The sequence below is a fragment of the Kitasatospora sp. NPDC058243 genome (genome assembly GCF_042882025.1).
Lineage (GTDB): Bacteria > Actinomycetota > Actinomycetes > Streptomycetales > Streptomycetaceae > Kitasatospora.
On the sequence record NZ_JBHVWW010000037.1, the window covers coordinates 1 to 56092 of the forward strand.

The window sequence follows — 56092 nt, forward strand, 5'->3', positions numbered from 1 at the left end:
GACGGCCCCGGACACAGGGGCCTAGGAGCGCCACAGGGCCCCCTGGCAGGGGTTCGCGGGGGGGCCCTGCGGCGTCCGGCCGGTCAGCGGCCGCCGTGGATCAGTTCGACGGAGAAGCCGTGGTCGGTGGAGACGGCAGGCGTTTTGACCTGCGTGACCCCGGTCGCGGCGTCGTGGTACCAGCCCGAGGCGGCCGAGTCGAGCGCCGCCGCCGAGTCCAGCCGGGGCAGCGGTCCGCCCTGCGTGACGACCAGGCGCGGGGCGGGCTTGCCGTGCACGGTGAAGCGGTACCCCCGCGCGGCCGGCTTGCCGGTGTAACTCCCCACGCTGGCACCGACCTTGACGACGGTGACCGGCCCGTGGGCGCGGACGTCCACCCGCTGGGTGGCCGAGGCGCCGGCGGCGAAGCCGCGGGTGACGCCGTCGTCCTCGTACAGGGTGTAGGAGGAGTCGCCCTGCGGGTAGAGGTCGTAGTCGAGCCGGGTGCGGTCCCGGTTCTCCCAGGACAGCGTGCCCTCGGGCCACATCGGCACGATCGAGCCGCCCTTGACGAACAGCGGCAGGGTGTCCAGCGGCGCGGAGTAGCCGTTGATCGTGGTGGGGCCCTGGTAGGTGCGCCCGGTCCAGTAGTCGGTCCAGGTGCCCTTGGGCAGGTAGATGCCGTCGCGCACCGAGGTGTCGGAGTAGACCGGCGCGACGAGGAAGTCCGGCCCGGCCAGGAACTCGTACTTGGCGTTCGGGCCGAGGGCCGCCGGGTCGTCCGGGTACTCCAGGGCGAGCGGGCGCACCGCGCCGATGCCCGTCCTGGTGGCCTCCGCCGACAGCGTGTACATGTACGGCAGCAGCCGCTCCTTCAGCTGGAGGTACTTGCGGTTGATCGAGGTGTAGGGCTCGCCGTCCAGCCAGGGCTGCTGGTCGCGCTGCTCCTTGCCGGCCATGTCCTTGGCCCAGCCGTCCATGGTCATGATGGCCGGGAGGAAGGACTTCCACTGGAGGTCGCGGGTGTACATCTTCGGGGCGCGGCGGTAGATGGAGCCGACGTCGCCGGTGTTGTACGCGATGCCGGACATGGTGGCGCCGGCGTAGGTGGGGATCTGCCAGCGGATGTAGTCCCAGGACAGGCTCTGGTCGCCGCTCCACAGGACGCCGCAGCGCTGGGCGCCGGCCCAGGAGACGGGCAGCCAGACGAAGCCGCGGGCGTCGCTGCCGTCCTCGATGCCGGCCTTGGCCTGGTCGCAGGCGTTCAGCGCGAAGTCGTAGCCGTTGCCGACCCAGGCGACGTCGAGCTTGCGCACCAGGGCGCCGGCCTTGACCTCGGCGGCCTGGTCGGGCAGGCCGTTCTGGGTCCAGAGCCCGAGCTGGGCGTGGTTCTTGCGCAGGCCCTCGCCGGTCTGGGCGAGGTTCTCGTAGCCGCAGCCGTAGCCGTCGTTGACGAGCATCCAGCCGAGCGGCATCTGGTTCTGCACGTAGCCGTCGGCGACCTTGAGCGCGTCGGTGGTGTGGCGTTCGCCGCGGTTGGCGTTGTGCAGGTAGCAGTCGGAGTCGCCGGGCTCCAGGCCGTAGACGGGCGGCATGAAGGGCTTGCCGACCAGGGCGGTGTACTTGCCGATCACCGACTTGACGTCACCGGTGAAGTAGTAGGCGTCCAGGCGCCGTTCCTGCTGTCCGGTGCGCACGGGCGAGCCGAAGTCGTAGCTGCCCGGGGCGAAGGTGTTGCGGAAGACGCCGTAGCCGGCGGTGGAGATGTAGAACGGCTGCGAGTTGTTGTAGCCGCCCTCGTTCCAGTTGGTGCTGTTGGCGACGTGGACGGTCTTGTCCCGGTGGGAGAAGGAGCCGTTCTGCTCGCCGCCGCCGAAGAACTGCTCGTCGGCGCCGCGGACCAGGCTCTGCCGCAGCCCGCTGGTGGACCAGCGCAGCGGGGCGTCCTCCTGCCAGACGGCGGTGCGGTTGTCGGCCTTGTACAGGCCGAACCTCAGGGGGTGCTTGTAGACCCGCAGCACCTGGTCCTTGGAGCGGATGCCGTAGTAGTCGCCGGCGTCGAACGACGAGGTGCTGCGCTGGAGTTCGGGCTGCTTGCGGATGATGGTGCTGCCGGCCGGGTCGGTGAGCACGCCGTCCGGGGCGGCGCGCAGCCGCAGCTGGTCGTCGGCGAGGAAGTCGACCTTGGCCTTGAGGGTGCCGGCGGCGATGTCGTAGCTGCCCTGGCCGCCGGAGAAGGAGGTGAGGTTTCCCGCGTCGGCGGTCTGCGGCAGGTAGGCGCGGCCGGTGAAGGAGCCGCCGTGCACGTCGTAGGGGACGACCAGGACGTGGTAGGTGCCCGAGGCCTTCGGGATGACGGTCGCCTCGGGGTTGGCGGTGCCCGCGCTCTCGGCGACCTCCTTGCCGTTGGCGTCGTAGATGTAGAGGTCGAAGTCGTCGGTGGGGTTCTGCCACTGGATCGAGAGCGGGACGCCGCCCTCGGGGTTGTCGTCCCAGTAGCCGGCGGGTGCGTCGACGGTCAGGTCGAAGCGGCCGCAGACGGTGCCGTCCGGGTCCTGGGCGGCGGACGGGCAGGAGGCGGCGCCGCCGAGGGTGCCCTTGGCGTACGTGGGGCTCTGCCAGGTGGTGCTCTGGTGGCTGCCGTCGAGGACGGCGGAGCCGGGGGTGGCGGCGCGGGCCGGCAGGGCGGGCCCGGCGATGGCGGCGATGCTGGTGAGGGCCACGGTGAGGGCGGCCCGGCGGAGGCGAGGTCGTACCAAGCGCACGGTGTGTTCTCCCGTCGGATGAGCAAGAGATGTTCACTTACTGCGCGAAGCTGCTTGAACATGGGGGAATACAAGCAACATTCACAGTTATGGCCGGTCCATGTCAATGGCAGAGTCGCCGTTCTCGACACCCCGGACGGCCGGGGCTACTTCACCGATCCGGCGGTCAGGCCGGAGACCACGTGGCGCTCGATGACGGCGAACAGCACCACGACCGGCACGATCGCGACCACCGATCCGGCGAACAGGTAGTTCCACTCCACGGTGTAGTTGCCGATGAAGCCGTTGATGCCGACGGTCAGCGGCTGGCTCTCCGGGGCCGTCGACAGGGTCAGGCCCATCACGAACTCGTTCCAGGCGGAGATGAAGGTGAAGATCACCGCGGTGACCACGCCGGGCATGGCCAGCGGCAGCACCACCCGGCGCAGCGCCCCGAGCCGGCCGAGGCCGTCGAGCAGCGCGGCCTCCTCCAACTCGACCGGGATCGAGCCGATGTAGGCGGTGAGGATCCAGACGGCGAAGGCCAGGTTGAAGGCGGCGTTGCAGAGGATCAGCGTCCAGACCGAGTTGAGCATGTCCAGCTGGTAGAACTCGCGGTAGAGGCCCACCAGCAGCGAGGTCGGCTGGAACATCTGGGTGACCAGCACGAGCAGCAGGAAGAGCTTGCGGCCCCGGTACCTGAACCGCGCGGTGCAGTACGCGGCGGGCAGCGCGACCAGCAGCGCCAGCACGGTGGAGCCGCCGGAGACCAGCAGGGTGACCTTGAGGTTGGCGCCGAGCGTCGACTCGCGCCAGACGTCGACGAAGTTGGACCAGGCGGGGTGGTGCGGCAGGTAGCCCGCGTCGCGCAGCTCGTCGGCGGGGCGCAGCGCGGTGACGGCCATCTCCAGGTACGGGAGCAGGAAGACCGCCGCCAGCAGCCAGGCGGCCGCCGCCATGACCAGGGTGCGCGGCCGGATCCGAGCCCGGATCCGCGGCTCGGTCTGCGGCCGGATCCGGCGCGCGGGCGGGCGGGCCGTCAACGCTCCTCCCCGTTCCAGCGGCCGACCTTGAGGAAGACGAGCACCATCAGCACCACCAGGGCGAAGTTGACCACCGACATGGCCGCGGACTCGCCGATGTCGGTGTTCTTCAGCTGGTACATGAACACCGTGCTGGTGGCCGTGGCGCTGCCGGGGCCGCCCTGGGTCATGCCCCAGATGACGGGGAAGGAGTTGAAGACGTTGATCAGGTTGATCACGAGGCCGACCAGGAAGGCCGGGCGCAGCAGCGGCAGGGTGATCCTCCGGTAGGCCTGCCACGGGGAGGCGCCGTCCACCCGGGCCGCCTCGTACAGCTCGCCGGGGACGGTCTGCAGGCCGGCGAGCAGGGTGTAGGTGGTGAACGGCAGCGAGACGAAGACGGCGACGAGGACCATCCAGGGCCAGGCGGTCGACGGGTCGCCGAGCCAGTCCCGGGGGCCGTCGACCAGGCCGAGGTCGGTCAGCGCGGTGTTGAGCACGCCGGCCGTCCGGTCGAGCATCCACCGGAAGCCGATGGCGGTCATCAGGACGGACGCGGCCCAGGGGGCGATCAGGGCCCAGCGGGCGAACCTGCGCCCGGGGAAGCGCTGGTTGAACAGCTGGGCCAGGCCGAGCGAGAGCGCCATCGTCAGGCCGACGACGGCCACCGTCCAGACCACCGTCGAGAGCAGCACCCGGCCGAGGTCGGCCTCGCCGAAGAGCTTGCGGTACTTGTCCAGCCCGGCGGAGCCGCGGACGAATCCGCTGGTGCTGATGCGCAGGAACGAGGTGCGGACCATCTCGTAGACGGGCCACAGGACGACGGCCAGGATCAGCAGGACGGCCGGGGCGATCCACGGCAGCGGTCCGAGCCGGCCGGGGCCGGAGCCCGTCCGGGCGGGCCGGCCGGGCCCGGAGGCCTGGGGGGTGGGGGAGTCGAGGGACACGGCGGTGCCTTTCGGACGGGGCGCGGGCCAGGGCGGGCGTGCCCTACTTGTTCGCGACGGCGTCCCGGGCCTTCTTCTGCAGGTCGCCGAGCACCTTGGCCGGGTCGCCGGCGACGGCGGTGCCGATGCTCTTCTTGAGCTCGGCCGAGACCGCGTCCCAGGTGGTGTTGCCGAGCGGGTAGAAGGCGGCGTTCGGCAGGAGGGCGAAGAACGGTTCGAGGTCCTTGTGCTTGCCGCTGGCGGTCATCTCGCGCAGGGTGCCCTGGGTGACCGGCATCAGGTTGTAGGTCTCGTCGAAGGCGAGCGTGTTGTCCTTGGAGTACGCGAAGTCGAGGAACTTCCTGATCTGGTCGCGGTGGCCGTTCTTCTTGAAGGCCATCGTCCAGTCCGCGACGCCGAGGGTGGAGGCGAGCGGGCCCGTCCTGCCGGGGACGGGCGCGACGCCGTAGTCGACCTTGCCGTCCTTGGACATCTGGATCAGCGAGGGGTGGCCGTCGGCCATGGCGGCCTTGCCCGCGGCGAAGTCGGCGAAGGCGGTCTTGCGGTCGGTGGTGGCCGGGTTGGCGTAGGTCAGGCCGGTGTCGACGAGGTTGGTCTTGAGCCAGCGGAAGGTGTCGACGTTGGCCTGGCTGTCGATGGCGTACGTGCCGTCCTTGGCGGTGGGGCCGCCGCCGTTGCCGAGCTCCCAGATCATGCTCTCGCCCTGGGCCTCCTCCGGGCCGAGCGGCAGCGCGTAGGGGGTGACCCCGGGCGCCTTGGCCTTGATCAGTTCGGCGTCCTTGCGCACCTCGTCCCAGGTGGTGGGCGGCTGGGTGATGCCGGCCTGCTGGAAGACGGCCTTGTTGTAGAAGAGGGCGCGGGCGGAGGAGACGAACGGGATGCCGTACTGCACGCCGTCGACCCGGCCGGCGTCGGCGAAGCTCGGGATGAGGTCGGCCCGGGTGTCGGCGGACAGGACGTCCTCGGCCTTGTAGAGGAGGTCGTCGGCGACCTTGTCGGCGTAGCCCCCGGTCTGCAGGACGTCGGGGACGTTGCCGCTCTGGATCATCGTCTTGACCTGCTTGTCGATGTCGTTCCAGTTCATCACCTGGACGTCGACCTTGATGCCGGGGTTGGCCGCGGTGAACGCGGTGGCGACGCCGTTCCAGTAGGCCTTGGAGCTGTTGGACTCCTTCTCGCCGTAGTCGGCGGCGACGAGTTTGAGCGTCACGGCGCCGTTCGGGGAGGACCCGCCACTGCTGCCGCCGCACGCCGTGAGGGCGAGCGCGCCGACGGCACAGACCGCCCAGAGGGCACGTACACGTGTGTTCACCGCAGTTACCGCCTTCGTACGCCGCTTGATCCTAGTTGCTTGAAGAGCGCTGGTTCTGAGCAGATTCGAAAGAGCGTGGCGTCGGGCAGTATTCACGAGGCGGACCGGCGGGGTCGAGGTGTCGCCCGGATGTCGTTATCGGACCGTTGCATGACAACTGGCGGTGCAACAGCGAGCCCGGCCGGTTCTCCCCGGCCGGGCACCCCGCGTGAACAGGTCAGACGCGTGCGACCCGGACCCCGCAGGCGGCGATCGCCTTCTCCTGCGCGGCGGTGGCCTCGTCGTCGGTGACGAGGTCGTGCACCTCGGCGAGCGGGCAGATCTTGGCGAAGGTCACCCGGCCGATCTTGGTGCTGTCCGCCAGGACCACCGAGCGCGCGCTGGCGTGCAGGAACGCGCGGTCGGTCTGGGCCTCCATCTCGTCGTGCGTGGTGCAGCCCTCCTGCGCCGTCAGGCCGTCCACCCCGATGAACGCGAGGTCCAGGTGGTACTGGGCGAGCATCCGGTCGGCGGCCGGCCCCACCAGCTCGTAACTCGTGGTCCGGGCCAGGCCGCCGACCACCACCAGGCGGACGTCCGGCCGGACGATGAGGTCCGCCGCGATGTTGACCGCGTTGGTCACGATGGTGATCCCGCCGCGCTCGGCCAGCACCCGGGCCAGCTCGCTCGTCGTCGTGCCGCCCGTCAGGCCCACCACGGCGCCGTCCGGTACCAGCCGGTCGGCCGCCAGCGCTATCCGCCGCTTCTCGGCCTGCCGCGTCCCGTGCTTGTGGCGCAGCGGCAGTTCGAGGTTGACGGCACCGGTGACCGCCCCGCCACGGGTGCGGTGCAGCAGGCCCTGCTCGTGCAGTTCCTGGAGGTCCCGGCGGACGGTGGCCGGTGACACCTGGAGGAGACCGGCCAGCTCGTGCACATCGGCGCTGCCCGCCTCGGTGATGTGGGCGAGGATCCGGGCGGTACGGTCGGCTTTGAGCATGGCCGAAGTCTAGGGCGTGTCCGTTGGATCACGCCGGGCCCGTGGGGCGGCGGACTGTGCGCAGAACCGCGCAAGCCGGCCGGGCGGCCCGGAGCGGGGGCGTCACCGGGTGGCGAAGACCCAGCGGTCGGCGGCGAAGGCGTCGTGGGGTTCGGGCCGGGGGCCGCGGCCGTAGTGGCGGGTGAAGTCGAACGGGGTGTGGACGGTGGTGGACCAGCCGCGCGCGGTGAGATCGGCGGTGGTGTCGGGGCGGGGCCCGGCGTCGAACAGGGCGAGCAGGTCGACGCCGAGCCGCTCGCGGGCGGTCGTGTAGACGGGGTTGTCGCGGACCGCTGCGGACTCCGGTCCGAGCCTGGCCTCGTACGCCAAGGTGCTGCCGGCGGCGCCGAGTCGGTCGACGGCGGCCGCGAGCCGCTGTTCGGCGGCGGCGGGCAGATAGGGCAGCAGGCCCTCGGCGAGCCAGGCGGTCGGCTCGGCGGGCTGGAAGCCGGCCGCGGTGAGGGCGCCGGCCCAGTCGCCGCGCAGGTCGGCGGCCACCGGCACGCGGCGCGCCGCCGGCCGGGCGTCGAGCCGGTCGAGGACGCGCTGCTTGAACGCGAGGACCTCGGGCCGGTCGACCTCGAAGACGGCGAGGTCGGCGGGCCAGTCGAGCCGGAAGGCCCGGGTGTCCAGGCCGGCGCCGAGCAGGACCACCTGGCGGACGCCCAGGTGGGCGGACCACAGCAGCTGGTCGTCCAACGCCCTGGTCCGCAGGGCGAAGTAGCGGCCGAGCCGCCCCCAGAGCGGATCGGCCTCGCCGTCCGGGACGTCCCGGGGGTGGACCGGCCAGTGCGCGGAGGACCGGGCGGCGCGCACGAAGTGCTCGGCGTGGGCGTCCCGGGCGAGGGCGTCGGGGCGGTGGGTCTCGATCGCGCGGGCGGCGGCGACCATCAGGGCGGTCGGTCCGACGCCCTCGTCGACGCCGGCACGGGGGCGGGCGGCGGTGGCCATGGTCCCTCCTGGTGTTCGGACTTCGGGAAGCCGCGACCAGGTCCTGTCCGGCAGGATCGGCCGGACAGGCTGGACGGCGGACCGGTCGTGGGTGGTGGCGCGGGCGCCGTGGGCCCGGTGCGTGGAGCGTGGGACGGCGCCGCCGGGCAGGCGCGGGGCGGCGGCGCCGTCGCTCAGCCGATCCGGGGCGGGCGCGCCCCGGGGAGATCAGGCGGCGGGTTGGCCCACCAGCAGGTCGCCGGGGATGCCGGCCTTGTCCGGGGCGTAGTAGTCGCGGATCCCGGCGGCCCAGACGGCCACCGTGATGCGGTCCTCGGGGGTGGGGCCGAAGGCGTCGAAGAGGGCGTGGATGTTGGCGTGCTCGAAGCCGATCGCGGTCATCAGCGCCACGAACAGCGGGCGCTCGATCAGGCCGTCGCCGTCCGGGTCGCCGAGCGCGGACAGGGCGTCGGCGAACTCGCCGGCGGTGGGGCCGAAGCGCTCGGGCGAGAGGACGAAGCCGCCGAACTCCTCGCGGCTGATCACGCCGTCGCCGTTGGTGTCCAACTCGCCGGCCAGGGTGGTCCAGTAGCGCCGGAAGGCGGCGCGGATCGCGGCCTTCGCGGCCTCGTCCGAATCGGCGGCGGCCGCGACCACGCGGGCCGTCATCAGGTTGAAGTCGTCGACCTCGACGACGCCGTTGCGGTTGGCGTCGAACAGGGAGAAGACGAGGTCGATCCGCCGGGTGGCCTCGGTGGGCATGTGCCGCTACCTCTTTCCGTGGGTTCACGCGTGTCCGTGGGTCCACGCGTTCCGGTGGGACCGGATGGTGTGCGTCCGATCGGTCTCCCCACTATCGGCCACCCGGGTCGGAGCGGATGAGTCATGATCGAGTTCTTCACCTGATGGAGTGAACTATCAGCGTTCGAAAGCCAGTTGGCGCGCAAACGGCCCTGCTCAGGCCGCCGGGGCGGCCGGCCGCCAGTCGGCGGGGCCGGTGGGCGGGAGGTGCCGGGGCAGGCCGGGTGTCCAGCGCTTGGTCCCGTCGGGCAGGACGGCGAGGGCCTCGACGCCGGGCTGCCGGGCGGCCCAGGCGAGCGCGCGGTCGGGGCCCATCGCGAAGGCGGCGGTGGCCCAGGCGTCGGTGCGGGCGATCCCGGTGCCGGGGGCGCCGACCAGGGTCAGCGAGGCGAGGCCGGACGCCGGCCGGCCGGTGTGCGGATCGAGGATGTGCGCGCCGCGCTCGGCGGTGCCGGAGGTGGCCACCGCGAGGCCGTCGCCGCCCAGCACGGCGGCCAGCGCGCCCGGCCGCAGCGGGTGGGCGACCCCGATCCGCCACGGGCCGCCGGCGGTCTGCACGTCCCCGCCGCCGCTGACGCAGTACTGCCGGGCCCCGGCGGCGGCCAGCAGCCCGGCCGCCTCCTCGACCGCCCACCCCTTGACCCAGCCGCTCGGGTCGAGCCGGCCGCCGGGCCGCTCGGTGAAGAAGCCGTCGGTCTGCGCGGCGACCTCGCGGCAGGCCGCCAGGACGACGCGGACCTGCGGATCGCAGTCGGCGAGGGCGAGTTCGCCCCGGTCGAGGCGGCTGATGTCGCTGTCCGGCCGGTAGGGCGAGAACACCGCGTCGATCCGGTGCAGCCGGTCGGCGATCCGGCGGAGCGCGGCGGGCGTGTCCGGGCCGGGATCGCGGACGGCGATCGAGAAGACGGTGCCCATGACGGGTTCGGCGTGGCGGAGCACCGCGCCTCACCGCCCGGCGCGGTCGAGCGCGCTCTGCAGGGAGCGGACGTAGCCGTCGCTGGTGAAGGTCGCGCCGCTGACCACGTCGATCCCGGCGCTCTGTGCGGCGATCGCCTCCTGGTTGAGCAGGGGCAGCGCGGAGCTGTTGATCTCGCGGTCCCGGCGGTCCTCGGTGGGGTACTTGACGACGTCGACGGCGGTGATCCGGCTGCCGGCGAGGGTGACCTCGACCTGGACGGGGCCGTAGCGGGTGTTCACGGCGTCGCCGGTGACCTTCCGGGTGCCGCCGGCGCCGGCGGCACCGGCGGCCGGTGCGCTGGGGGAGCCCGACGGCCCAGCGGTGGCGTCGGAGGCCCCGGCGGCGGTGCCTGACGAGCCCGTGGTGCCGGACGAACCCGTGGCGCCGGACGAGCCCGCGCCGCCGGAGCTGATCACCGGCGCGGGCCCGGCGGCCCCGTGCGGTTTGAGGGAGAGCAGCAGGACGACTCCGGCCGCGGTGGCGGCACCGGTGACGACGGCTCGGCGCATGGGCGGGGCTCCTCGGGGGTGTGGCGGAGGTGGCGTGGTGGGACGGGCTGAGCAGGTCCGGCGGGCTCGGCGAGCGGGCTCAGAAGTCGAAGGACTCCCGGTGGATGCGCCCCGCCCGCACCCCGGCGGCCCGCAGCGAACGGACGGCCTCCTCGGCCAGCGCGTCCGGCCCGCACAGGTAGACCTCGTGCTCGGCGAGGTCGGGGACGAGCCGGGCGAGCGCGCGGCCGAGGTCGCCGATCCGCGCCCGCGGGCCGACCAGTTCGTGCACCGCGGCGCCCCGCCGCCGGGCCACCTCCGCCAGCTCGGCCCGGAACAGCACGTCCTCCGGGCGCCCGGCCCGCTGGACCAGGGTCAGTTCGCCCGGCAGCGTCTCGAACAGCGCCCGCAGCGGGGTGATCCCCACCCCCGCCCCGAGCAGCAGCACCCGGCGCCGCCGTTGCAGCCGCCCGGTGAACGCCCCGTACGGGCCCTCGGCGCGCACCGGGGTACCCGGGCGCAGCGCGGCCACCGCGGCGCTGTGCCCGCCGAGATCCTTGACGGTGAAGCGCAGGAAGTCCGGGCGCGGCGGCGCGGACAGCGAGTACGGGTTGGCGGCCCACCGCAGGCCGGGCGCCTGGAACTGGAGGCGGAAGAACTGGCCCGGCTCGGCCCGGAGTTCGTCCAGCCGCCGACCGGTCAGGAACAGCGACACCACGCCCGGCCCCTCCCGCCGGACCTCCGCCACCCGCAGCCGGTGTCGGCGGTCGAGCAGCCAGGGCCGGGCCAGCCGGTACCAGCCCAGCAGGGCGGCGGTGCCGAGGTAGAGCGCGTACCAGGCGGCGCGGGCCGGGCCGTCGCCGAGGTCGGCGCCGGTGGCCAGCTGGTGGCCGAAGGCGAGCGCCACCGCGAGGTAGGTGGCCAGGTGCAGGTAGTACCAGGCCTCGTACGGGAGGCGGCGGCGGGCGGCCCGGGCGGAGACGGCGCCGGTGCCCAGCATCAGCAGGGTGCCCAGCGCGGCCTTGAGCATCTCGGGGTAGTGGAGGACGATCTCCACGCCCTCGCCGAACAGGCCGCGCCCGTCCGTCAGCGCGTACCCCCAGACGACCGACAGCACGTGCACCGTCACCACGGCGACCAGCCAGCGCCCGCCGAACGCGTGCCAGCGGGCCAGCCGGTCGGCGCCTACCCCGCGCTCCACCGGTGGCAGCCGGGCCATCAGCAGGAGCAGCACCGGCGCCGTGTACCCGGCGAGCAGGCCGGTGATCCGGCCCGCCCCGGTCAGCCAGCCGGCCGCGCCGGCGACCGCAGGGGTGTCGGACCACCACAGTGCGAGGACGCCGAGCGCCCCGGCGGCGATCAGGCCCAGCACCGCGTCCGGCCGGGCGGCGGCCGGGCGGCGCGGGGCCGCCCGGCGGGTGCGGGCGGCGGGTCTCGGCGGGGCGGCGGTGGCCATCGGGGATCCTCCTTCGGGCCCGGCGGGCGAGCACCGCCGGGGCGCACCACGATCGCACCGGAACCTCTGAGCCGGCTCTGAACCGGTGCCGTCGCCCCCGTCGCCCCCGGCGGTGTCGCCGCAGGTCAGGGCGGGTGGAGCGGGCTCCCCGGGCGACTGCCGGTCTCAGGGCTTTCTCATCGCGGTGGGCCAGGATGAAGGCGGCCGACCGCCTGCACCCAGGGAGCACCATGGACGACACCGCCGAGCGGGGCGCCGACCGGCAGGACTGGCGGGTCCTGGTCGTCGACGACGAACCGGACCTGGTGGAGGTGGTCTGCGGCGCGGTCCGCTACGAGGGCTGGCAGGCACGGGGCGAGACCACCGGTCTGGCCGCCGTCCGGGCGGCGGCGCACTGGCGCCCGGACGCCGTGGTGCTCGACATGATGCTGCCCGACCTCGACGGCATGGAGGTGCTGCGCCGCATCCACGCCGAGCGGCCCGAGGTGCGGGTGCTCTTCCTCACCGCCCGGGACGCCGTCGAGGACCGGATCGCGGGCATCGCGGCGGGCGGCGACGACTACGTGACCAAGCCGTTCAGCCTGGCCGAGGTGGTGGTCCGGCTGCGCGGGCTGCTGCGCCGGGCCGCCCCGCCGGGGGTCGCGGGGCAGCCGCCCGCACACGCCCTGGTGCTCGGCGACCTCGTCCTCGACGAGCGGGCCCGTGAGGTCACCCGGGCCGGCGAGGTGGTCGACCTCAGCCCGACCGAGTACGCGCTGCTCGCCCACCTGATGCACCACCCGCGGCAGGTGCTCAGCAAGGCGCAGATCCTGGACGCCGTCTGGTCGTACGACTTCGGCGGGCAGGCGCACGTCGTCGAGCTGTACATCAGCTATCTGCGCAAGAAGCTGGACGCGGGCCGGACGCCGATGATCCACACGGTGCGCGGCGCCGGGTACCTGATCAAGGCGGCCCCGTGACCGGCCGGCCCACGACGGACGGCCTGGTCACGGGCGCCGCCAGGGCGCGCCGCCGAGCCGCCCGGCTGGTGCCGCGGACGCTGCGGGCCCGGCTGATCGCCGGCCTGCTGGTGCTGCTGGTGGTGACCTGCGCCGCGGTCGGCCTCGCCACCACGGCGGCGCTGCGCCACTTCCTGGTGGACCGCCTGGACCAGCAGCTCGCCGACGCCGGCGGGCGCTACGCCGCCAGCCTGGAGCACGCCGGCCAGGGCGGCGGCACCGACACCCGGGCGCAGACCCCCGGCACCCTGGGCGCCCGGCTGCTGGACGGCCGGGTCACCGCGGCGGGCGTGGTCGACGGGGACGCCGACGACGCCAACGGCCCCAGCGCCGACGACCGGCTGGTGTTCTCGCCGGCCGAGCAGCGGGCCCTCGCCGCCCTGCCGGTCGGCGGGCCGGCCCGCACCGTCGACCTGGGCCGCGCGCAGGGCCACTACCGGGTGCGCGCGGTGGCCGGCCGGGACGGCGACGTGCTGGTCAGCGGACTGCCGCTGCGCCCGGCCGAGGACACCGTGGACCGGCTGGCGACCCTGGAGCTGACCGTCTTCGCGATCGCCGTCGCCGGGGCGGGGGCGGCCGGGGCGGTCTGGGTCGGCTGGTCGCTGCGTCCGCTGCGGCGGGTGGTGGGCACGGCCGAGCGGGTCGCCGCGCTGCCGCTCGCCAGCGGCGCCGTCACGCTGGCCGAACGCGTCCCGGACGACGATCCGCGGACGGAGGTCGGCCGGGTCGGCGCGGCGCTCAACCGGATGCTCGGGCACGTGGGTGACGCACTGGCCCGCCGGCACGCGGTGGAGGAGCGGCTGCGGGCGTTCGCGGCCGACGCCAGCCACGAGCTGCGCACCCCCGTGGCGGCGGTCCGCGGCCACGCCGAACTCGCGCTGCGCCACCCGGGCGCGGTGCCCGGTCCGGTCCGGCACTCGCTGGAGCGGATCGACGCCGAGGCGGTGCGGATGGGCGCGATCGTCGAGGACCTGCTGCTGCTCGCCCGGCTGGACGCCGGCCGGCCGCTGGCCGACGCCGAGGTCGACCTGACCCGGATCGCGCTGAACGCGGTGGCCGACGCCCGGGCGGCCGGGCCCGGGCACCGCTGGCGCCTGGCGCTGCCCGAGGAGCCGGTGCTGGTGCGCGGGGACGCGGACCGGCTCAGCCAGGTGGTGGTCAACCTGCTGGCGAACGCCCGGACCCACACCCCGCCCGGCACCGAGGTCGAGCTGAGCCTGGAGCCGGCCGGGGCGGGGGTGCGGCTGGCCGTCGCCGACGACGGCCCGGGGATCACGCCGGAGCTGGCGGACCGGATGTTCGAGCGGTTCGTCCGGGGGGACCGCGCCCGCTCGCGCTCGACCGGGTCGACGGGGCTCGGCCTGTCGATCGTGCGGGCGGTGGTCCGGGCGCACGGCGGCACGGTGGACGCGGCGAGCCGGCCGGGGCGCACCGTGTTCACCGTCCGGCTGCCGCTCTGACCGGGGGCGCGGGACTGGTGGTGCGGAAGCGGTGGCGGTACTCGGTCGGGGTGGTGTCGAGCCGGCGGCGGAAGGCCCGGACCAGGGTGTCGGTGGTGCCGAACCCGCAGTCGGCGGCGACGCGTTCGAGCGTGGCATCGGTGGATTCGAGCTGGTGGCGGGCGAGCTCGACCCGGGCCGACTCGATGTAGGCGCTGGGTGTGGTGCCCAGTTCGGTCTTGAAGATCCGGGTCAACTGCCGTTCGCTGACGTGGGCGTGGGCGGAGAGGTCGGGGACGGTGAGCCGGCCGGTGAGGTTGCGCAGGACGTGGTGGCGCAGCTCCTCGACCCGCCGGGTGGTGGAGACGGGTTCCAGCGGAACGCTGAACTGGCTCTGGCCGCTGGGGCGTTTGAGGTACATCACGAGCTGGCGGGCGACCCTCAGCGCGAGCTCCTCGCCGAAGTCCTCGGCGACCAGGGCGAGGGAGAGGTCGAGGCAGGCGCTGATGCCCGCGCCGGTCCAGACGTCGCCCTCGCGGATGAAGATCGGGTCGGCGTCCACCTCGATCTCCGGGTACTCGGCGGCCAGTTGCGCGGCGGTCGACCAGTGGGTGGTGGCGCGCTTGCCGTCGAGGAGCCCGGCGGCGGCGAGCAGGTGCGCGCCGACGCAGACCGAGGCGATGCGGCGCGAGCGCCCGGCGAGGGTGCGCACCCGGTCGACCACGGCCGGGTCGGTGCGCGGGTGGACCCGGCGCTGGCCGTCCACCTCGACGGCGCCGGGCACCAGCAGGGTGTCGATGGCGCTCGCGGCGGCCTCGTCGAAGGTGAGGTCGGGCAGGATCCGCACGCCGGCGGCGGTGGTGACCGGGTCCGTGGTCGCGGCGGCGAGGACGACGCGGTAGCCGGTCGCGTCGTCGGTCTCCCGCCGGACGAGGGAGAACACCTCGGGCGGTCCGGTGACGTCGAGCAGGTCGACGCCCTCGAACAGGACGATGACGATCAGTCGTTGTACGGCGCCCACGGCCCCACCTGCGCTCTCTTCGTGCTCTCTCGATGTCGGAATCTGCAGGTTAGACGGCATTGCCGACATCCGGTGGCCGGTCGTAGCGTTCCAGGGGCCGGGCCGCCGCGGCCGTCGCAGCCGCCGCCCGCCCTTACCCGTGTACCGAACCGAAGGTGGTCCCCTCATGCCCACGACGACCCTGCGCGCCCTGAACGGCTTCGACGAGACGCCCGCCACGCTCGCCGCGTCCACGCTGATCCTGATCGACTACCAGAACACCTACGTGCGCGGCGTGATGGAGCTGGAGGGCTGGCGGGAGGCGCTCGACGCGGCCGCGGCCCTGCTCGCCCGGGCGCGCTCGGCGGGCGCCACGGTCATCCACGTGATCAACGACGGCGGTGCGGGCACCCCGTACGACGTCCGTGCCGAGATCGGGCAGATCCACCCCGCCGTGGCGCCGGTCGAGGGCGAGGCCGTGGTCGTCAAGCAGGCCCCGGACGCCTTCGTCGGCACCGGCCTGGGCACCCTGCTCGACGAGGCCGGCCACCAGGACGTGGTGGTCGCCGGCTTCATGACCCACATGTGCGTGGCCTTCACCACCGCGGGCGCCTTCCTGCGCGGCAACCGGCCGACGGTCGTCGCCGACGCCTGCGCGACCCGCCCGCTCGCCTCGGCGGGCACCCGGGTGACCGCCGCCCAGCTGCACCGCAGCGCCCTGGCGACGATCGGCGACCTGTACGGCGTGGTCGTGGAGTCCCAGGCCGCGCTGAGCTGAACCGTTTCCGTCGGGGCCCGGCCCGTCGGCCGGGCCCCGACAGCGGCGGTGTCAGGCCAGTGGGCGGCAGAGCAGCGCGTCCGGGACGCCGGCGTGCAGCCAGCGCCAGGTGAAGGCGACCCCCGCGACGTACTCGTTCGAGGCGCACTGTCCCTTGTAGGCCCCGGGCGCCCAGTCGCTGGCCGCCGAGTCGGCGCCGGTGGCGGCCGGGGGCCGGTTGTCGCCGTGGTCGAACCAGAGCACCCGGTCGGCCGCGGCGGGCGGCGCGGCCGCGGCCGGGGCGCAGAGCAGGGCGGCCATCGCATCGGCGCGGACGCTGTAGCCGACCGCGAACCGGCCGTCCGGGCACTGGAGTTTGTTGTAGCCGGGCGCCCAGTCGCCGCCGGTGACGTAGCGCTCGTCCGTGACGGTCGTCCAGGCGTCCGGCCCGGTGGCGGGCTGCCCGGCGTCGGTGCACAGGCCGCGGCCGTCACCGCGGCCGAGGCCGATCAGGCGCTGGCCGTCCGGGCAGTTCCCCTTGCGGTTGCCGCTGCTCCAGTCGGGCAGGGCCAGCATCCGCCGGGAGGCGTTCTGGTCGGCGTGGTCGAGGTCGAGCAGGTTCCAGCGGGCGGCGGCCGGCACCGGGCCGGTGTACCCGGGGGCGGCGACCAGCCGGTTCCAGTCCGCGGCGCGCCAGTCGCCCGGGTCCTCGACGCTCAGCCGCCGGCCGGCCCGGTCGTAGTGGAGGAGCGCCCAACTGTCCTGCGGTACACCGTCGTTGTGCCACCCGACCAGCGGCCAGACGGCGAAGTCGGTGTCGTGTTCGGCCAGGATCGCGGTGAAGCGGTCGAACCAGGCCTGCTCCTTGGCGTCGGTCGGGCCCCGCCCGCCCGCGCCGAACTCGCTGATCCAGACCGGGGCGGTGAAGTGCTGCCCGGCTCGGGTGACGAAGAGTGCCTCCTCGTCGACCACGGAAGCGAGTTGACTGGGCGTCAAGTCCTGGTAGCGGGGATCGCCGGTGGCGCCCGGACCGCTGCCCGCGCCGGTGTTGGCCGAGCCGGTGTACCCGTAGAAGTGCGCCGAGTAGACCAGTTTGCCCGAGTCGATCAGGGTGTGGGAGAGCGTGGCCACCGGCTTGAGCATCGGACGGCCGTGCGGCAGGCCCGCCAGCGGGACGCCCTGCCAGTTGATGCCCTCCATGATGATCAGCAGGTCGGGGTCGGCCTGGAGGATCCGGTTGCCCGCCTCCTCGAAGGCGGCGTACGCGTCGTGGCCGTCGCCCAGGCCCCAGTTGGGGTCGTCCCAGGTGTCGCGGCGGACCTCGTTGCGCAGGTCGGCGCCGACCACGCGCTTGTTGGTCCGGTACCGGTCCACCATGAACAGCCAGTCCTGCTCCCACGTCTCGGTGGACTGGCCGCTGTTCCACCGCTCGTTGCCGTCCAGGCCGCAGCAGAACCGGTACCCGGTGGTGTGGTTGTTGAGGATCACCGCGAACCCGTCGGCGGTGAGCGCCGCCACCACCGCGTCGTACACCTGCAGCGGGGTGCTGCCGCGCAGCCCGGGGTTGGCGGCGACGGCGGCGTCCGGGACGGCGGCGGTGTCCCGGATCATCGCGTCCGCGAACGGCAGTCGGACGCTGTTGAGCCCGAGGCTGTGGAAGCCCGCCGTGATCTCGGACAGCGGCGCCCGGTCGAGGCCGAGCGGCAGGTTGTACGAGACCTGGCCGGCCTGGTTGTTCGCCGGATCGGTGGTCGAGCCGCTGCCCTGCCACGTGCCCTGCGCGCCGGACCAGTTGCCGGACTTCAGCTTGAACCGGTCGCCCGACGCGTCGACGACGTACCGCCCCCGGGTGCTGAGCGGCCCCGCCCAGGAGGCCGCCAACTGCGCGCCGCTGAGCGGCACCGGGGCGGCGGTGGTGGCGCTTTCGGTGGCGATGACCGGGGCGGCGGTAGCGGCAGTGGCCGCCGGCACAACGAGCAACGCGGACAGCGCCGTTGCCGCGGACAGCACGCGGAGCGCGAGTCTTCTCATGAGGGTTCCCAGCGGTGAGGGTGGGTGGGTGTCCGTACACGGTCACCCGGGATCCTGGCACAGCCACGCCCCGCCCGGCAGTCCTCCGGTCCACCCCGTCCGCCCTCTGGACGAATACCTCTCACTGAGAGCTAAAATCGGAGGTATGAGTGCGACACCGGAAACGCTCACCCCCGCACCGGCCGTCGACCTTCCGACGACCCCCGATCCCGACGTGGCCGACGAACTCTCCGCCCTGCTGGTCGGCATCCAGCGCCTGGTCCGCCGCCGGCTGCGGCAGGGACTCACCGAGCCGAGGCTGCGCGGGGCCCAGATCGAACTGCTCCGCCTGGTGATGGACACCCCCGGGCTGCGGGTGTCCGACGCGGCCGAGGAGCTGTGCCTCGCCGGAAACTCGGTCTCCACCCTGGTCAACCAGCTGGTCGCGCTGCGGCTGCTGCGCCGCGAGGTGGACCCGGCCGACCGCCGGGCGGCCCTGCTGTACGCCACAGACGAGGCCGTCGAACGCCTCGCGGTCTGGCGGGCCCGGCGCGCCGCGCTGGTGGGGGAGGTGGTGGCCGGGCTGCCCGCCGACTCCCGGGCGGCCCTGGCCGCCGCGGTGCCCGCGCTGCGCGAGGTGGCGACGGGCCTGCGCACCCGACCGGGCGAGCCGGGGGAGGAGGAGCGATGACGTTCCCGGAGAACGGCGGTGACGAGGCGGTGGTCTGCCGCGGCCTGGAGTACACCTTCCACCACGGGCGCGGGAAGGGCAGCAGCACCAAGGCCGTCGACGGTGTCGACCTGACCGTGCGCACCGGCGAGGTGTTCGGCCTGCTCGGCCCCAACGGCGCGGGCAAGACCACCACGATCCGGGCGATCACCACCCTGCTGCCGGTCCGCGCCGGCATGGTGCGGGTCTTCGGCCACGACCCCGCCCGGCAGCGGATGGAGGTCCGCCGGCTGCTCGGCTACGTGCCGCAGCAGCTCTCCGCGGACGGCGGGCTGACCGGTCGGGAGAACGTCGCGCTGTTCGCCCGCGTCTTCGACGTGCCGCACGGCGAGCGCCGCGAGCGGGTCGCCCAGGCGCTGGCCGCCGTCGGCCTCGCCGAGGCGGCCGACCGGATGGCCGGCACCTACTCCGGCGGCATGGTCCGCCGGCTGGAGCTCGCCCAGGCCCTGGTCAGCGCCCCGCGCCTGCTGGTGATGGACGAGCCCACCATCGGCCTGGACCCGATCGCCCGCACCGGCGTCTGGGAGTGCGTCGAGGCGGTCCGCCAGGCCACCGGGATGACGGTGCTGGTCACCACCCACTACATGGACGAGGCCGACCGCTACTGCGACCGGATCGCCCTGATGGACCGCGGCCGGATCCGTGCGCTCGGCACCACCGAGGAGCTGAAGACCGTGGTCCGCGCGCAGGATCCGCAGCTCGCCGACCCCAGTCTGGACGACGTGTTCCGCCACTTCGCGGGCCGCGAGCTGGCCCCCGGCGAGGCCCCGGAAGGAGAGTTCAGCGATGTCCGCCGTACCCGCCGCACCGCCTCCCGCGTCGGCTGAGCCCCCGGGCCCCGCCGCCACTGCCGCCGCGACCGCGACCGCCGCCCGGCCCGACCTCGGACTGCTGCTGGTCCCCCCGCGTGCCCGCACCGGCTGGCGGCTGGTGCCCGCCCGGACGCTGGCGATGTGCACCGTCGAGCTGCAGAAGCTGCGCCACGACCGCACCGAGCTCTACACCCGGGCCGTGCAGCCCGCGCTGTGGCTGCTGATCTTCGGGGAGACCTTCACCCGGCTCAAGGCCATCCCCACCGGCGGCATCCCCTACCTGGACTTCCTGGCCCCCGGGATCATCGCCCAGTCCGCCATGTTCATCGCGATCTTCTACGGCATCATGATCATCTGGGAGCGGGACTCCGGGGTGCTCACCAAACTGCTGGTCACCCCCACCCCGCGCGCGGCGCTGGTGACCGGCAAGGCCTTCGCCGCCGGGGTGAAGGCGGTGATCCAGGCCGTCGTCGTGGTGGTGATCGCCGCCCTGCTCGGAGTCGCGATGACCTGGAACCCGCTGCGGCTGCTCGGGGTCGTGGTCGCCGTGCTGCTCGGCTCGGCGTTCTTCTCCTGCCTCTCGATGACCATCGCCGGCATCGTGCTCACCCGCGACCGCCTGATGGGCATCGGCCAGGCGATCACCATGCCGCTCTTCTTCGGCTCCAACGCCCTCTACCCGGTGGACCTGATGCCGGGCTGGCTCCAGGTGGTCAGCCGGGCCAACCCGCTCAGCTACCAGGTCGACGCCCTGCGCGGCCTGCTGATCGGCACCCGCGCCCACCTGCCGCTCGACTTCGCCGTCCTGACCGTGGCCACCGTGCTCGGCATCACCGCGGCCTCCGCGCTCCTCGGCCGGCTGGCCCGCTGACGCCCGCGCCGCTGCGCCACCGCGCGGCCGCCGGCCCGTGCGGGGTCAGCCGCGCGGCTGACGGGGCAGGGTGAGGGTGAGGGCCTCGGGGGAGGCGGGCGGAAGGGCGAGGGCGGAGACGGTCTCGGCGGGGAGCGGGCGCAGGCCGAGCAGGGCGGTGGCCAGGCGGGTGGTGGCCCGGTGCCAGTCGGGGATGCGCTGGAGCATGGCGTGGCCGCTGCCGGTGACGGTGTAGCCGCAGACGCGGGCGCCGGCGGCCCGGCTGCGGGCGGCGAAGGCCCGGGTCTCGGCGGGCGGGGTGACCTTGTCGCGGTCGCCGTGCAGCAGCAGCACGTCCCGCCCGGCCAGTTGCTCGCACGGGTCCTCGGCCGGGCACCAGGGGGCGAGGGCGACCAGGCCGGTGACGGCCGGGTGGCCGCCGGCCCGCAGGGCCGCGCGCCCGCCCATCGAGTGCCCGATCAGGACGGTCGGCACCTCGCCCAGTTCCCGGGCCAGCTCGTCGAGGGCGGCGAGGGCGTCCAGCGCGGCGTCGGCGCGCTGCCCGTTCCAGCCCCGGTGGCGGTAGCGGACGGTGCCGACGGCCACGTCGGCGCCGGCGGTGTCCTTGGCGAGGGAGCGCAGGAAGCCGCGCATCCGCAGCAGCGGCAGGTTGACCGGGCCGGGCCGGGCGAGGTTGTGCTCCTCGCCGCCGTGCAGCACCAGGACGGCGGCGCGCGGCGCCTCGGGCCGCACCCGCCAGCGCAGTGCCGGGTGCCCGGCGGTGCTGCCGGCCGTGCTGCCGGTCGTCGTGCCGCCGTCCACCCTGTCGCTGCTCACACCCGCACCGTCCTGTCCCGTCCCGCCCCCGCCCCGTGCCCTTGAACATCACTTTACGCGGGGCGTCTACGGGCCCGTTTCACCCGGGGGGAGCAGCCCGGGGACCAGGCGCGCGCGGGCCGGGCGGGGTGCTGCTATCCACGAAGGGTGGGGGGCCGCACGCGCCGCTCGTGGCGCCGTGTCACCGAGTGGAGGACTCCGTGGCTCAGCAGCTCGCACTCTCCGTGGACTTCGGATCGGGTTTCACCGACGCCTGGTCCAAGATCGCGAAATTCGTCCCGCAGTTCATCGCCTTCCTGGCGATCCTGGTCATCGGCTGGATCGTGGCGAAGGCGATCGCCAAGGTTCTGGACCGCGTGCTGCGCAAGGTCGGCTCGGAGCGGGTCGCCGAGCGGGCCGGGATGGCCCGCCACCTGAGCGGGTCGAACTACGACATGACCGGCATCATCTGCAAGATCGTCTACTACGCGATCCTGCTGATGGTGCTGCAGCTGGCGTTCGGCGTCTTCGGCCCGAACCCGATCAGCGTGATGATCCACAGCATCGTCGCCTGGCTGCCCCGGGGCATCGTGGCGGTCGCGATCGTGGTGGTCGCGATGGCCATCGCCAACGGCGTCCGCGACATCGTGCGCAACGCGCTCGCCGGCGCCTCGTACGGCCGGACGGTCGCCACGATCGTCTGGGCGTTCATCGTCGCGCTGGGCGTGATCGCGGCGCTCGGCCAGGCCGGGATCGCCACCGCGATCACCGGACCGGTGCTGATCGCGGTGCTCGCCACGATCGCCGGTGTGCTGGTGGTGGGTGTCGGCGGCGGCCTGATCCTGCCGATGCGCCAGCGCTGGGAGCGCTGGCTGGACCACGCCGAGCAGGAGAGCGCCAAACTGCGCGGCAGCGCCTACCAGGCGGGCCGGGCGGACGTACTGGCCAACCAGCCGGCCCGGCCGACCACCCAGGCCGCTCCGGGCACCACCCCGCCGCCGCCCGGCATCGACCCGGGCCGCCCGGGTGACCAGCCGAGCTAGGGCGGGCGTGTCCTGGGTCGTAGCGACCCGCAGCGGGTTCAGGCCCGCAGCAGGCCCTGCTCGCGCACCAGCCAGCAGATCGCGGTCAGCCGGTGCACCGCGTAGTCGTACCCCACCGGTTCCCGCCAGCCGATCTCGGTGAGCGCGTCCAGGAAGCCGAGCGCGTAGTCCGACAGTTCCTCACGGTCCAGGGGCCGGGGCGCCAGCTCCGGCCCCTGCGCGTACAGCAGCTCGCGCAGCATCGCGACGTGCTGGTCGACCATCGCGACGAAGCCGGGCTCGAAGGCGAACTCGGACAGCCGGGGCGTGAACGCGGCGACGATGCCGGGCAGCGGGCAGCCGGCCGGATCGTCGGGGGAGCGCCGGAAGGACTCGTCGGGGGTGGCGAACATCCGTCCACCGTAGGCGAGCGGGTCGGCCGGACCGGCGGCTCGTGACGGTTCCGTGCTGAGACCTTGGCCACCTTCGGGAGCTTCGGCGGCTTGGCCGGTTCTCTGCACCGATCCACGGGTGGTCTGTACCAGAATGGTCCGCATGGATCTCCGCATCTTCACCGAACCGCAGCAGGGCGCGAGCTACGACACCCTCCTGACGGTCGCCCGGGCCGCCGAGGACCTGGGCGTCTTCAGTGCCTTCTTCCGCTCCGACCACTACCTGAAGATGGGCGACGTCGACGGCCTGCCCGGGCCGACCGACGCCTGGATCACCCTGGCCGGCCTCGCCCGCGACACCCGCACCATCCGCCTCGGCACCCTGATGACGGCCGCGACCTTCCGCCTGCCCGGTGTCACCGCGATCCAGGTCGCCCAGGTGGACGCGATGAGCGGCGGCCGGGTCGAGTTCGGCCTCGGCGCCGGCTGGTACGAGGCCGAGCACGCCGCCTACGGCATCCCCTTCCCGAAGGAGAAGTTCGGGCGGCTGGAGGAGCAGCTGGCGATCATCACCGGCCTGTGGAACACCAAGCTCGGTGACACCTTCGACTTCGCCGGCGAGTACTACACGCTGACCGGCTCGCCGGCCCTGCCCAAGCCGGCCCAGGACCGGATCCCGGTGCTGGTCGGCGGCCTCGGCCCGAAGCGGACCCCGGCGCTGGCCGCCCGCTTCGCCGACGAGTTCAACCTGCCGTTCGCCTCGGTGGAGGACAGCGCCGCCCAGTTCGGCCGGGTCAAGGCCGCCGTCGAGCAGGCCGGGCGCTCGGTCGGCGACCTGGTGTACTCCAACGCCCTGGTCGCCTGCGTCGGCCGCGACGACGCCGAGGTGGCCCGCCGGGCGGCCGTGATCGGCCGGGACGTGGACGAGCTGAAGGCCAACGGCCTGGCCGGCACCCCGGACGAGGTCGCCGAGAGGATCGGCCGGTACGCGGCCGTCGGCAGCGAGCGGGTCTACCTGCAGATCCTGGACCTGGACGACCTCGACCACCTGGAGCTCATCGCCTCCCGGGTCGCCCCCCAGCTCGGCTGACCCGCCCGCACGGCACGTCCTGATCCGGCACCGGCCGGCCGGGCCCGGCGATCACCGCTCTTTACTCGCTCTTGGGAATGCGTAATGCTCCAAGGGAGGGAACGGCGCGGGGAGGACCGGTGACCAGGACGAGAACGGCGGAGGCGGCGGCACCCCGGGTGCCGTCGCCTCCTGGACAGGGCCCCGCCGGCGCCCCGCAGGCCTTACGGGTGCAGCCCGGCCTGCACGACCTGCGGACCGGCCCCGCCCCGGTGGCGCTGCACTACCCCGCCGGCGACCTGCTGGTCGTCTCCGGGCTGCCCGGCAGCGGCAAGAGCACCCTGATGCGCCGCTGCGTGCGCGCTCCGCTGGTCGACTCCCAGCTGGTCCGCGAGGAGTACGCGGCCAGGCTGCCCGGCCGCCTCCCGTACGCCCTCTACCGCCCGCTGGCGCGGATCGCGCACTACCGGCGGCTGCGGCGCGCGGTGCTGGCCGGCGGGCCGCTCGCCGTCCACGACTGCGGATCGCTGTCCTGGGTGCGGCTCTGGCTGACCCGCACCGCCGCCCGGCAGGGCCGCCGGGTGCACCTGCTGCTGCTGGACGCCGAACCGGCCGAGGCGCGGGAGGGTCAGCAGAGCCGGGGGCAGAGCGTCTCCCGCTACGCCTTCCTCCGGCACCGGGCCGCCGTCGACAGGCTGCGGCGCCGGCTCACCGGGGCCGGACGGGCGCCGGAGGGCTGTGCGTCGGCCGTGGTACTCGACCGGGCCGCCGCGCGCGCCCTGCGGGAGATCGTCTTCGCCGCGTCGTAGTCTCGGCGGGTCCGCGCCGAGCCGGGCGGGCCCGGGGCGCGGCCGACAATCCGCCAACTCCCTTGTCAGGAGCGCAGATGCGCCGTACTGCCCGGGTGCGCTCGCGTACCCCCCGTCTGTTCCCCTGGGCCGCCGTGCTGGTCGCGGCCGCCGGTCTCAGCCAGCTCGCCGCCCCGGCTCCGCACTCCGCCGCCGTGACCGCCGCGGCCGCCGTGACCGTGGCCTGTGCGGGGTCCGACGCCGACGCCGCCGCCGTCGATGCCGTCGCCGTCGATGCCGCCGCCCGCAAGCCGGCCGGCAGTCAGGCCGGGCAGGACCCGAACGCCGTCACCGCCGCCGAGGCCCGGGCGATGCAGGCGGACCTCGACGACCGGCTCGCGCAGCTCTCCTCCGCGCACGCCCGGGTCGGCGCCCCGACGACGGTGCCGGTCTTCGTCCACGTGATCCACGCCGGTGACGCCGGCCGGCTCGACGGGGGCGTCGTCGCCGCCCAGATCGACCACCTCAACGCGACCTACGGCGGCCAGGGCGACGGCAACACCCCCAGCCCGTTCCACTTCGAGCTGGCCGGCACCGACTACACCGACAACGCCTCCTGGTACGACGGCATGACCCCCGGCTCCGGGACCGAGACGGGGATGAAGAACGCGCTGCGCAAGGGCGACGCGGGCACCCTCAACCTCTACACCGCCAAGCTCGGCCAGTCCCTGCTCGGCTGGTCGACCTTCCCGGGCGCCTACCGCTCGAACCCCGCCGACGACGGCGTGGTCGTCCTCGACGCCTCCCTGCCGGGCGGCGCCGCCGCCCACTACAACGAGGGCAGCAGCGCCACCCACGAGATCGGCCACTGGCTCGGCCTCTTCCACACCTTCCAGGGCGGCTGCCTGCCCCCGGGCGACTACGTGGACGACACCCCGCCCGAGCGCACCCCCGCCTACGGCTGCCCCGAGGGCCGCCACACCTGCACCGGGCCCGGCCTGGACCCGATCCACAACTTCATGGACTACAGCTACGACTCCTGCATGAGCCAGTTCACCCCCGGCCAGGTCCAGCGGATGGCCGACTCCTGGGCCGCTTACCGGAGTTGAGCCGTCGGGGCTGGTCCGACACCCGGGCATCCTCGCAGAACCGCGGGAGCACAGAACCGTAGAACCGCAGAACCGCAGAACCACAGATCGGCCAGGCCATGTGTCATCGATCTGAAGGCAAAACGCCGATCACGGCGTGGCAAATACCGACCACACGCCCGATTTGATCTATGTTCGGGGTGTCGGGACCGAGCAGGAACTGAGCGCCAAGGAGTAACGCCATGAGTGCCAACCCCCGGATCGTCGTCGGCGTGGACGGCTCGCCCGCCTCGGAGCAGGCGCTGCGCTGGGCGGTCGACTACGCACGGGCCGTCGGCGGGACCATCACCGCGATCGCCGCCTGGGAGTACCCGGCGTTCTACGGCTGGGCCGCGCCGAGCGTGCCGTCCGCCGAGGTCTTCAACCCCGAGGAACTGGCCGGCAAGACCCTCTCCGACACCGTCGTCAGGGTCGTCGGCGACGACCCGGGCGTGCGGATCAGCGAGAGCGTGATGCCCGGCAACGCCGCCCAGGCCCTGCTGGAGGCCGCCAGGGGCGCCGCGCTGCTCGTCGTCGGCAGCCGCGGCCTCGGCGGCTTCTCCGGCGTGCTGCTCGGTTCGGTCAGCCGCCACCTCACCGAGCACGCGCCCTGCCCGGTCGTCGTCGTCCGAGAGGGCCAGGTGGCCGAGGGCGAGTAGCGCGCCGCCCCGCCGGGCCGCCGTGCGGTGGAGGATGGAGACATGCCAGAAGGTGACTCCGTCTACCGCGCGGCGGCCCGGCTGCACGAGGCCCTCGCCGGGCAGGTGCTGACCAGCGCCGACCTGCGGGTGCCCGCGCACGCCACCGCCGTACTCGCCGGCCGCCGGGTGCTGGAGGTCGCCCCGCGCGGCAAGCACCTGCTCACCCGCCTCGAAGGCGGCCTCACCCTGCACACCCATTTGCGGATGGACGGCCGCTGGGAGGTCTACCGGCCCGGCGAGCGCTGGTCCGGCGGCCCCGCCTGGCAGATCCGCGCCGTCCTCGGCACCGAGCGGGGCACCGCCGTCGGCTACCGGCTGCCCGTCGTCGACCTGCTGCGCACCGCCGACGAGCAACGCGCCGTCGGCCACCTCGGCCCCGACCTGCTCGGCCCCGACTGGGACCCGGTGGAGGCCGTCCGCCGACTGCTCGCCCACCCCGGCCGCCCGCTCGCCGAGGCGCTGCTCGACCAGCGCAACCTCGCCGGCATCGGCAACGTCTACGCCGCCGAACTCTGTTACCTGGCCGGCGTCACCCCGTGGACCGAGGTGGGCCAACTCCCGCGCCCCGACCGGCTGGTGGAGCGGGCCCGGGAGCTCCTCGACGCCAACCGGCTGCGCCCCGGCCACGTCACCACCGGCGACACCCGGCGCGGCCACCAGCACTGGGTCTACGGCCGGGCCGGCCGCCCCTGCCCGCGCTGCGGCACCCTCGTCCGGACCGCCCGCCAGGGCGCGCCCCCGCAGGACCGGGTGGCGTACTGGTGCCCCTACTGCCAGCGCGGCCCGGCCCCGGCCGGTACGGGCGTCAGCTCCGCTCGACCAGGGCCGGGTGACGAGGGTCGTCCACCCGGACGGTGACGTCGGCGGCCTCGGTCGGGCCGGTCTCCGCCTCGTAGCGGGCGAAGGCGGGCAGCGTCCACTGCTGGTCGGCGGGCGTGCGGCGGGCCAGGGCGGTCGGGGTGAGCGCGAGGTGGACGGCCAGCTCCAGCGGCAGCCAGCGGCCGAGCAGCAGCGCGCCGTCCAGCAACAGCACGCCGCCGGGCGGCAGTTCGGCGTACGGGGCGCGGGTCGAGCGGTCCGTCGCCGGGTCGCGCAGCGAGGGCAGGACGCGGCCGCTGGCACCGGGCTCCAGCGGGTCCAGCACCTCGCGCAGCAGGGCGCCGTCGTCCAGCCAGAGGTCGTGGAAGGCGTCCGCGTCCTGGTGGCCGTACTCCAGCCGGATCGAGGCCGGGCGCAGGAAGCCCGCCGCCGACACCCGCAGCGCGGGGCGGCCGCGCAGCCGCAGCGGCTCCACCAGGGCGTCGGCGAGCAGGTCGGGGCGGGCGGCGGGCGCGCCGTCCACCGCGACCCGCAGCCACCGGCCGCCGGGGTCGGACAGCGCGGCGATGCGGTCGGCGAGCATTTCGGCCAGCCGGTCGGGGGAGATCGGGTGTACCTGCATCGGGCCATCCTGTCGTGCCGTCGTGCCGTCGTGTCGCCGTGCCGTCGTGGCTGTGGTGCCGGGCGGTCAGGTGAGCGGGAGGGCGTGCAGGACGTCGTCGTGGCCGGCGTAGAGGTGGTTCGCGTCGACGGCGAGTGACCAGACGTCCTTGCCGGGGCCCGAGTCGAGGAACGTCCAGCGCGGTGTGCCGCTCGCGGTGTCGATCGCGCACACCCCGGCGGTCGCCGGTCCGGGGACGAACAGCGTGCCGCCGGCCACCAGCGGATGGCTGCGGCGGTCCAGCAGGAACGGCAGCCGGTAGGACCACTGCAGTGCGCCGGTGACCGCGTCGTGCCCGGTGACCAGGCCGTTGTCGCGGGTCAGGTAGACCCGCGGGCCGTCGGAGACCGCGGGCATCGCCCGCCACGACTCGCCCCGGCCGGGGGAGACCGTCCAGGCCGGCTCGCCGCCGGGGCGCAGCGCGCGGACGCCGCCGGCCCCGTCGGGGACGTAGACGTGCACCGGGCCGCCGACGCACCAACCCAGGTCCCCGGCGCCGGGGGCCGTCCACAGCTCCCGGCCGTCGGCGGTGTCCCGGACCACCAGCTCGCTGCCGTTGCCCAGGTTGCGCAGGCACGGGAGGCGGCCGCCGGGCGCGGTGACCGGGGTGAACGGCTGCTCGTTGCGGTCGGTGGGGAGGTGCCACAGCATCGAGCGGTCCGCGACCCGGACGGCGAAGAGCCGGCCGTCCGGCGTCGAGCTCTCCCGCGACCAGTCCCAGACGTAGCCGTACAGGGTGCCGTCGTCGAAGCCGGACAGCTGGACGGAGCCTTGCAGGTCGTCGGGCAGCGGCAGGCTCCAGTCGGCGGCGGGGTCGCCGAGGTGGCGGGCGTCCAGGTGGCCCGGGGAGGTGGTGAAGAGCCGGTCCGGCCCGAGCACCACCTTGCCCAGCACCTCCAGGTCGCTCGGCCAGGTCCCGCGCGGCGGGTCGAAGGTGAGCAGCCGCGCCGCCTCGCCGGTGGCCGGGTCCAGGACCTGGAGCCCGGCCCGGGACAGGAACACCGGCCGGGTCGGCGGGCCGGTCAGCCGCTCCGGGGTCATCGCCTCCGGCCCCCGGTACGTCCACAGCGGGGTCGGCCCGGACAGCGCGGTCGGCTTCGGCTGCGGCGGCGGAGCCGGCTGGTCCGCACCCGAACGGCCGAACGCCCACACCGCCGCGCCCGCCGCCAGCACCCCGGCCCCCGCCAGCAGCCCGCGCCGGCTCAGCCGCGGCCCGTCCCCGCCCCCGCCGACCACGTCCGCGGGCTCCCGCGCGGCGCCGTCCGCCTCCCCGTCCCACTGCCACGACGTCTCGCGCACGGGCCCCTCGGACGACGGCGACTGCATACCGGCTCCCACCTCCCCCGCGGCGCCCCACGCGCCACCACTCGCCCGGAGGATATCGAACAGCCCCCGAACCACCCGAAACCCCGACCCGGGGCGTACTAGGCTGAGGCACAGCACAGGCCCGCCCAGCAGCCCCGGGGGAGGTACGGCGTGACGGCCGAGATGATCGCACCCGAGTGGATGCACCGGCAGATCAGCAGCGAGCAGTACGACTCCTGGACCGTGGAGCAGTGCGCGGACATCGAGATCGTCGACGGGATGGTGGCCGTGAGCCCGAGCGCCTCCAAACGGCACAACCGGCTCGCACGGTTCCTGGCGAACGCCCTGGACGCGGCCGGCGGCGCCGAGTGGAACGCCGACACGGACTTCGACGTCAGGCTCCAGGACGTGCCGCTGAACAACCGCCGCCCGGACGTGGTGGTCTACCGGGCGGACACGATCGACGAGTCGCCCACCAGACCCGCGGACGTGCTGCTGCTCGTCGAGGTCGTCTCACCGGGTTCGGAGACCACCGACCGGGTGGTCAAGCTGGACCAGTACGCCAAGGCGGGCATCCCGTTCTACTGGCGGGTCGAGCAGGTCGCCGACGGCGTCCCGATCGTCCATACCTACGTGCTGGACGCGGCGAGCCGTTCGTACCGGGCGGGCGAGTTGTTCACCGGCCGGGTCAAGGCCGTGGTGCCGTACGCGGTGGAGGCCGACCTCTCCGGGCTGTGAGGCGCCCGCCCGTCAGTGCTGCGGGGGGTGGTCGGCGAGGTCGGCGAGGACGTCGGCGTGGCAGGGGAGCGGGGCGCACCAGCAGCCGAGACGGTGGCCGCGCAGGGGCGGGACGAGGGCGAGCAGGTCGGGGCGGGCGAGGAGGTAGGCGCGGTAGTCGGCGACCATCTGCTCGCGGGTGAGGCCGGGGCCGGGGCGGTAGGGGCAGTGCAGCGGGGACTCGGACAGGTGCCAGCCGCCGCGGTTCATGGCGCGGCCGACGTAGACGACGTCGGCGCAGGAGGGGTCGTCGCGGTGGCCCTTGAGGTTGACCACGGTGGTGCGGCCGGAGGTGGTCGGCATGCCGTCCATGCTGGCGCAACCGGGGCCGACGGGCATCCGGGGCCCCGGGGGGCTCGCCTTGACACGCCCCGGGGCCCGGCGTAGCAAAAGAGCATGCGCCATCCGCACGCGGGCGGCCGTGACCGGGCGGCGCCGCCCGGCCCGCACCGGCCGCAGGAGCTTGACGCCGCCCCGGCGGCGGCCGAGCGGGACGACCTGCTGGCGGGCGCCGTCCGCCGGGCGCTCGGCGGCACCGGGGCGTACGGGGCGATGGTGTACCTGCGCTCGCGGGACGGCCGCTCGCTGGTGCTCTGCACGATCGCGGGCGTACCGCTGTCGATCATGAGCCCGTTCCGGCGGATCGCCGCCGCCGGCCCGCTGCCCGTCGCCGTCAGCTTCCGCACCGGGCGGACCATCACCCTCGCCGACACCGAGGACACCATGCGGCGCTTCCCGCAGCTCGCGGTCGGCATGCCGTACGACTTCGCCTCCGCCTGCGTGCCGGTGGCGGGCGGCGGGGAGCGGTTCGGGGTGCTCAGCGTGTTCTGGCCGGCCTCCGACGACGGCGTCCCGGAGGACGCCCAGCCGCGGTTGGCGGAGGTGGCCGGGCGGCTGGCCGCCGGGCTGGCGGGCCTGGCGGCGGCCGGGCACCCCGTGGAGCCGGGCGGCGACGCGGCTGTGGTCGAGCTGCCGCCGCCGTCCGCGCCGACCTGCCGGGTCGGGATGTTCGACTGGAACGTCGCCACCGGGGCGCTGGCCGCCGACGAGCAGTTCCTCGCGATCTTCGGCCTCGCACCCGACGAGTTCGACGGCACGGCGGCCGCCCTCGGCAGCCGGATCGCCCCCGGCGACCTGCCCGAGTTCCGGGCCGCCGCCCGGACCGCCCTGGCCCTGGGCGAGGTGCTGGCGGCCAGGGTCCGGGTGCTCGGGCCGGACGGCCACCCGTACCCGGTGGAGCTCTGGGCGCGGGTGCCCTCGGCGATCTCGGCGGACGGCCGCACCCATCTGGTCGGCGCCGTGCTGGACGCCCGCACCCTCACCGCGGCCGCGGCCGCCGTCGAGCGACTGCGCGAGGGCGTCTTCTCACTCGACCCGGACGGCCGGGTCGGCTACGCCAACCGCGCCACCGAGCCACTGCTCCAGGCTCGCCGCGAGGACCTGGTCGGCCACCACCTGTGGGACGTGCTGCCCTGGCTCGCCGACCCCTTCTTCGAGAACCGCTACCGGGCCGCCCTGCTCTCCCAGCAGCCCACCGCCTTCCTGGCCGCCCGCCCGCCGGACGGCTGGCTCGCCTTCTCGCTCTACCCCGACACGCACGGCGTCACCGGCCGGGTGGTGGCCGCCGAAGCCCCGCCGGGCGCGGCCGAACCGCGGGCCGCGCCCCCGCCGCCCGCGGCCCGCGGCGCCACCCGGACCGACGCCCCCGCCGGCATCGGCGGCACCTACCACCTGCTCCAGCTCGCCAGCGCGCTCACCGAGGCCGTCAGCGTGCGCGAGGTCTGCCGGGCCGTGGCCGAGGAGATCCTGCCGGCCTTCGGCGGCCAGGAGCTCGCCATCTACGGGGTGCGCGACAAGCACCTGCACCTGATCTCGCAGACCGGCTACCCGGACGGCTTCCTGGACGGCTTCGAGGGCACCCCCGTCGCCGCCCGCATCCCCGGCGCGGAGACGCTCAGCACCGGCACCCCGATCTTCTTCGAATCGGTCCGCGAACTCGCCGCCGCCTACCCCGGCATCGCGCTCGACGAGATGGGCGCCTGGGCCTTCCTGCCGCTGATCGCCTCCGGCCACCCCGTCGGCAGCTGCATCCTCGGCTTCGACCGGCCGCGCCCGTTCACCGCCGAGGACCGCGGCCTGCTCACCGCCCTCGGCGGCTTCATCGCCCAGGCCCTGGAACGGGCCCGGCTGTACGACGCCGAGTTCACCCTGGCCCGCGGCCTCCAGCAGGCGCTGCTGCCGCACCGCCTCCCGGACGTGCCCGGCATCCGGATCGCCGCCCGCTACCTGCCCGGTACCCAGGGCATGGAGATCGGCGGCGACTGGTACGACGCGATCGTCACCGGCGGGGACGTCACCCTGGTGATCGGCGACGTCGAGGGCCACAGCGTCGGCGCGGCCGCCACCATGGGCCAGCTGCGCAGCGCCGTCCGCGCCTTCGCCACCGGTGGCGACCCGCCCGACCAGGTGCTCGCCCGCACCAACCGGCTCCTCCTCGACCTCGACCCCGGACTGCTCGCCAGCTGCTGCCTCGTCCGCCTCACCCCCGCCGACGGCCGCGCCCGGATCGCCCGGGCCGGGCACCTGCCGCCGGTGCTGCGCTTCCCGGACGGGTGGGCCGAGGCGCTGTACGTGCCGGGCGGGCCGCTGCTGGGCGTGGAGGACCTGGCCGAGTACCCGGTCAGCGAGCTGCGCCTGGCGCCCGGCACGGTGGTCGCGCTGTACACGGACGGGCTGGTGGAGGATCCGGCGGTGGCGATCGACCAGGGGGTGGACCTGTTGCGGGCCGCGCTCGGGCGCGGCGAGGAGCAGGGGCCGGACGGCCTGGAGCTGCTGGCGGAACGGATCCTGCGCGAGGTCGGCTCCTCGCACCGGGTGGACGACGTGGCGCTGCTGCTCACGGCCTTCGACGAGGACGTGCCCACGGACCTGTCCACGGGAGTGCCCACGGAGGTGCCCCGAACGCCGTGAGCGGCGACTTTCGTCGGGGGCGGGGGCGACGAACGGTGGCGGCGGACGGGTGGCGCGGCCCGATAGCCTCGACGGGTGGATGCGATGGCGCGGGCCTGGAAGAAGGCGGTACGGACGGCGTTTCCCGGGCCCTGGCCGCCCCGGCGGGTGGTGGGCCAGGGTGCGCTGGCCCTGCTGATGGGCGGGGTCGCGGTCCTGCTGGAGGTGGCCTCCGGTGTCGGCCACCCGGTCCTGGTGGGGCTGGGGGTCGCGCTGCTGTGGGTGCTGCGGCCGGCCTTCCCGGCGACCGTGCTGGTGCTCACCTCGGCCGCGGCCGGCTGGGCCGTCGGCCCGATGCCGCTGCTGGTCTGCGCGGGCTGGTCGGCCGGGGCGAGGCTGCGCCGGGTCACCGCGCTGGTCGGCACCTTCGTGCTGAGCTGGGTGCTGTTCATGGTGACCGGGGTGCTGAAGGACGCCGGCTCGGCCTCGCCCAAGCTGATCGTCGGGCTCTCGCTCGGCGGCTTCCTGCTGGTCGCCGTGCTGCCCGCGCTGTGGGGCCGCTACCGGGCGCAGCGCCGTGCCCTGCTGGACGCGCTGCGCGAGCGCAACGACCAGCTGGTGCGCGAGCGGGTCATGGTGGTGCACCAGGCCCGGCTGCGCGAGCGGCACCGGATCGCCCAGGACATGCACGACAGCCTGGGCCACCAGCTCGCGCTGATCTCCGTGCACTCCGGCGCGCTGGAGGTGGACCGTACGCTCAACGACCGGCAGCGCGAGGCGGTCGGGGTGCTGCGGCAGGCGGCGGTCGCGGCGATGCGCGAGCTGCGCGAGGTGGTCGGCGTCCTGCACGACGAGTCGACGGTGGTGCGGCCGGCGACGGCCGCGGCACCGGCCCGGGGCGGGGTGGACGGGATCGAGGGGCTGGTCGACTCCTCTCGGGCGGCCGGGGCGCTGGTCTCCTTCTCCCGGGAGGGCGAGCCGCGCCCGCTGGCCGCCGCGGTGGACCACGCGGCGTACCGGATGGTGCAGGAGGCGCTCACCAACGCGCACAAGCACGCCCCCGGCGCGCCGATCACCGTCGCGCTCCGGTACGAGCCGGACGCGCTGGTGGTGGAGGTGGTCAATCCGTGCACGCCGGAGCCGGTGGGCGTGCGCGCCGGCGCGGGCCCGGCGGTCAGCGGCGGCCAGGGGCTGACCGGCCTGCGCGAGCGGGCCCGGCTGGTCGGCGGCATGGTGCACGCCGGGCCGACGCCGGATCAGGGGTTCCGGCTGGCCGGCGTGCTGCCGTACGAGGGGGCGGAGGGCGCGGGCGACGGGGCCGCGGCGATCGCCGGGGTCGACGACTGGGTGCTGGACGGCCTGCCGCCGGTCGTCGGGGCGGAGGACGGGCGACGCAGTCCGGCGATCGGCTGCGCGGTCGGGGTGGGGGCGGTCGGCCTGACCGTGCTGGGGCTGCTGATCTGGGGCGTGGTGGCCTTCGTCCAGGGCACCGGCGACGCGACGGTGCCGAAGTCGGTGTACGACGGGCTGGAGGTCGGCACGCCGGAGGCCGACGTGCTGCACCGGCTGCCGCCGGGCAACACCTTCTTCACCGACGACTACCAGGGCAGCGGGCCCAAGCCCCCGGAGGGCGCGCACTGCCGCTGGTACCTGTCCGGTGACCTCAGCGACGCCTGGGGCCAGGACAACGTGATGCGGTTCTGCTTCAAGGACGGGCTGCTGGTGGAGAAGGAGCACTACCTCACGAAGTCCTGACCGCCGTGACCGCTCTGACCGCTCTGACCGCTCTGACCGCTCTGACTGCCCTGACCGTCCTGACCGTCCTGACCGGGTGGGACGCGGCGTTCGGCCGGATGTGAGGATGGTGTTCCTGCCGCAGCACCGTTCGAGGGGAATGACCAGCCGTGATCCGAGTCCTCGTCGCCGACGACGAGCCGCTCATCCGCGCCGGGATCAGGATGATCCTGGGCTCTGCCGCCGACATCGAGGTGGTCGCCGAGGCCGCCGACGGGCGGGAGGCGCTGGAGCTGGCCCGGGCGCACCGGGTGGACGTGGTGCTGCTGGACATCCAGATGCCGGTGATGGACGGGCTGACGGCGCTCGGGGAGCTGCCGAGGGTCGCGCCCGGCGCGCGGGCGCTGATCCTCACCACCTTCGGGGAGCGCGAGAACGTCCTGCGCGCCGTGACCGAGGGCGGCGCCGGATTCCTGCTCAAGGACACGGCGCCGCACGAGCTGATCCAGGCGGTGCGCGCGGCGGCCGGCGGCTACGCCTTCCTGTCCCCGGCCGCCACCCGGCACATCGTCGACTCGCTGGCCTCCGGGCGCAGCGGTTCGGTGGCCGCCCGCGGCGCGGAGGCCCGGCGCCGGCTGGAGGTGCTGACGCCGCGCGAGCTGGAGGTGCTGGCGCTGCTCGGCGAGGGGCTGTCCAACGCGGACGCGGGGGCGCGGATCCACATGAGCGAGGCGACGGTGAAGACGTACGTCAGCCGGATCCTGGCCAAGTTGGGCTGTGAGAACCGGGTGCAGGCGGCGCTGTTGGCGCGGGACGCGGAGCTCGGCGCCCGGGACTGAGCGCGTCCGACCGGTCGCGGAGCGTGTCGGGTGTGGCGGATGCCACCTGATGGCCCGGCGGAACGGGGAACTCCGGCTTCGCTGGTGACGGTGCGTCAATTCGTGGTCGCGGTGGGTGGATGGTGTGCTCGGGCTCACAGGTGGACAGAGGTGAAGGGGGGCGTGAAAGTTGATCAGTTGATCTTGAAAATGCGGTCAAACCCGGTCGAACTGGGCACGGCACCTTGATCAATACCGCCGGTAACAGTCAACTGACCTGCGGAGACCAAGAATTGCTTGCTGCACCCGGAGGTGGCCCGTAGCTTCATTGGCGGTGCAACGAGCACCACCCGGGTTCACCCCGACGCACGGCCCGCCGACCTGACCCCCGGCGCGAGGGCCGTGCCCGCCGACGCGACCAGCTCGAACAGGTCGTCGGCGAGTGGAGGTGGCCGGGGCGGCACGGCGCGTCCCAGACGTGTCCGGCCGCCCGTCGAGCGAGGTGAGCGTGACTATCGGCCCGTCATGGGTCTGGTTCCGCCTGCCCGCCCGGGGCTTGCCGAGAGGACTTATATGACTCCCCGTCACGAGACCGCCGCTGCCACCGACACCACCGCCACCAAGCGCAACCGCGTGCGGATGGCGGTCGTCGCGGGCGCCGCTGTCGCGGCCCTGCCGGTGGCCGGCCTCGTCACGGCCACCTCGGCCTCCGCCGCGCCCACCTCCAGCTGGGACTCCGTCGCCCAGTGCGAGAGCGGCGGCAACTGGAGCATCAGCAACGGCAACGGCTTCTCCGGCGGACTGCAGTTCACCCCCAGCACCTGGAGGGCGTACGGCGGCACCGCCTACGCCCCCCAGGCCCACCAGGCGAGCAAGGCGCAGCAGATCACGGTCGCCGAGAAGGTCCTCGCCTCGCAGGGGCCCGGCGCGTGGCCGGTCTGCTCGGCCAAGGCGGGCCTGAGCAAGGGCGGCGCCCCGGCCGCCGTCGACACCACCGACACCGCACCCTCGAAGCCGGCCGCCAAGCCGGCGCCCAAGGCCCAGGCACCCAAGGCTCAGACGCCCAAGACCCAGGCGCCGCAGGCCCAGCAGGCGCCGAAGAGCAAGCCGGCGCCGAAGCAGCAGGAGACGTCGAAGCCGCAGCAGTCGGCCAAGCCGGCGCAGTCGGCGCCGTCCTCGGAGAAGAACACCTCCGGTGGCGGCTACACCGTCAGGAGCGGTGACACGCTGAGCGGGATCGCGGCCAAGTTCGGCACCGACACCGGCAACCTGTACGACAAGAACGCCCGCACCATCGGCGGCGACCCGGATCTCATCTTCCCGGGCCAGACCCTGACCGTCTGACACCTCCTCGCACCCGCGCCGAGCGGCCGCCCCACCCCGGGCCCGGCCGCTCGGTCCGGCGCGTTTCCGAGGCCGGGCGCGTTTCCGGGATCGGGTGCGAGGGAGGGAGCGTGCGAGCGGGCGTGAGGGCGTGCACGCAGGCGCTTCGGGAGATAGTTGAAGGTTGAACGCGACGTCTGAATACCGCCGGAGCTTTCCGGCGCCGAGGCCCAGGATCGAGTCATGTCCGAGATCGGAACCGGGGGTTCTGATCGGAACGAGTCGGATCACATCCGAATGAGGAGTTCTGGAGATATGACGATGAACGGTGCGGCGAAGCTCGACGGCAAGGTGGCCCTGGTGACCGGCGGCAGCCGGGGGATCGGGGCGGCGGTCGCGCTGCGGCTGGCCGAGGACGGTGCCGACGTCGCCCTGACCTACCAGGGCGGGGCCGAGCGGGCCGAGGAGGTCGCGGCGAAGATCACCGCGATGGGGCGCCGCGGCTGGGCGGTCCGCGCGGACAGCGCCGACCCGCAGGCGGTGCAGGCCGTGGTCGCGGCGGTCGCGGAGCGGTTCGGGCGGCTGGACGTCCTGGTGAACAACGCGGGCGTCGGTGTCCTCGGCCCGATCGGTGACCTGGCGCTCGACGACGTGGACCGGGTCCTGGAGGTGAACGTCCGGGCGCCGTTCCTGTTCGCCCAGGCCGCCTCCGCGCACCTGGCCGACGGCGGGCGGATCGTCACCATCGGCAGCTGCATCGCCAAGCGGGTCGCCTTCCCCGGCGCCACCATCTACTCGCTCAGCAAGGCGGCGATGATCGGCCTGACCAAGGCGCTGGCCAGGGAGCTCGGCCCGCGCGGGATCACCGCCAACGTGGTCCACCCCGGCCCGATCGACACCGACATGAACCCGGCGGACGGTGAGGCCGCCGAGTTCCAGAGCGGCCTGACCGCACTCGGCCGCTTCGGCGCGGGCACGGACATCGCCGCCGCCGTCGCCTACCTGGCGGGCGAGGACGGCCGGTACGTCACGGGCGCGGAACTCGCGGTGGACGGCGGGTTCGCGGCCTGACGGTTCGGGTCTGACGGTTCGGAGCCTGACGGCTCGCGGCACGTCGTCGTACGGAGACCGGCCCGGTGGTGCGACCACCGGGCCGGTGTCGTGGCGGGCGGTCGTCGACGGACGCGTTTACGATCGCCCGGTCCGAGCGGTGCCCCCGACCGCACCCGGCCACGCCGGCGACGCGCTCCCGACCGAGAGGTGTGCCATGACCGCAGCGGAAGACCCGATCGACCTGCTCGCCCGGGCCCTCGCGCAGACCGCCGGGCTGATCGACGGCGTCGGCGTCGAGCTGGCCGGGCACCCGACGGCCTGCCGCTCCTGGGACGTCGGCGACCTGGTCAGCCATCTGCTGTTCGACCTGCGGCAGTTCACCGTCCGGGCCGGGGGCGGGCAGCCGGACTGGTCGCAGCCGTTCGAGCGGGTGGAGGAGGACTGGCTGCACGCCTTCGAGGCCGGCGCCGAGGAGCTGGTCGACGCCTGGCGGGCGGCGGGCGACCTCACCGGCACGTTGGAGGTCCCCGGCGTCGGCGCCCTGCCGGCCCGTTTCCCGGTGGACCAGCAGATCGCCGAATTCGCCGTCCACGACTGGGACTTGGCTCATGCCACCGACCAGTCCACCGAGGGGCTGGACCATGAGGTGGCCCTCGCCGCCCTGGCCTGGGCCCGCGGCGCCCTCACGCCCGGGTACCGCGGTGCCGAGGAGGATCAGCACGCCTTCGGCCCCGAGGTCGCCGTGCCGGAGGACGCCCCGCCGTACGACCGGCTCGCCGGCTTCTTCGGCCGCGACCCGGAGGCCGCGCGGCCCTGAGTTCCCCTGAGCCGGCGGGCTCCGCAGGCTCCACGGGCTCCACATCACCCGCCTAGCGGACCGTATCCGGGCAGGTCAGAGGCCCGGTCGGCGCGGCCGGACCGGGGTTGACGTCGGTGTGCCCTTCCACCACCCTTCCACTAATCGAATAGTGAAAGGGTACTTTGCCGATGCGCCTGTTCCGCCCGCCGCGTCGACCCGTCGTCCTGGCCTGGGGCCTGGCCGCGGGGTTCGCCGCGCTCTACACCTGCGTCGCCGTCAACCGCTACCGGCGCGGCCTGAGCAAGGCCTACGACCTGGGCATCTTCGAGCAGGCCATCCGCGCGTACGCGCACGGGCAGGCGCCGATCGTGCCGCTCAAGGGGCCCGGTTACCACCTGCTCGGGGACCACTTCCACCCGCTGATCGCCGTGCTCGCTCCGGTCTACCGGCTGTTCCCGGGGGCCGTCACCCTGCTGGTCGCCCAGGCGCTGCTGATGGCGCTGGCGGTCGTGCCGCTCACCCGGTGGGCGTACGAGGCGGGCGGGCCGCGGGTCGCGCTGGTGATCGGATGCGTGACCGGGGCGTCCTGGGGGATCGTCCGGGCCGTCAGCGACGACTTCCACGAAATCGCCTTCGCCGTACCGCTGTTGGCCTTCGCGGCCACCGCGCTCGGCCGGCGCCGCCACCTGGCCGCGGCGCTGTGGTCGCTGCCGCTGCTGCTGGTCAAGGAGGACCTCGGCCTGACCGTGGCCGCCTTCGGCCTGCTGATCGCCTGGCAGGCCCGCCGGGGCCGGCGCGGCCCGCTGCCGGGGCTCGTGCTCGCGGGCGTCGGGGTCGCGGCCACCGTGCTCACCGTGACGGTGGTGCTGCCCTCGTTCAACCCGCACGGCGGGTTCGACTACTGGCAGCAGTTGGACGGCGGCGGGCAGCCCTCGCCCTGGTCGCTGGCGGCCCGGATCGGCTGGCCCCCGATCAAGTGGCTGCTGCTCCTCCTGCTCGCCGCGACCGCGGGCTTCCTCGGGCTGCGCTCGCCGCTGGTCCTGCTCTGCGTGCCCACCCTGGGCTGGCGGCTGCTCTCGGCCAACCCGCACTACTGGGGCGTCAGTTACCACTACAGCGCGGTGCTGATGCCGCTGGTGCTCGCCGCCCTGGTGGACGCCCTGACCCGCACCGACCCGCGCCGGGCGCGGCGCGCGCTCGCCGTCAGCGCCCTGGTGGCGGCCGTGACGGTGCCGGTCTATCCGCTGCACGAGGTGGTGATGCCCGAGGCGTGGCGCACCTCGCCCCGGCTCGCGTACACCCGGGCGCTGCTCGGCTCGATACCCGACGGCGCGACCGTCGCCGCCTCCAACCGCCTCGCCGCGCAGCTGACCGGCCGGGCCACCGTCACCCTGGTCTGCCAGGCGCCGGCCGGGCCGGGGCCCGAGTGGGTGGTCGTGGACCGGACGGACCCGAGCGTGCAGGCCCCGTGCGCGACCGCCGACACCGCCCGGATGCTGGTCGAGTACGAGCAGCACGGCTACCGGCGGGTCGCCGACCAGGACTCCCTCCTGTTGCTGCAGCGGCCCTGATCGTCCGTATCGCCCGGCACCCCCCGGCCTGGCTTGACCCGGGCGCCGCAGTGGGTCACCATTCCACTATTGGACTAGTGAAAGGTCGAATCACGTGTGATCGAGTACCGCATCGAGCGGCGCAGCGGCGTCTCCACCTACCAGCAGATCGTTCAGCAGACCAAGCAGGCCTTGCGGCTCGGGCTGCTCCAGCCCGGGGACAAGCTGCCGACCGCGCGGGAGGTCGTCGAGCTGACCGCGATCAACCCCAACACCGTGCTGAAGGCCTACCGCGAACTGGAACGCGAGGGCCTGGTCGAGCCCCGGCCGGGGCTCGGCACCTTCGTCCGGCGCTCGCTCGCCCGGCCGGAGGCCGCCGCCGACGGGCCGCTGCGCGCGGACCTGGTCGGCTGGGTGGACCGGGCCCGCGAGGTCGGACTGGAGCGTGAGGACATCGCCGCGCTGATGGCCTCCGTCCTGGAGCAGCGATTCGACACCGGGGTCTCCCCGGAAACACCGAGTTAGAGGACAGTGGGGGGACCGGGTGAACGACCCGATGAACACACCGCCGGCATCGCCGGCATCGGCGGCGCCGGGGGCCCCGGCGGCGCTCGCGGCCGACGGCCTGGGCAAGCGCTACCGGGGCGATTGGGCGCTGCGCGACTGCACGTTCGCCGTCCCGGCCGGGCGGATCTGCGGGGTGGCCGGCCCCAACGGTGCGGGCAAGAGCACCCTGCTGGGCATCGCCGCCCGGCTGCTCACCCCCACCGAGGGTGAGCTGCGGGTGTTCGGTGAGCCCGCCACCACCGAGGACCTGCGCGCCCGGGTCGCGTACGTGGCCCAGGACAAGCCGCTCTACCCCGGCTTCACGGTGGCCGAGACCCTGCGGCTCGGCCGGGAGCTGAACCCGTCCTGGGACCAGGACCTCGCCCAACAGGTGATCGACCAGGGCGAGTTGAGGATGAGGGCGAAGATCGGCTCGCTCTCCGGCGGCCAGCGCACCCGGGTCGCCCTGGCGCTCGCCCTCGGCAAGCGCCCCGACCTGCTGCTGCTCGACGAGCCGATGTCCGACCTCGACCCGCTCGCCCGGCACCAGCTGATGGGCACCCTGATGGTCGAGGCCGCCGAGCGCGGCACCACCATCGTGGTCTCCTCGCACATCATCCCCGAGCTGGACGGCGTCATCGACTACCTGCTGCTGGTGCAGTCCGGGCGGATCCGGCTCTGCGGCGACGTGGAGGACCTGCTGGACGGACACCAACTGCTCACCGGCCCGGCCGGCAGCGCGCTCCCCGAGGACGTCCTGGTCGAGCAGCGCTCCACCGGCCGCCGGATCGACGCGCTGGTCCGCACCGGCGATCCGGTGGACGGCCCGTGGGAGAGCGGCCGGCCGAGCCTGGAGGAGCTGCTGCTCGGCTACCTCCGGACCCCGGTCGGCACCGCCCGGGCCGCCACCGGACCGGGCCCGCAGGCCCAGACGACCGAGAACGGGATCGCCGCATGAGCACCAACGTCCTGGCCGACCGCGCCACCACCGCGGCGCCACCGCGCGAGCCGCGGACCGCGCCCCGCCCGGGCGGTCTGCTCTGGCTGAGCTGGCGCCAGAGCCGCACCGCGCTGTGGGCGATCGCCGCCCTGGTCGTCACCGCGTCGGCCACCCTGCTCTGGCTGCACTTCTCCGTCCAGCCGCTGATGGCGGATCTGCGCCGGGCCGGGTGCTCCGACGGGGCCAGCTGGTCCGACGCCGGCTGCCAGGGCATGGTCTCGCCCATCACCCGCCGCGCCTACCTGTACACCACGTGGCTCCAGCCGGCCCTGGTCGCCGTCCCCCTGCTGATCGGCATGTTCCTCGGCGCCCCGATGCTCGCCCAGGAGTACGAGCGCGGAACCGTCCGCCTCGCCTGGACCCAGTCCGTCAGCCCGCTGCGCTGGCTCACCGCGCGGATCGCCCTGCCCGGGCTGGCGGTGCTGGCCGCCGGTGGGGTGCTCGCCGTCCTGGCGACGTGGGTGTGGAACGCGGACATCGCGCACAGCCCGTTCGCCTTCGATCCGCCGTTCCAGGGCCTCACCTACCCTGTCCTCGGGGTGGTGCCGGTCGCCTGGTCGCTGTTCGCGCTGGCACTGGGCCTGCTGGTCGGGCAACTGCTGCGGCGCACGGTGGCCTCGGTCCTGGTCACCGGCGTGCTGCTGGCGGTCGTCCACGGCCTGCTCCGGTGGGGCCGCGCCTCCTTCTATCCGTCGGTCAAGGAGATGGTCCCGCGCGGCGTCTACTTCGGGCAGCCCACCAACGCGTGGCTGGTCGACCGCGGGGTCGTGCTCCAGGACGGCCGGTGGGCCTCGGACCAGTTCTGCTGGGACGGCGACCGGACGAGGGGCTGCGAAGGCGCCACGAGCAACTGGATCGAGTACCACCCCGTCGGGCACTTCGTGCCGATCCAGCTCGTCGAGACCGGGATCCTGGTGGCGCTCACCGTCGTGGCGCTGGCGGTGCTCTTCCTCCGGGTGCGGCGGGACGGCAATTCGCTGCGGGCGACCCGGCGGGCCTGACGCCCGAGGACGCGGCCCCGGGCGGGCGTCAGTCGCGGCTCCAGCGGAGTTCGACCTCCGGGAAGCGCGGTGACGGGCCGTCGAGGAGGGGCGCGGGGCGGCCGCGGAGGAAGTGGTCGGCGAACGCCCGGGTGTAGGCGCGGGTGAGCGCGGTCGCCCGGGCGGGAGCGATGGTGCCGAGCAGCGCGGCGTAGGTGTCGGCGGGGAGGTGGCCCGGCAGGTTGCCGGGGAGGGCGGCGTGCGGCAGGTCGGTGAAGCTGAGGTGGCCGGCGCCGAGGGTGTGCAACTGGCGTCCCCAGGCGTGCTGGTGGCTGCGCCAGCGCTGCCAGGTCTCGTGGTCGGCGAGCGAGGTGAGCAGGAGGAAGGGCCGGTCCAGGCCGAGGTCGGGAACGGGTGAGCCGAACAGGCCGCCGTCCAGGTTGAGGCCGATCCGGAACCGCTCGTCCTGGCGCATCGCCTCGGCGGCCGCCGAGCCGCCCATCGAGTGGCCGAGCACGCCGATCCGGCCCCCGTCGACGCGGAAACGGTCCTGGCGACCGGTCAGTTCGGTCCTGACGAAGCGGAGGTCGGCGACCCGGGCCGCGATCTCGCGGCGCTCGGCGGCCTCCCAGTCGGCCGGCTCGTCCTCCAGCACGGTGCGCACCACCCGGCCGTCCGGGAACTCGACGGCGAGGGCGTCGTAGGTGTGGTCGACCGACGCGACGAGGTAGCCGTGGGCGGCCAACTCCTCGGCCAGCGCCGTGCAGTTGCTGCGCAAGCCGGTGCGGCCGTGGCCGAGCAGCAGCAGGGGGAGCGGGCCGGGGAGCGCGGGTGCGTCGGTGCGGGCGGTGGGGCGGACGGCCGCGATGGTGCCCGGATCCAGCGGCAGCCGCTGATCGATGGCGGCGGCGACCCGGGGCGTGGTGTACGGCGCGCGGGGGCGGCCGGCGGCGGCGCGGGCCGGGTACCAGAGCTGCACCATCAGCTCGCGCGGGCCGGCGGCGGGCACGAACGGGTCCGGGCGGTCGTGGTCGACCAGGTGCAGGGTGGCCGTGCCGACCGGGCGGCCGGTGGTGGGGGCGGGCAGGTCGATGGTGCGCGGCCGGGCGGCCTGAGCTGCCTGGGCGGGCCCGGCGGGCAGCAGGGCTGCGGCGCCGCCCAGGCCCGCGAGTGCCAGCAGTGAACGGCGCCTGATCATCCAGTATCCCTCGGTGGCGGGGTGGTTGAGGTGCGGTCAGCCTAAATGGTCTGGACCGGTCGGGCCAGGGGTGGTGGAGCGGCGTGGACGCTCAGCGCAGGACGGCGAGGACGGCGCCCCACTGCGAGGTGGTCTGGCCGGTGGCGGCGCAGTGGTCCGGATCCGTCGCGATCCGGTGGGCGGTGGTGAGGCGGTAGGAGGAGAGCCGCAGAGCGGGCAGGCTGGTCCAGCTGGTGCCGAATTCGGGGGCGCTGCCGCTGTTGCTGCCGACCGTGCTCACCAGGAGGTCGCCCGGCGCGCAGGCGGCGGCGTTGGCCGCGGTGGAGAAGGTCGTCCCGCCGGCGTCACCGGAGGCGCGGCCGACGGCCCGGACGGCGGAGACACCGCGGAACTCGTCGACGGCGACGTGGTACTTGCTCGCCCGCGGGTGGGCGACGCGGATCGAGTCCTCCGCGGTCAGCGCGGCCGCCCCGAAGGCCGCGAGGAGCAGCACCCGGTGCCGGAGCGAGTCGGTGACGTCCCCGACGATCCGGAAGCGGTCGCCCCGGCTGTCGGTGACCGTGACCGCCCCGGGACAGGTGCTGGTCAGCATCATCGTGACCACCAGGGCGTCACCCGGGGTGACGGGGGAGAGCACCGGAAGGACGACCTCGGTACTGGAGACGGCCTGCTGGTCGAAGGCGACCCGGGAGGCCCAGGACGGTGCGCTGTCGTCGGTGGCCGTGCGCGCCGCCGCCGGCCGCGGGCCCGGCGCGGGGCGGGCGGCCGCCTCGGCGGGTGCGGACTCGGTGTCCCCGGACGGGCAGCCGTGCGCGGACGGGGGTGGGGCGTCCGGCGTGCGGAAGCCGACCACGGCGAGCGTGCTGCCGACGCCGAGCGCCACGCCGAGGAGCAGGCAGAACGCGTGGGTCCAGATCCGGCGGCGGCCGCGGCCAGGTCCGGCCGGGGGCTCGGCGGCGGAGGCGGCCGTGCTGTCGGCCCTGGTGACGGTCGTGGTGTCGGCCGTGCTGTCGGCCGTGGTGTTCGCGGCGACCGGCGGCCCCGAGGGCTCGACCGGTGGGGCAGGCGGGGCAGGCAGGGCCGGTAGGGCTGGTGGGGCCGACCCCTCGTCGGCGGCGGAGGTCCACCGGCGGTGCCACTCGGCCTCGTCGCCGCCGCAGGCCCGGACGTAGGCCCTGGTCGTGGTCCAGGACGGGAGGCGCGAGCCGGAAGCCGCCTCGTAGAGCGTGGTGTGGGAGATGGAGCCGGCGGTCTTCGCCATCGTGCGGAACGAGGGCTGGCCCGCCTCCAGGCGCAACCGGCGCAGCTCGGCGGCGAGGGCCTCCGCCGCGCTCGGCGCCGGCTCTCTCTCCGCGGGTTGCGACTCCTGCTCCGCCATGGCGTCCCCCTGTTGTCAGATGTCAGATCCAGCGGCGACCGGTGTTGCTTGTCGCGTACGGATCATAGTGACGCGTGACCGCGGCGTTACGTGATCGACGGACTCCGGTTGGGTGGACGGGGTGTTCGGCGCGGTCGTCGGCCGGTGTCAGCTGTTGTCAGTTTCCGTCAGGCGGTACCGAACACCGTGGGATGTCGGGTCAGCTGTCCCAGTCGCCGCGGCCATCGGGGCGGCGCAACGGTCCGACCGAAAAGGGGAATTGAGATGACCAAGGGCATCCTCAAGAAGATCGGCCGCCGTGGTGCGACCGCGGCGGCCGTGGTGGCGGTGGCCGCCGGCGCGGTGGGCGTCTCGGCGGGCAGCGCGTTCGCCGACGGCTGGTACCAGCTCCGCTACCACGCGAGCGGCCACGGCGTGGGCGTCTACTCGCAGCAGTACTCCTGGGCGTCCAAGACCGTCGGCGACCTGGGGTCGTACTCGTGGTCGTCGGACGAGATCTACATCCAGTGCTGGACCAGGGGCGAGGACATCAACAACCAGGGCAACGTCTGGTACCAGGTGGCCGGCACGAACGGCAACTTCATCCCGACGTCCTACGTCTACGGCGCGTACGCCGACGGCAACTGGTACTTCCACAACGGCCTGCGGGAGTGCTGACGACCCGCTGACCCCGTCCACCCCGCCCGTGCCCCGGGCGGGGTGGCGTGCCGTCAGCCGGAGGACTGCCGGGCCGCCGCCTGCTTGATGGCCTCGCGGATGCGCGGGTAGCTGCCGCAGCGGCAGATGTTCTGGATCTGGTCGATGTCCGCGTCGGTCGGGTTCGGGGTGCGGCGCAGCAGGGCGACGGCGGTCATGATCTGGCCCGGCTGGCAGAAGCCGCACTGGGCGACGTCGCAGCCGAGCCAGGCCTCCTGGACGGGGTGCAGGGTGTCGCCGTCGGCCAGGCCTTCGATGGTGGTGACGCGGTGGCCCTCGCAGTCCTTGACGGAGCGGGTGCAGGGCTGGAACTCCTCGCCGTCCAGGTGGCTGGTGCAGGCGCGGCAGACGCCCACCCCGCAGCCGTACTTGGGGCCGGTGACGCCGAGCTTGTCGCGCAGCACCCAGAGCAGCGGCATGTCGTCCGGGGCCTCGACGGTGACGGGGTGCCCGTTGAGGACGAAGGTGTGGGTGGGCATGGGGTGGTGGAGTTCCTTGGCTGGGGGAGTCAGAAGTTGATCGGGAAGGAGCGCGGGCTGGTGCCGGTCGCGCGCGCGTAGGCGTTGGCGACCGCGGCGGAGGCCGCCGGGACGCCCAACTCGCCGGCGCCGCCGGGGGCTCCGCTCGGCGGCATGAGGTGGATCTCGACGGCCGGCGGGGTGTGCCGCTGCCGGGCGTACCGGAAGTCGGCGTAACTGCCCTCGCGCACGGCCCCGTTGTCGATGTGGTTGCCGGCTTGCAGGATGACCGAGATGCCGTCGATCAGGGCGCCGGTCAGTTGGGCCTCCAGGCCCCGGGGGTTGATGACCCGGCCGACGTCGGCGGCGATCACGGCCTTGGTGACCCTGGGGTCGGCCGGGTCGGTGGCGTCCAGCTCGACGAGGTAGGCGGCGCACCCGCTGTTCTCGTCGTGGTAGCCGATGCCCTGGGCGTGGCCGGGGGGCATCGGGCGGCCCCAGTCGCCGGCCTTGGCGACGGTGTCGAGGATGGCCCGGCCGGCGGCGCTGCGCAGTCGGGCGCGGCGGAACGCGACGGCGTCCTGGCCCATCCGGCGGGCGAGTTCGTCCATCATGATCTCGTCGGCGACCCGGACGGTGCCGGAGTAGACCGACCGCCAGCTGCCGGTGTGCATGTCCAGCGGCACTTCGGCGAGCAGCTGGGTGGGGATGCCGACGTTGTACGGGTTCTTCTCGCTGAGCAGGAAGAAGACCTGGGCGAGGCTGAGCCCGGCGAGCGAGAGGTTGAAGCCGGCGGCGGTGAGCATCTCGCCGAGGCCGTGCCGGAAGTCGGTCTTGACGGTGGCGGCGCGGTGCTCGTAGCTGAGCACCTGGCCGAGCGCGTAGGTGGCCCGGATCCGGTGGTGGCTGGCCGGGCGCATCCGGCCGTGGCGCATGTCGTCGTTGCGCGTCCACATGAGTTTGACCGGTCGGCCCGCGGCCTTGGAGATCTGGGCGGCCTCCAGGGCGGCGTCGAAGAACAGGCGCCGGCCGAACGAGCCGCCGCCGCGCACCACGTGGACGGTCACGGCGTTCTGCGGGAGGCCGAGTTCGGCGGCGATGGCCTGCTGGGCGACGATCGGCGCCTGCGCGGCGAACCACAGCTCGGCCCGGTTCGGCCGCACGTCGGCGACGGCGGTCAGCACCTCCATCGGCGCGTGGTTGACGAAGGCGAAGTCGAATTCGCCGTCCACGTACTGGGTGAGCAGCGGGGGGATGAGGAACGGCGCGTGGGCGGCGCGCAGTTGGCCGCGGATGTCGGAGGTGGACAGGTTGGCGACCGGGCCCGGGTTCCAGGAGGTGCGCAGCGCGTCGCGGGCCTTGAGCGCCTGGTCGAAGGTCTCGGCGAGGACGGCGACGCCGCTGGGGATCCGGACCACGCCGAGCACGCCGGGCATGGCGCGGGCGGCGGAGGCGTCCAGGGTCCTGAGCGTGCCGTTGATGGTGGTCGGGCGGGCGACCACGGTGGGGACGGCGCCCGGGATCGCGAGGTCCCCGGCGTACTTGGCGCGGCCGGTGACGATGTCGCGGGCGTCGATCCGGCCGGTGGGCCGGCCGACCAGGCGCAACTGGTCGGCGCTCTTGGGGGAGCTGGACACGGCGGGGAGGGCGACGGCGGCGGCCTCGGCGGCGAGGTCGCCGTAGCCGGCGCGGCGGCCGTCGGGGGCGAGGACGGCGGAGTCGGCGGTGCGCAGGGTGTCTGCCGGAACGTTCCAGCGCCGCGCTGCGGCGGTCACCAGCCGGGCGCGGGCGGCGGCGGCTGCGGCGCGCACCGGGTCGTACAGCGAGCGCACCGAGTTGGAGGCGCCGGTCAGCTGGTTGAAGAGCAGTTCGGGGCGGCCGTCGGAGAGCGGCACGTCCACGTCGCCGATCCGGGCGTCGAGTTCCTCGGCGACGAGCATCGCGATGGCCGTGGTGAGGCCCTGGCCGACCTCCAGCCGGGGCAGGTGCAGTACGGCGCGCCCGGCGGCGGTGAGTTCCAGGACGAGCAGGTGCGAGGTCGGCAGGCCGGCGATGATCAGCGCGTCGCCGAGGTCGAGGATGTCCGGGATGCCGGGCAGGCCGATCAGCTGCGAGGGGGCGGCGGCGTCCTGGGCGGCCGCGGCGGCGCGGACGGCGGCCCGCGCGGTGGCGGGCGCGGCGGCGTCGAGGCCGAGCCGGGCGCCGACGGTGAGGGTCGGGGCGGCCAGCAGGTAGGTGAGGAACCGGCGGCGGCGGGTGCCGGCGCCGTCCCGTGCGGTGCCCGGGTGGCCGGTGTCGTCCGAGCGGGCGATGGAGGTGCTGATGGGAAGAGCCCTTCGAGCCGATGACGGCGGCGGATCGGGCGGGCACGGCGGCGCCGGGCCCGGTGCCGGATCGCGAATGCCGTTGAGCATAGGAGGGCGTTACTGACCGGTCAATACGGCAAAACTTGGCCCTTCGGCGGGGTCGGTGATGCCCGAAGGCCGTTGGGCGAGGCGGATTCGGAGCGGGTACGGAGGGGGCGGCGGCGGTACGGCCGGGGCCGGTTCCGGGCCCGCGGGAGGAGCGATTCGCCGCCGTCGTACGGGGGTTCAGGGCTCGCCCGCCGGTGCGGTGGGGCCCGGAAGTGGACCAAGGAGTTCCGTGATCACTGGACCTTACCGCCGGTCCGCCTCCTGCCTAGGCTGGGCCGCGAACCGTTGCGAACACCCGGCGCGCGCGCCGCCCCCAGCCAGGAGACCCGTGTCGACCAGCAGCGCCCCGGCGCCCGCCCTCATCCCGCCCGCAGGGCCCCAACGGACCCTCGCCGCAGCCCAGTTGGCCAGCGCCGTCGGCGACGGCGCCTACTACACCTGCTCCGCGCTCTACTTCACCCACATCGTCGGCATGTCGGCGACCGCCCTCGGCGCCGGCCTCGCCGTGGCCTGGGCGCTCGGCTCGCTGGCGGGCGTCCCGCTCGGCGCCCTCGCCGACCGCCGCGGCCCGCGCCGGACGGCCGTGGCGCTCGCCCTGGCCACGGCGGTGGTGGTCGCCGCCTTCCTGGTGATCCGCTCCTACGGGCCGTTCCTGGTCGCGGTCTGCCTCTACGCCACGACGCAGTCCGGGCTCACCGCCGCCCGGCAGGCGCTGGTCGCCACCCTGGTGCCGCCCGCCCAGCGCACCGGGCTGCTCGCCCACCTCCAGTCGACCCTCAACGGGGGGCTGGCCGTCGGCGCCGCCATCGGCGGCATCGCGCTCACCGTCGGCACCCGGGCCGCGTTCCTCTGCGCCTTCGTGGTGACGGCGCTCGGCTTCCTGGCCGGTGCGCTGATCCTGCTGCGGCTGCCCGAAGCCCCGCCCGCCCCGGCCCGGTCGGCCGCCGGGCCCCGGCTGGCCGTCCTGCGCGACCGCCGGTACGCGGCCGTCGCGCTGGTCAACACCGTGCTGCTGCTGCGGATGCCGCTGCTCAGCCTGGTCATCCCGCTCTGGATCGCCGACCGGGCGCCCGGGATCAGCTGGCTCGGCTCGGCCCTGTTCGTCCTCAACACCCTGGCCGTGCTGGGCTTCCAGGTCCGGGCGGCGCGCGGCGTCACCGGCCTGGGCCCGGCCGCGCGGGCCGTCCGCTCGGCCGGGGTGGTGCTGCTCGCCTCCTGCGCGGTGTTCGGCCTGTCGGCCCTGGACGTCCCGGTGTGGGCGGTCGCCGCGCTGCTGGTGGCGGCCTCCGTCCTCCAGGTGATCGGCGAGATGCGGCAGTCGGCGGGCTCCTGGCAGATCAGCTTCGACCTCGCCCCGCCCGAGCGGATCGGCCAGTACCAGGGCTTCTTCGGCACCGGCGTGGCCGTCGCCCGCACCCTCGGGCCGCTGCTGCTGATTACCCTGCTGCTGGACGGCGGGCTCGCGGGCTGGCTCGTCCTGGGCGGCCTCTTCCTGGCGGCCGGGTACGCGATGGGGCCGGTCGTCCGCTGGGCCGAGCGGGACCGCGACCGGGGCCGCCCGACGCCGGTCGCCTCCGCCGTCGCGGTCCCGTAGCGGCCGCCCGCGCCGGCCGGGTGCCCTTCTCACCGGCCTTCCCCGCCGCCCCGGCGCCCTCCTCGCCGCCCCCGCCCACCAGGCCCCGCCCCAGTCGCCCGCCGCCCCCACCGCGAGCCCGCCCGAGAATGCTCCGACGGCTGACCGGAAACCGGTGGCCCGGGCCGCCGCCCGCTGGCATGCTGGCCGCGTGGACCGACCCCAGATCTGGCTCGACTTCGCCCCCGAGCTGCACCTCTTCGTCTCCGGGCCCCGGCGGGCCGGCCGCTCGGCGCTGCGCACCGACGGCACCTCGACGCTCGGCCACGTCGTCGAGTCCCTGGGTGTCCCGCTCACCGAGGTCGGCACCCTGCTGGTGGACGGCCGGCCGGTGCCCGGGTCGTACGTGCCGCTCGACGAGGAACACGTCACCGTCCGGGCCGTGGACCGGCCGCAGCCCTCGCCCACCCCGCCGCGCTTCCTGCTGGACGTCCACCTCGGCACCCTCACCCGCCGGCTGCGCCTGCTCGGCGTCGACGCCGCCTACGAGAACCCGGACATCGGCGACGCCGCGCTCGCCGCCCGCTCCGCCGCCGAGCAGCGCGTCCTGCTCTCGCGCGACCGGGGGCTGCTGCGCCGCCGCGAACTGTGGGCCGGCGCCTACGTCTACAGCCACCGCCCCAACGAGCAGCTGCGCGACGTGCTCTCCCGCTTCGCGCCCCCGCTCGATCCGTGGAGCCGCTGCACCACCTGCAACGGCACGCTGCGCGAGGCCGACAAGACCTCGGTGCGCGAGCAGCTGCGGGACGGCACCGAGCGCTCCTACGACGTCTTCGCCCAGTGCGTCGACTGCGGCCAGGCCTACTGGCGCGGCGCCCACCACGCCCGACTGGACGCGATCGTCACCGACGCCCTGCGCGAGTTCGGCACACCCGCCGGGGGCTGAGACCGGCGCGAGACCGGCGCGAGGTCGGCGCGTCGAACTACGGGACATCTCAGGGTGGCGGCCGGGCGCAGAGGCGTGTTCTCATCGGCGGTGGGGGACGAGACCAAGGTACTCCGTGACGCGAGAGAGGCCGGGTCGGATGAGCAGTCAGCCAGTGCAACAACCGTTCCAGACAGCGGACGTCGGTGACGTCGAGGTGGTGCGCGCACCGGACGGGGCCGCGGTGTTCCCGCTGCTGGTCCTGGACGGACAGGGGAGCCTCGCGGTGTTCGAGCTCGCCCCCGGGCAGGTGTCGCACGCGGTGTCGCACGCCACCGTGCAGGAGCTGTGGCAGGTCGTCGAGGGCGCCGGGGAGCTGTGGCGCCGCCAGGGCGGGCGGGAGGAGACCGTCCGGCTCGTGCCCGGGACGGCAGCCTCGATCCCGCTCGGCACGGCGTTCCAGTTCCGGGCCGACGAGGACGCCGACCGGCCGCTGCGGATCGCCGCCGTCACCATGCCGCCCTGGCCCGGCACCGACACCGAGGCCAGGCCCGAGGAAGGCCCCTGGAAGGCGACCTCCCGGTGAGCCGGGCAGGGGGGATCCCGCGCCGCCCGCTGGCGGCGCTCGTCGCGGCCGCGGCCGTGCTCGGACTCTCGGTGGCGCCCGCCGCGGCCGCCCCGGCCGCCGAGCCGCACCTCCAGTCGCGCTACGTCACGATGCCCGACGGCGTCCGCCTCGCCGTCGACGTCTGGCTGCCCGAGGGCACCACGGCCGGCGCGAACCTGCCCACCGTCCTGGTCACCCAGCGCTACTGGCGGGCCCGGGTCTACCCCGGCGCACCCGGCAACGGCGGCCGCAGCAGCGACGCCGACGGCTGGAACGCCCACGGCTACGCCTACGTGGTCGCCGACCTGCGCGGCACCGGCGCCTCCTTCGGCACCCTGAGCTCCGAACTCGGCGCCGACACCGTCGCCGACAGCGGCCCGCTCAGCGACTGGATCGCCGCCCAGCCCTGGTCCAACGGCCGGGTCGGCACCACCGGCGTCTCCTACGGCGGCGACACCGCGATGCTCGCCACCGCCCTCGGCAACCACCACATCACCGCCGCCGCCCCGATCTCCTACGACTTCGACCCGTACGAGGACCTGGTACGCCCCGGCGGCCTGCTCATCGAGCCCCGGATCGCCCCGTACGCGCTGCTGCTGCGCATCCTCGACCAGGCCGGCGGCACCACCTGCGACACCGACGAGCAGACCCGGCAGGTCTGCGCGGCCACCGGCCTGACCGGCGCCGTGCCCCGGCCGGTCGACGGCCCGGACGGACCGGCCCTGCTGGCCGCCGCGCGCGCCGAGCACGCGGGCAACGCCAACCTGGTCGACATGGCCGAGGCCGGCGTCTACCGCGACTACCAGGACGGCCCGAAGAGCTGGACGGTCGGCAGCGTCGGCGAGAAGGCCGACGCCGTCGAGGCCGGCGGCGTCCCCGTGCTCACCGACGCCGGCTGGCTCGACGCGGGCACCGCCAACGGCGTGCTCTCCCAGTTCACCGGCCTCTCCAACACCCAGGACGCCTGGATCGGCCCGTGGAGCCACGGCCAGGGCTACCTCGCCGACCCCTTCCAGCCCGCCCGCCACCTCACCGACCAGGAACGCGCCCAGATCGCCCAGCGGACGTTCGACTTCTTCGACCGCTACGTACGGGCCGACGGCCGCCCCGACGGCACCCGGCAACTGCACTACTACACCTTCAACGAGGGCGTCTGGCGCACCACCACCCGCTGGCCGCTGCCCGGCACCCGCCCGCAGCGGCTCTACCTCGGCGAGGACACCACGCTCAGCCGCCGGCGGCCCGAGCCGGACGACCGCCCCGGCGCCGACCTGCTGCGCCTCGACCCCACCGCCGGCACCGGCCCACTGGACCGCTGGAACACCAACCTCACCGGCAACCAGGTCAGTTACCCCGACCGGGCCGCCGTGGACGCCGAACTCCTCAGCTACACCACCCCGCCGCTGACCGGCGACACCCGGGTGACCGGCAACGGCCGCGTCACGCTCGACGTCACCGGCCTCGACGGCACCGCCCAGGGCGCCCTGCACGTCTACCTGGAGGACGTCGCCCCCGACGGCCGGGTCACCTACCTGACCGAGGGCCAACTCGCCCTCGCCGACCGGGCCGTGGCCGACCGGGACGACAACCCCGACTGGCGCCGGCTGCGCACGCCCCGCAGCTACGCGGCCACCGACGCGGCGCCCTTCCCGCAGGGCCGGGCCCGGCAGGTCACCATCGACCTGCAACCCGTCGCGGTGCTCTTCCGGGCCGGCGAGCGGATCCGGCTCACCGTCGCCGCCGCCAACCCGGACTCCTTCCAACTGCTCCCGGCCGACGGCCGGGCGAGCTACCGGATCGGGCACGGCGGAGCCGACCCGTCCTTCCTGGAGCTGCCGGTGGTGCGCAGCACCCCGTAGGCCCGGTCCGGCCGTCGCCGAACGCGCCCGGGCCCGGGAGGTCCACGCCACCTCCCCAGCCCAGGCTTCTCCTTCCCTCACCCCCGCGAACTCGCACGGGAGGTGCAGGGGACCGCGCCAGACGGGGGTGCAACGGTGCTCAGGGGGGTCCTGGAGCAGCCGGGGGCCGTCCAGGCGGTGGATGAGCGCGGTGAGCGCGAGCTGCGCCTCGACCCTGGCGAGCGGTGCGCCGAAGCAGCTGTGCACGCCGCTGCCGAAGCCGAGGTGCTGGTTGTCCGGGCGGGTCGGGTCGAAGCGGTCGGGCTCCTGGAACCGGAGAGGGTCCCGGTTGGCGGCGGCGAGCACCAGGATCAGCGGCGCGCCCTTGGGGACGGTGACCCCGGCGACCTCGATGTCGGTGAGCGCGGTGCGCTGCGGCAACAGTTGGACCGGGGGTTCGTAGCGCAGCAGCTCCTCCACCGCGCGCGGCATCAACTCCGGCTTGTCGCGCAGCAGTTCCAGGCTCTCGGGGTGGCGCAGCAGGGTGAGCGCGCCGTTGGTGATCAGGTTGACGGTCGTCTCGTGCCCGGCGATGAGCAGCAGGACCGCGGTGGCCATCAGTTCCGTCTGGGTGAAGCCGCCCGACGGGCCGGGGTCGTTGACGAAGGCGGAGAGCAGGTCGTCGGACGGCTTGCCCCGGCGGCTCTCGGCGAGCTCGCCGAGGTACAGCCCCATCTCCATCCGGGCCTGCGTGGCCGCCTGCTGGCGCTCGGACGGATCGCTGTCGGGAGTGGGGTCGAAGCCCGCGATCAGCGTCTCGGACCAGGCGTGGAACCGCGGCTCGTCCTCGCGCGGCACGCCGAGCAGTCGGCAGATGACGGTGACCGGCAGCGGGTAGGCGAAGTCCTCGACCAGGTCGATCCGGTCGCGGCCCCGGAGGCCGTCGACCAGTTCCCCGGTGATCCGCGCGATCTCGTCGTGCATGGCGTCGACCCGGTCGGGCGCGTGGGGCGGGCCGAAGGGCCGCATGGCGATGGTGCGCAGCCGTTCGTGCTCGGGGTCGTCCCGGCCGATGAAGGCGACCGGGACGCTGCCCTGCAGCTCGTCCGGGACGGTGCGGTTGCGGCGGTCCGAGCTGATCCTCGGGTCGTGCAGCAGCGCGGCGACCTCGTGGTAGGTGCCGACCAGGTAGCTGCCGTCGTCCTGGCGGGCCACGCCGTGGTCGCGGAGCTCGGCGTACAGGGGGTAGGGGTCGGCGCGGTTGGCGTAGTCGGTGATCCGGCGGAACAGGGTGTCGGCGGCGGCCATGCGCGGTGGCTCCTCGGGGGGTGGCGGCGGTGGTGGTCCTCGACGGGCGGCGGCGGTGGTGGTGGTCCTCGACGGGCGGCGGGGCCCGGTGGGCGTGCGCCCGTCGAGCGGTGGCGGGTGGGCTCAGCCGCCCCAGCGCCGCAGGGTCAGCCGCCGGTCGGGCAGGTGGCCGGTGAGGGCGACGGTCGGGCCGTGCGAGAGCACCTTCGGGTCGGGCACGTCGGACGGGACCGGGATGCGGGAGGCGGGCGGCTCGACGCCGTCCCAGTCGGGCGGGAACGGCGCGGCGGCCTCGATCAGCCGCTGGTAGTGCTCCAGCCACTTGGCCCGGTTCACGCTGACGGCGGCCGTGATCCGGCCCCGGTACCCGTAGACCGCGACGAGCCGGCGCTCCTCGACCGAGCCCTGGGCGAGGACCACGTGGTCGGAGAAGGTGGGCACGCCGACGGACTTGATGTTGAGCCCGAACTGGCTGGACCAGAAGGACGGCACGCTCAGGTGCGGCCGCCGTTGCGGCCCCGGGCTGACCATGTTGTGCGCCGCCACCTCGGCCTGCGCGACCGCGTTGCCCCAGTGTTCGAGGGAGAGCAGCTGGTACTCGAAGAGGGGGTGCGGGAAGCGGGCGACGTCGCCCGCGACGAAGACGTCGTCGGTGACGATCCCGTACATGTTGAAGGCGCGGCAGCCCGCGTCGCAGGCCACCCCGCGCGGACCGGCGGCGAGACCCGACTCGGCCAGCCATTCGGTGTTGCGGACGGCGCCCAGGGCGACCACGGCGACGTCCGCCTCGATCCGGCTGCCGTCGGAGAGCTCGGCGCCGGTGAGCCGGCCGGCGCGGCCGGTCAGCGCGGAGACGGTCACCCCGCAGCGCAGGTCGACGCCGTGGGCGAGCTGGACCTTGGCCGCGAGGGCGCCGAAGGCCCCGCCGAGGGCCCCGACCAGCGGGGCGGGGCCGCGCTCGGCGACGGTCACCGCCAGGCCGCGCTCCCGGCAGGCGGAGGCGATCTCGGAGCCGGTGAACCCGGCGCCGATCACCAGCACCCGCTTCGGGCCGGCGTCCAGCCGCTCGGCCAGGCCGGCCGCGTCCTCGGCGGTGCGCAGGGTGAACACCCCGTCGAGTGCGGCCTGCTCGGCCTTCGGCCAGGGCCTGGCCCGGGTGCCGGTGGCGATCAGCAGCCGGTCGTAGGGCAGTTGCTCGCCGTTCGCGAGCAGGACCTGCT

50 protein-coding genes and 1 pseudogene (1 of these 51 cut by a window edge) are annotated in these 56092 nt (G+C 74.5%); 28 read left to right on the forward strand and 23 right to left on the reverse strand.

All coding sequences use genetic code 11. The features are described from left to right. Positions 1-83 precede the first annotated feature (83 nt). The 10 genes from ACFVX9_RS23370 to ACFVX9_RS23415 form a co-directional block, all read right to left on the reverse strand. Positions 84-2738 (reverse strand): TIM-barrel domain-containing protein, encoded by a 2655-nt coding sequence (locus ACFVX9_RS23370; protein WP_387983275.1) that lies wholly within the window; start codon positions 2736-2738, stop codon positions 84-86. A gap of 152 nt (positions 2739-2890) precedes the next feature. Beyond that, entirely contained in the window at positions 2891-3739 is an 849-nt protein-coding gene (locus tag ACFVX9_RS23375) for a carbohydrate ABC transporter permease (protein WP_387983329.1), read from the reverse strand. A gap of 23 nt (positions 3740-3762) precedes the next feature. Continuing rightward, complete coding sequence (locus ACFVX9_RS23380) at positions 3763-4692, reverse strand: sugar ABC transporter permease (protein WP_363374460.1); 930 nt, start codon at positions 4690-4692, stop codon at positions 3763-3765. A gap of 43 nt (positions 4693-4735) precedes the next feature. Then, a complete protein-coding gene (locus ACFVX9_RS23385; protein WP_387983276.1) occupies positions 4736-6004 on the reverse strand; it encodes an extracellular solute-binding protein in 1269 nt (422 codons plus the stop codon). A gap of 217 nt (positions 6005-6221) precedes the next feature. Further along, positions 6222-6980, reverse strand: coding sequence for a DeoR/GlpR family DNA-binding transcription regulator (locus ACFVX9_RS23390; protein ID WP_363374465.1), 759 nt, complete (start codon positions 6978-6980; stop codon positions 6222-6224). A 102-nt stretch (positions 6981-7082) separates the two neighbouring features. After that, positions 7083-7970: an SAM-dependent methyltransferase gene (locus ACFVX9_RS23395; protein WP_387983277.1), complete on the reverse strand. Its 888-nt coding sequence runs from the start codon at positions 7968-7970 to the stop codon at positions 7083-7085. A 207-nt stretch (positions 7971-8177) separates the two neighbouring features. Next, a complete protein-coding gene (locus tag ACFVX9_RS23400) occupies positions 8178-8711 on the reverse strand; it encodes an EF-hand domain-containing protein (RefSeq protein WP_387983279.1) in 534 nt (177 codons plus the stop codon). 195 nt (positions 8712-8906) lie between these two features. Then, positions 8907-9665, reverse strand: a complete 759-nt coding sequence (locus ACFVX9_RS23405) for an FAD:protein FMN transferase (protein ID WP_380489572.1) — start codon at positions 9663-9665, stop codon at positions 8907-8909. A gap of 30 nt (positions 9666-9695) precedes the next feature. Beyond that, the gene (locus ACFVX9_RS23410) at positions 9696-10217 is read right to left on the reverse strand and encodes an FMN-binding protein (RefSeq protein ID WP_387983281.1); all 522 of its coding nucleotides are present in this window, start codon (positions 10215-10217) and stop codon (positions 9696-9698) included. 79 nt (positions 10218-10296) lie between these two features. Continuing rightward, positions 10297-11652 carry a ferric reductase-like transmembrane domain-containing protein gene (locus tag ACFVX9_RS23415; protein ID WP_380375301.1) on the reverse strand — a complete coding sequence of 452 codons (1356 nt, stop codon included), beginning with the start codon at positions 11650-11652 and terminating at the stop codon, positions 10297-10299. Positions 11653-11882: 230 nt separating this feature from the next. On the opposite strand from ACFVX9_RS23415, the gene ACFVX9_RS23420 reads away from it, so the two are divergent. Both ACFVX9_RS23420 and ACFVX9_RS23425 read left to right on the forward strand, forming a co-directional pair. Further along, a complete protein-coding gene (locus ACFVX9_RS23420; protein WP_380375303.1) occupies positions 11883-12611 on the forward strand; it encodes a response regulator transcription factor in 729 nt (242 codons plus the stop codon). Beyond that, complete coding sequence (locus tag ACFVX9_RS23425) at positions 12608-14110, forward strand: sensor histidine kinase (RefSeq protein ID WP_387983283.1); 1503 nt, start codon at positions 12608-12610, stop codon at positions 14108-14110. Before ACFVX9_RS23420 ends, ACFVX9_RS23425 begins: the two co-directional genes overlap by 4 nt. Here ACFVX9_RS23425 and ACFVX9_RS23430 read toward each other — a convergent pair. Then, positions 14088-15110 (reverse strand): GlxA family transcriptional regulator, encoded by a 1023-nt coding sequence (locus ACFVX9_RS23430; RefSeq protein WP_387983285.1) that lies wholly within the window; start codon positions 15108-15110, stop codon positions 14088-14090. The two genes, ACFVX9_RS23425 and ACFVX9_RS23430, sit on opposite strands and share 23 nt — an antisense overlap. Positions 15111-15276: 166 nt before the next feature. On the opposite strand from ACFVX9_RS23430, the gene ACFVX9_RS23435 reads away from it, so the two are divergent. Continuing rightward, positions 15277-15867: an isochorismatase family protein gene (locus ACFVX9_RS23435; RefSeq protein ID WP_380489546.1), complete on the forward strand. Its 591-nt coding sequence runs from the start codon at positions 15277-15279 to the stop codon at positions 15865-15867. A gap of 51 nt (positions 15868-15918) precedes the next feature. Here ACFVX9_RS23435 and ACFVX9_RS23440 read toward each other — a convergent pair whose 3' ends face one another. After that, on the reverse strand, positions 15919-17877 hold the full coding sequence (locus tag ACFVX9_RS23440) for a glycoside hydrolase family 5 protein (protein ID WP_387983286.1): 1959 nt from the start codon (positions 17875-17877) through the stop codon (positions 15919-15921). A 145-nt stretch (positions 17878-18022) separates the two neighbouring features. On the opposite strand from ACFVX9_RS23440, the gene ACFVX9_RS23445 reads away from it, so the two are divergent. Genes ACFVX9_RS23445 through ACFVX9_RS23455 form a run of 3 tightly spaced genes read left to right on the forward strand, consistent with a single transcriptional unit; the run spans position 18023 to position 20269 of the window. Beyond that, positions 18023-18547 carry a MarR family winged helix-turn-helix transcriptional regulator gene (locus ACFVX9_RS23445; RefSeq protein ID WP_079136105.1) on the forward strand — a complete coding sequence of 175 codons (525 nt, stop codon included), beginning with the start codon at positions 18023-18025 and terminating at the stop codon, positions 18545-18547. Then, positions 18544-19413: an ATP-binding cassette domain-containing protein gene (locus tag ACFVX9_RS23450; protein ID WP_363374483.1), complete on the forward strand. Its 870-nt coding sequence runs from the start codon at positions 18544-18546 to the stop codon at positions 19411-19413. The genes ACFVX9_RS23445 and ACFVX9_RS23450 overlap by 4 nt, the downstream gene beginning before the upstream one ends. After that, complete coding sequence (locus tag ACFVX9_RS23455; protein ID WP_380375311.1) at positions 19373-20269, forward strand: ABC transporter permease; 897 nt, start codon at positions 19373-19375, stop codon at positions 20267-20269. Before ACFVX9_RS23450 ends, ACFVX9_RS23455 begins: the two co-directional genes overlap by 41 nt. Before the next feature lie 45 nt (positions 20270-20314). On the opposite strand, the gene ACFVX9_RS23460 is transcribed toward ACFVX9_RS23455, so the two are convergent. After that, entirely contained in the window at positions 20315-21085 is a 771-nt protein-coding gene (locus ACFVX9_RS23460) for an alpha/beta hydrolase (RefSeq protein WP_380560974.1), read from the reverse strand. Between the two features lie 200 nt (positions 21086-21285). On the opposite strand from ACFVX9_RS23460, the gene ACFVX9_RS23465 reads away from it, so the two are divergent. Continuing rightward, complete coding sequence (locus ACFVX9_RS23465; protein WP_380375314.1) at positions 21286-22107, forward strand: hypothetical protein; 822 nt, start codon at positions 21286-21288, stop codon at positions 22105-22107. A gap of 38 nt (positions 22108-22145) precedes the next feature. On the opposite strand, the gene ACFVX9_RS23470 is transcribed toward ACFVX9_RS23465, so the two are convergent. Then, the gene (locus ACFVX9_RS23470) at positions 22146-22499 is read right to left on the reverse strand and encodes a DUF6401 family natural product biosynthesis protein (protein ID WP_063350470.1); all 354 of its coding nucleotides are present in this window, start codon (positions 22497-22499) and stop codon (positions 22146-22148) included. A gap of 142 nt (positions 22500-22641) precedes the next feature. Between ACFVX9_RS23470 and ACFVX9_RS23475 the strand changes: the two genes are divergently transcribed. The 5 genes from ACFVX9_RS23475 to ACFVX9_RS23495 all read left to right on the forward strand — a co-directional run bounded on the left by ACFVX9_RS23475 (position 22642) and on the right by ACFVX9_RS23495 (position 27021). Further along, entirely contained in the window at positions 22642-23568 is a 927-nt protein-coding gene (locus tag ACFVX9_RS23475; RefSeq protein WP_063350471.1) for an LLM class F420-dependent oxidoreductase, read from the forward strand. Positions 23569-23645: 77 nt separating this feature from the next. Continuing rightward, positions 23646-24356 (forward strand): AAA family ATPase, encoded by a 711-nt coding sequence (locus ACFVX9_RS23480; protein WP_063350472.1) that lies wholly within the window; start codon positions 23646-23648, stop codon positions 24354-24356. Positions 24357-24433: 77 nt separating this feature from the next. Further along, the gene (locus ACFVX9_RS23485) at positions 24434-25444 is read left to right on the forward strand and encodes a zinc metalloprotease (protein WP_387983288.1); all 1011 of its coding nucleotides are present in this window, start codon (positions 24434-24436) and stop codon (positions 25442-25444) included. A 221-nt stretch (positions 25445-25665) separates the two neighbouring features. Then, positions 25666-26121, forward strand: a complete 456-nt coding sequence (locus ACFVX9_RS23490; RefSeq protein ID WP_380375316.1) for a universal stress protein — start codon at positions 25666-25668, stop codon at positions 26119-26121. A 42-nt stretch (positions 26122-26163) separates the two neighbouring features. Beyond that, positions 26164-27021: a DNA-formamidopyrimidine glycosylase family protein gene (locus ACFVX9_RS23495; RefSeq protein ID WP_380427714.1), complete on the forward strand. Its 858-nt coding sequence runs from the start codon at positions 26164-26166 to the stop codon at positions 27019-27021. Here the strand turns inward: ACFVX9_RS23495 and ACFVX9_RS23500 are convergent. Both ACFVX9_RS23500 and ACFVX9_RS23505 read right to left on the reverse strand, forming a co-directional pair. Beyond that, positions 26969-27604: a hypothetical protein gene (locus ACFVX9_RS23500; RefSeq protein WP_063350476.1), complete on the reverse strand. Its 636-nt coding sequence runs from the start codon at positions 27602-27604 to the stop codon at positions 26969-26971. The two genes, ACFVX9_RS23495 and ACFVX9_RS23500, sit on opposite strands and share 53 nt — an antisense overlap. 66 nt (positions 27605-27670) lie before the next feature. Next, the gene (locus tag ACFVX9_RS23505; protein ID WP_387983290.1) at positions 27671-28969 is read right to left on the reverse strand and encodes a PQQ-binding-like beta-propeller repeat protein; all 1299 of its coding nucleotides are present in this window, start codon (positions 28967-28969) and stop codon (positions 27671-27673) included. Between the two features lie 150 nt (positions 28970-29119). Between ACFVX9_RS23505 and ACFVX9_RS23510 the strand changes: the two genes are divergently transcribed. Then, positions 29120-29686 (forward strand): Uma2 family endonuclease, encoded by a 567-nt coding sequence (locus ACFVX9_RS23510; protein WP_387983291.1) that lies wholly within the window; start codon positions 29120-29122, stop codon positions 29684-29686. Positions 29687-29698: 12 nt separating this feature from the next. Here the strand turns inward: ACFVX9_RS23510 and ACFVX9_RS23515 are convergent, their stop codons facing one another. Further along, complete coding sequence (locus ACFVX9_RS23515; protein WP_380375323.1) at positions 29699-30028, reverse strand: DUF4326 domain-containing protein; 330 nt, start codon at positions 30026-30028, stop codon at positions 29699-29701. A 93-nt stretch (positions 30029-30121) separates the two neighbouring features. Between ACFVX9_RS23515 and ACFVX9_RS23520 the strand changes: the two genes are divergently transcribed. The 10 genes from ACFVX9_RS23520 (at position 30122) to ACFVX9_RS23565 (ending at position 42498) form a co-directional block, all read left to right on the forward strand. After that, positions 30122-32695 (forward strand): SpoIIE family protein phosphatase, encoded by a 2574-nt coding sequence (locus tag ACFVX9_RS23520; RefSeq protein WP_380375325.1) that lies wholly within the window; start codon positions 30122-30124, stop codon positions 32693-32695. 84 nt (positions 32696-32779) lie between these two features. Next, positions 32780-34429 (forward strand): sensor histidine kinase, encoded by a 1650-nt coding sequence (locus ACFVX9_RS23525; protein WP_380375356.1) that lies wholly within the window; start codon positions 32780-32782, stop codon positions 34427-34429. A gap of 149 nt (positions 34430-34578) precedes the next feature. Beyond that, positions 34579-35247: a response regulator gene (locus ACFVX9_RS23530; RefSeq protein ID WP_380375327.1), complete on the forward strand. Its 669-nt coding sequence runs from the start codon at positions 34579-34581 to the stop codon at positions 35245-35247. A 552-nt stretch (positions 35248-35799) separates the two neighbouring features. Next, positions 35800-36570 carry a transglycosylase family protein gene (locus tag ACFVX9_RS23535; protein WP_380375328.1) on the forward strand — a complete coding sequence of 257 codons (771 nt, stop codon included), beginning with the start codon at positions 35800-35802 and terminating at the stop codon, positions 36568-36570. Between the two features lie 294 nt (positions 36571-36864). After that, complete coding sequence (locus ACFVX9_RS23540) at positions 36865-37620, forward strand: SDR family NAD(P)-dependent oxidoreductase (RefSeq protein ID WP_380375330.1); 756 nt, start codon at positions 36865-36867, stop codon at positions 37618-37620. 196 nt (positions 37621-37816) lie between these two features. Continuing rightward, entirely contained in the window at positions 37817-38419 is a 603-nt protein-coding gene (locus ACFVX9_RS23545) for a TIGR03086 family metal-binding protein (RefSeq protein ID WP_363374513.1), read from the forward strand. A gap of 170 nt (positions 38420-38589) precedes the next feature. Further along, positions 38590-39972 (forward strand): DUF2079 domain-containing protein, encoded by a 1383-nt coding sequence (locus ACFVX9_RS23550; RefSeq protein ID WP_387983294.1) that lies wholly within the window; start codon positions 38590-38592, stop codon positions 39970-39972. A 96-nt stretch (positions 39973-40068) separates the two neighbouring features. Continuing rightward, on the forward strand, positions 40069-40476 hold the full coding sequence (locus ACFVX9_RS23555; protein WP_063350485.1) for a GntR family transcriptional regulator: 408 nt from the start codon (positions 40069-40071) through the stop codon (positions 40474-40476). Positions 40477-40507: 31 nt separating this feature from the next. Beyond that, positions 40508-41455 carry an ABC transporter ATP-binding protein gene (locus ACFVX9_RS23560; protein ID WP_387983295.1) on the forward strand — a complete coding sequence of 316 codons (948 nt, stop codon included), beginning with the start codon at positions 40508-40510 and terminating at the stop codon, positions 41453-41455. Beyond that, positions 41452-42498 (forward strand): hypothetical protein, encoded by a 1047-nt coding sequence (locus ACFVX9_RS23565; RefSeq protein WP_387983296.1) that lies wholly within the window; start codon positions 41452-41454, stop codon positions 42496-42498. The genes ACFVX9_RS23560 and ACFVX9_RS23565 overlap by 4 nt, the downstream gene beginning before the upstream one ends. A 28-nt stretch (positions 42499-42526) precedes the next feature. On the opposite strand, the gene ACFVX9_RS23570 is transcribed toward ACFVX9_RS23565, so the two are convergent. Both ACFVX9_RS23570 and ACFVX9_RS23575 read right to left on the reverse strand, forming a co-directional pair. Next, a complete protein-coding gene (locus tag ACFVX9_RS23570) occupies positions 42527-43675 on the reverse strand; it encodes an alpha/beta hydrolase (protein ID WP_387983297.1) in 1149 nt (382 codons plus the stop codon). Positions 43676-43766: 91 nt separating this feature from the next. Beyond that, a complete protein-coding gene (locus tag ACFVX9_RS23575) occupies positions 43767-45053 on the reverse strand; it encodes a helix-turn-helix domain-containing protein (protein ID WP_387983298.1) in 1287 nt (428 codons plus the stop codon). A 264-nt stretch (positions 45054-45317) separates the two neighbouring features. On the opposite strand from ACFVX9_RS23575, the gene ACFVX9_RS23580 reads away from it, so the two are divergent. Beyond that, complete coding sequence (locus tag ACFVX9_RS23580; RefSeq protein ID WP_380375341.1) at positions 45318-45710, forward strand: hypothetical protein; 393 nt, start codon at positions 45318-45320, stop codon at positions 45708-45710. Positions 45711-45763: 53 nt separating this feature from the next. Here ACFVX9_RS23580 and ACFVX9_RS23585 read toward each other — a convergent pair whose 3' ends face one another. Beyond that, positions 45764-46228 carry a (2Fe-2S)-binding protein gene (locus ACFVX9_RS23585; RefSeq protein WP_063350491.1) on the reverse strand — a complete coding sequence of 155 codons (465 nt, stop codon included), beginning with the start codon at positions 46226-46228 and terminating at the stop codon, positions 45764-45766. Positions 46229-46257: 29 nt separating this feature from the next. Next, a complete protein-coding gene (locus tag ACFVX9_RS23590) occupies positions 46258-48621 on the reverse strand; it encodes a molybdopterin cofactor-binding domain-containing protein (protein WP_387983300.1) in 2364 nt (787 codons plus the stop codon). A gap of 328 nt (positions 48622-48949) precedes the next feature. Here ACFVX9_RS23590 and ACFVX9_RS23595 point away from each other — a divergent pair, with 328 nt between their 5' ends. The 4 genes from ACFVX9_RS23595 to ACFVX9_RS23610 all read left to right on the forward strand — a co-directional run bounded on the left by ACFVX9_RS23595 (position 48950) and on the right by ACFVX9_RS23610 (position 53585). Beyond that, positions 48950-50215 carry an MFS transporter gene (locus ACFVX9_RS23595; RefSeq protein WP_387983302.1) on the forward strand — a complete coding sequence of 422 codons (1266 nt, stop codon included), beginning with the start codon at positions 48950-48952 and terminating at the stop codon, positions 50213-50215. A 190-nt stretch (positions 50216-50405) separates the two neighbouring features. Beyond that, on the forward strand, positions 50406-51140 hold the full coding sequence (locus tag ACFVX9_RS23600) for a Mut7-C RNAse domain-containing protein (protein WP_063351639.1): 735 nt from the start codon (positions 50406-50408) through the stop codon (positions 51138-51140). A gap of 139 nt (positions 51141-51279) precedes the next feature. Then, the gene (locus ACFVX9_RS23605; protein WP_380375348.1) at positions 51280-51705 is read left to right on the forward strand and encodes a cupin domain-containing protein; all 426 of its coding nucleotides are present in this window, start codon (positions 51280-51282) and stop codon (positions 51703-51705) included. Continuing rightward, on the forward strand, positions 51702-53585 hold the full coding sequence (locus ACFVX9_RS23610; RefSeq protein WP_387983305.1) for a CocE/NonD family hydrolase: 1884 nt from the start codon (positions 51702-51704) through the stop codon (positions 53583-53585). The genes ACFVX9_RS23605 and ACFVX9_RS23610 overlap by 4 nt, the downstream gene beginning before the upstream one ends. Before the next feature lie 84 nt (positions 53586-53669). Here ACFVX9_RS23610 and ACFVX9_RS23615 read toward each other — a convergent pair. After that, a pseudogene (locus ACFVX9_RS23615) lies at positions 53670-54872 on the reverse strand (cytochrome P450); the annotation flags it as partial. A gap of 123 nt (positions 54873-54995) precedes the next feature. Then, positions 54996-56092, reverse strand: partial view of an NAD(P)/FAD-dependent oxidoreductase gene (locus tag ACFVX9_RS23620; protein WP_387983306.1) — the 3' portion only. 271 nt of this gene lie beyond the right edge of the window; the window shows 1097 of its 1368 coding nt (coding positions 272-1368); its start codon lies off the right edge, out of view; its stop codon occupies positions 54996-54998.

Coding starts and splice junctions, on each gene's coding strand:
- ACFVX9_RS23495 (WP_380427714.1), top strand. CDS start 26,164: ATGCCAGAAGGTGACTCCGTCTACCGCGCGGCGGCCCGGCTGCACGAG.
- ACFVX9_RS23550 (WP_387983294.1), top strand. CDS start 38,590: ATGCGCCTGTTCCGCCCGCCGCGTCGACCCGTCGTCCTGGCCTGGGGC.
- ACFVX9_RS23520 (WP_380375325.1), top strand. CDS start 30,122: ATGCGCCATCCGCACGCGGGCGGCCGTGACCGGGCGGCGCCGCCCGGC.
- ACFVX9_RS23535 (WP_380375328.1), top strand. CDS start 35,800: ATGACTCCCCGTCACGAGACCGCCGCTGCCACCGACACCACCGCCACC.
- ACFVX9_RS23410 (WP_387983281.1), bottom strand. CDS start 10,217: ATGCGCCGAGCCGTCGTCACCGGTGCCGCCACCGCGGCCGGAGTCGTC.
- ACFVX9_RS23575 (WP_387983298.1), bottom strand. CDS start 45,053: ATGGCGGAGCAGGAGTCGCAACCCGCGGAGAGAGAGCCGGCGCCGAGC.
- ACFVX9_RS23455 (WP_380375311.1), top strand. CDS start 19,373: ATGTCCGCCGTACCCGCCGCACCGCCTCCCGCGTCGGCTGAGCCCCCG.
- ACFVX9_RS23435 (WP_380489546.1), top strand. CDS start 15,277: ATGCCCACGACGACCCTGCGCGCCCTGAACGGCTTCGACGAGACGCCC.
- ACFVX9_RS23525 (WP_380375356.1), top strand. CDS start 32,780: ATGGCGCGGGCCTGGAAGAAGGCGGTACGGACGGCGTTTCCCGGGCCC.
- ACFVX9_RS23490 (WP_380375316.1), top strand. CDS start 25,666: ATGAGTGCCAACCCCCGGATCGTCGTCGGCGTGGACGGCTCGCCCGCC.
- ACFVX9_RS23475 (WP_063350471.1), top strand. CDS start 22,642: ATGGATCTCCGCATCTTCACCGAACCGCAGCAGGGCGCGAGCTACGAC.
- ACFVX9_RS23560 (WP_387983295.1), top strand. CDS start 40,508: ATGAACACACCGCCGGCATCGCCGGCATCGGCGGCGCCGGGGGCCCCG.
- ACFVX9_RS23415 (WP_380375301.1), bottom strand. CDS start 11,652: ATGGCCACCGCCGCCCCGCCGAGACCCGCCGCCCGCACCCGCCGGGCG.
- ACFVX9_RS23515 (WP_380375323.1), bottom strand. CDS start 30,028: ATGCCGACCACCTCCGGCCGCACCACCGTGGTCAACCTCAAGGGCCAC.
- ACFVX9_RS23480 (WP_063350472.1), top strand. CDS start 23,646: ATGCGTAATGCTCCAAGGGAGGGAACGGCGCGGGGAGGACCGGTGACC.
- ACFVX9_RS23470 (WP_063350470.1), bottom strand. CDS start 22,499: ATGTTCGCCACCCCCGACGAGTCCTTCCGGCGCTCCCCCGACGATCCG.
- ACFVX9_RS23445 (WP_079136105.1), top strand. CDS start 18,023: ATGAGTGCGACACCGGAAACGCTCACCCCCGCACCGGCCGTCGACCTT.
- ACFVX9_RS23580 (WP_380375341.1), top strand. CDS start 45,318: ATGACCAAGGGCATCCTCAAGAAGATCGGCCGCCGTGGTGCGACCGCG.
- ACFVX9_RS23395 (WP_387983277.1), bottom strand. CDS start 7,970: ATGGCCACCGCCGCCCGCCCCCGTGCCGGCGTCGACGAGGGCGTCGGA.
- ACFVX9_RS23390 (WP_363374465.1), bottom strand. CDS start 6,980: ATGCTCAAAGCCGACCGTACCGCCCGGATCCTCGCCCACATCACCGAG.
- ACFVX9_RS23585 (WP_063350491.1), bottom strand. CDS start 46,228: ATGCCCACCCACACCTTCGTCCTCAACGGGCACCCCGTCACCGTCGAG.
- ACFVX9_RS23440 (WP_387983286.1), bottom strand. CDS start 17,877: ATGAGAAGACTCGCGCTCCGCGTGCTGTCCGCGGCAACGGCGCTGTCC.
- ACFVX9_RS23450 (WP_363374483.1), top strand. CDS start 18,544: ATGACGTTCCCGGAGAACGGCGGTGACGAGGCGGTGGTCTGCCGCGGC.
- ACFVX9_RS23420 (WP_380375303.1), top strand. CDS start 11,883: ATGGACGACACCGCCGAGCGGGGCGCCGACCGGCAGGACTGGCGGGTC.
- ACFVX9_RS23405 (WP_380489572.1), bottom strand. CDS start 9,665: ATGGGCACCGTCTTCTCGATCGCCGTCCGCGATCCCGGCCCGGACACG.
- ACFVX9_RS23505 (WP_387983290.1), bottom strand. CDS start 28,969: ATGCAGTCGCCGTCGTCCGAGGGGCCCGTGCGCGAGACGTCGTGGCAG.
- ACFVX9_RS23570 (WP_387983297.1), bottom strand. CDS start 43,675: ATGATCAGGCGCCGTTCACTGCTGGCACTCGCGGGCCTGGGCGGCGCC.
- ACFVX9_RS23565 (WP_387983296.1), top strand. CDS start 41,452: ATGAGCACCAACGTCCTGGCCGACCGCGCCACCACCGCGGCGCCACCG.
- ACFVX9_RS23540 (WP_380375330.1), top strand. CDS start 36,865: ATGACGATGAACGGTGCGGCGAAGCTCGACGGCAAGGTGGCCCTGGTG.
- ACFVX9_RS23485 (WP_387983288.1), top strand. CDS start 24,434: ATGCGCCGTACTGCCCGGGTGCGCTCGCGTACCCCCCGTCTGTTCCCC.
- ACFVX9_RS23590 (WP_387983300.1), bottom strand. CDS start 48,621: ATGCTCAACGGCATTCGCGATCCGGCACCGGGCCCGGCGCCGCCGTGC.
- ACFVX9_RS23605 (WP_380375348.1), top strand. CDS start 51,280: ATGAGCAGTCAGCCAGTGCAACAACCGTTCCAGACAGCGGACGTCGGT.
- ACFVX9_RS23500 (WP_063350476.1), bottom strand. CDS start 27,604: ATGCAGGTACACCCGATCTCCCCCGACCGGCTGGCCGAAATGCTCGCC.
- ACFVX9_RS23400 (WP_387983279.1), bottom strand. CDS start 8,711: ATGCCCACCGAGGCCACCCGGCGGATCGACCTCGTCTTCTCCCTGTTC.
- ACFVX9_RS23545 (WP_363374513.1), top strand. CDS start 37,817: ATGACCGCAGCGGAAGACCCGATCGACCTGCTCGCCCGGGCCCTCGCG.